The sequence below is a fragment of the Chryseobacterium sp. KACC 21268 genome (genome assembly GCA_028736075.1).
In the GTDB taxonomy this organism is placed as follows: domain Bacteria; phylum Bacteroidota; class Bacteroidia; order Flavobacteriales; family Weeksellaceae; genus Epilithonimonas.
Map to the genome: position 1 here is coordinate 3,171,934 of CP117875.1, position 57,671 is coordinate 3,229,604.

The window sequence follows — 57,671 nt, forward strand, 5'->3', positions numbered from 1 at the left end:
CCTGATTGTCCGTCATCACCACCATCGATGTTCCTTCCGAAAAATTGAATTGATGTTGATGGGAACTGTCCATCGCTATCATCGTGTAGCCATCGATTACAAATTGAGAATGCCCGATGTTGCCTTCTGGTTCGCCTTGTCCGGCTGGATAATTCATAATACCTTCAATTTTGGAATTGGGGAAAATTGAAGTGTAATATTGTAAGGCTTCCCGGCACTTTCCGTTGTTCTTTCCAGTGAACATCAGTACGGGTGAGAATTTCTGACTGAACTTTTCTTTGCTGTAGTAAAGTTGCCACGAGATACCAAACTGGTCTTCTATCCAAGCATATTTTTCGCTCCAGGGATAAGAATCTAATTCCATCATCACTTTTCCGTTTTCAGAAAGTTTTTGATAGTATCCTTCGACTTCATCTTTCGATTCACACATCATCATCAGAGAAACCGTGAGATTGGGTTGAAACTGAGGGCCTGCATCCAGGAACATCAGCTTTTGACCTTCAATCTCAATATTGATGACCATAGAATTATCCATCGTTATCTTTGAATTTCTGAAAATCGACGTGTAAAATTTCGCAGCCTCACTTCCCTGTTGGTTGAACCAAATGCAGGGAAAAATATCATTATTCATAATAGAGAATTTAAAGATTAGAATTAAAGACTAGAGTAATTCTTAAGCAATATCAATCAAACACTCTCAGCATATTTCTTAAAGTTATCCAAGATTGCCTGCCAACCATCTTTTTGAAAGTCCAAAGGATTCTGATTTTCCGGGTCGAAATTTTCTGTCACTTTGGTTTTATCTTCGGAAAGTTTTTCAAAAATCACCTCGATGTTCCTGCCATCTTCAAAGTGGTATTTTAAACTTTGATTTTCATTCACCTCATCATAAATACCGACAAGATCGAAGCCAAAACTGCCATCTTTTGCCTGCATTCTTACTTCCAATTTTCCGCCAACCTTCAAATCGTTTTTTGCCGATGGGCATTCCCAACTTTCGTGCGCGAAGTTCCAATTGGTGACGTGTTTTGGATCATTAAAGAAATCCCAGACATCGTTTATTGATTTGTTAATTTCCGTAGTGACTGTCAGTTTTTGCATTTTTAATTGTTTTGAATTGTTTATTTCAAAGTTAAAATTCTTCTGGAATTACCAACTTGTCATAAGGCAATATCTTTTCAACAAAACAAAAATCACTCATAAAAGAGTGATTTTCAATATTATTATTTTTCAAATTTGATAGGATATTTGACATTTGTAAAACTATCTATGCTTGCCTTGAGCGATCCTACTGCGAGTTCTGCTTTTATCAGGACCGGCACTTTATTTTGATCATTGGTGACCCACATCGTCACGCCTTCTTTATCCTTAAAAACCCTTCCACTTACAACGGAAGGAATAATTTTTAGACAATTGACTTTACCAAATTTTGTAGAGATCTTCTCTGTTCCGACCACTTTCAATTGAAATGGGAACAATTCGTCATCGATCCAGACACTCATTTTCAGTACACTTCCTACTTTTAAATTGTCAACGCTTCTCAAATAGTAGAAACAAGATAAAATGTCCTGAACATCGTTTGGAACTTTCACCGTTTTCGCTGGTCTGTCCGTGTGTTTCTTATCGACCAGAACCAAAGTATTGTTATTTGTGTTGAACGTGCTTTGAAGATGCTGTGTGTAGCTACCTTCCGAAACATTCCTTACATAGAACAAAGGCTCCTTCTTTTCACTGATATAACTTTCGTAAACATCTTCTACCTTGAAAAAGGCCTTCGCAGCACCGCTGGTTTTTCCAACGCCTCTTACGTAGAATGCAGGCTGACCTTTATATGAAGTTTTGGTTGTAGATAAAGTAGCGTTACCGGCAGTGATGAATCCGTAATGAATTCTGAAACTGATGGTCTCTCCAGCATTGATATTATCAAACTGCGCAGAAAGTGCAGAGAACAGGAAAACACCGATAAATAAAAATAGATTCTTCATTAAACTCATTTGAAATCTTGTAAGACAAATTATTTGCCAAAATTAAAAAACAAAAACCCTTCTAGGCGAAGGGTTTTATAAAAAGATATTAATATTACATAATATTGGTTCCATCTGGGATTACTGCATTTTTCTTAATCACCACGATTCCTTCTTTGATCGAGTGTGTATCGTAGTCGCCGTCTGGATGATGTTTTCCACCAATGATCCTTACGTTGTTTCCGATGTAGCAGTTCTTGTCCAAGATCGCTTTGTCTATATAACAATATTTTCCAATGCCCATACTTGTGATGCCATCTGCTTCATTTTGTACCACTTGCTGAGCGGTTTGATAGTAATCTGCTCCCATCACATAGGAATTCACAATTGTAGAACCGCGATCGATCCTAGTTCTATTGCCAATGATGCAATTCTCCACTTTGTCTGCCATAATGATACAACCATCTCCAATAATCGTCTTACTCACGTAAGAACCATTGATCTTCGACGGCGGAAGCATTCTAGCTCTTGTATAGATTGGATTGGAACTGAACAGATTGAATTGTGGAAGATCCTGAGCAAGATCTAGGTTTGCTTCATAAAAAGATTCGATAGTACCGATGTCTGTCCAATAGCCATCGTATTGATAACTCAAAACACTGTAGTTTCCAATGGCCGCCGGAATGAAATCTTTACCGAAATCATCACCTTCGTGCTCATCAAACAGTTTTCTCAAGACATTTTTTGTAAAGACGTAGATTCCCATCGACGCAAGATATTCCTTGCCTTTTGATTTGCTTTCGTCACTAACCTCGGATTTCCAGTCATTCAAGACCTCGTAACCTGGTTTTTCTGTGAAAGAGGTGATATTTCCCTCTTCATCGGCTTTCATAATTCCAAATCCAGTTGCATCTTTTGCATTCACAGGAATGGTTGCAATGGTAATATCGCCACCTTGTTCCTTATGAAAATCTATCATTTGTTGGAAATCCATCTGATAAAGCTGGTCTCCGGAAAGGATTAAGATATATTCATATTCATATTTTTCCAAATGCTTCATCGTCTGGCGAACCGCATCTGCTGTCCCTTGATACCAATTTTCGTTCTCCACATTTTGCTCAGCAGCTAGAATATCTACAAAGCCTTTGCTGAAGATATCGAAGTGATAAGAATTTTTGATGTGAGAATTGAGTGATGCAGAATTGAACTGGGTCAAAACCAAAATTCTGTTAAGTCCAGAATTAAGGCAATTAGAAATTGGAATATCTACCAAACGGTATTTTCCTGCAATTGGAACTGCTGGTTTTGATCTTGTATTGGTCAATGGAAATAATCGGCTTCCTCTTCCGCCTCCTAAGACAATGGAGATTACACTTTCTTTCATAAATGAGTTTTGGTTATTTTATGATTTTGTTATCGATTAAAGTTAATCATTCTTTGCCAATATTACGCCAATGTGAATCGAAATCATTAATAATTATAAAGATTTTCATAATTTTTAGCCGACTTTTCCCAAGAGAAATCAAATGACATATTATTATAGATCAATCCCTTCATCAGATTCTTTTGGCTGTAGATATGCAAAGCCCGTTTGATGGCGTGCACGGCATCTTCTGCACCGGCATTGGTGAAATTAAGTCCACTTCCGCCACTGGATATATCCTGAACTGTATCTCGCAGACCGCCTGTATATCTTACAATCGGAACAGTTCCGTATCGCATCGAGTACATTTGGTTGAGTCCACAAGGCTCTACTCTGCTTGGCATCAGTAAGAAATCTGCCGACGCATAGATCTGATGAGACAAATATTCTTTGTAACCCAAATCGATTGCGAAGTTGACATTGAATTTGTATTGCAATTCTTTCAGTTTGTTTTCGATATCCTGATTTCCGGAACCTAAGACTATGATATTCAAAGCGCCATTAGTTTCCTGGATGCTTCGTTCTACAATCTCTGGCAAAAGGTCTGCTCCTTTTTCGCCTGCAAAACGGCCGATGAATCCGAAGAGTGGAAGATTAGGATTAAGGCCGTACTCGGCACAGATCACCCTTTTGTTTTCCCATTTGCCTTCCTCTGCGTAATCTTTATTATAATTAAATTTAAGCATCTCGTCCTTCTCAGGATCCCAAACTTCGGTGTCAATTCCGTTAATAATCCCAAACGCTTTTTGACGTTCCTGATTCATCAACGGTTCCAAACCTTGGAAACTGTAGAACAATTCCTGCAAATAACCGCCGGAAACAGCATTGAAGGCATTACAACTCTTGATCATCGCTGCCATTGGATTGATTCTTCCGTTCCAATCCAAAATTCCAGATTTCCAACCATCGAAATGAGGTAAGAAGCTGGACATTTTCCAATCCATACTTCCCTGATATTCGCCATTGTGTATAGTTCCGATGGTCTTAATGCCTTTCAGAAAGCTAAATTCATAACAGTTGTCGATCATAAACGGAACCAAACCTGTGTGATAATCGTGGCAATGGAAGACATCCGGACGGATCTGCATCGCACTCAGCCAATGCAAAACACCGTGCTGGAAGGCAATGAACTGCTGACTCTCGTCCCAATAGCCATAGACACTTTCACGGTCCAAAAGTCCTGGAATCTTGACCAAATAAAGGTCGAAACCGAGAACATTGCTTTTCTCTTTGAAAACTTGGACCTGGTACATATTGAACGACTGATGGATAAAGCCATCAAAGACCACTTCAAAATCGTGGTTATAGAAAAATGGTTTGTTGTACCAAGGCATGATCACGCTGGCATCCAATCCCATCTGGTTTTGATATTTTGGTAGAGCTCCCACTACATCTGCCAGTCCACCGACTTTTGCAACAGGATAACATTCCATCGAGAGGTGAAATATCTTCATATTTATTTTTTCTTTTTAATAAGAACTTTGTTTTTTGATTTTTGTTTGATGACCTTGTTCTGTTTCAAAACCACACCAGACAATGGCGGCAATCTCAAAATGATTGAATTTTCCCGATTGTCCCAGCCTTCATCCAGTTCTTGAGAAATGACTGCTTCTACTCCGCTTCCGCTATATTGCGTATCATCAGAATTGAGAATCACTTCCCATTTTGTGTCTCTTTCTACGCCAATTCTGTAGTCAAAACTATTGGGTGTAAGATTGAGAACTGTCATTAGAACTTCTTTATTTTCTTTACTTTTTCTAAGGAAAATAAAAATCGAGTTATCTCTGTCATCAGCATTGATCCATTCGTATCCATTTGGTGAGAATTGCTGCTCGTACAATGCAGGATTTGATCTGTAAAGCAAATTGAGGTCTTTTACAAAATTCTGAAGGTCTTTGTGAACCGGATATTCCAGCAAATGCCAATCCAGCGACGTTGTGAAATTCCATTCGTTGGTTTGTGCAATCTCATCACCCATAAACAATAATTTTGCGCCTGGATTTGTGAACATATAAACATACATCGCACGCAGGTTAGCAAACTTTTGCCACTCGTCTCCAGGCATTTTATAGATCAAACTACTTTTACCGTGAACTACTTCATCGTGAGAAAGTGGCATCATATAATTTTCATTATACATATAAACACTTGTGAAAGTGATCTTGTTGTGATGATATTTTCTTGCGATTGGATCTTCCTTGAAATAATCCAGCGTATCGTGCATCCAGCCCATCATCCACTTCATTCCGAAACCAATACCATCTTCGTGGACAGGTTTCGTCAGCCTTGGAAAATCTGAACTTTCCTCGGCGATTGTCTGTACATCGGGAAATTCTCCATACACAGCGACATTAAAATCCTGAAGGAATTGTTTCGCTTCCAGATTCACATTTGTTCCGTAGATATTCGGTTCCCATTCGCCTTCGTTTCTGGAGTAATCCAGATGAAGCATCGATGTCACCGCATCGACCCGAAGTCCATCGGCGTGATATCTATCAAGCCAAAAGATTGCATTTGAAATTAAAAATGATTTGACCTCTGGTCTTCCGTAATTGAAAATGTAAGACTTCCAATCTGGGTGAAAACCTTTTCTTGGATCTTCGTGCTCGTAGAGAAATGAACCATCGAAAAAGTGCAAGCCATTGGCATCACCCGGAAAATGGGATGGTACCCAATCCAGGAAAACGCCGATATTATTTTTATGAAGTTCGGAAATGAGATACATCAATTCCTGTGGTGAACCAAATCTGTTTGTAGCGGCGTAAAATCCAGTGATCTGATAGCCCCAACTTGGGTCATAAGGATATTCCATCACGGGCATCAATTCTACGTGGGTGAAATTCATCGCCTTGAGATATGGAACTAATTTGTCTGCGATTTCACCATAGCTAAGATAGCGTTCTGGATTTCCAGGATCACGCATCCACGAGCCAAGATGGACTTCGTACACAGACATTGGCGATTCCAAACTGTTATGCTTTGCGCGATTTTTCATCCAATCTTCATCCTGCCATTCATACCAAGTGGTGCAAACGACAGAGCTGGCTTGTAGCGCTTTCTCAAAACATAGTGCATACGGATCTGCTTTTTCTAGCAAAATTCCAGTATTGGTTCGGATGCCATATTTATAAACTTCACCAAAATCGAGACCTGGAATAAAACCTTCCCAAATCCCAGATTGGTCCCAGCGTCCTGCCAATTGATGTGAAAATGAATTCCATTGGTTGAAATTCCCGATCACGGAAACCTCTGTTGCCGTAGGTGCCCAAACTGAAAAATAAACGCCTGAAACGCCGTCCACTTCAACTTTGTGAGAGCCAAACTTCTCGTAGAGTCTGGTGTGTTTTCCCGAGCGGAAAAGATAAATATCAAAATCGGAAAATAGAGAATAAGGCTGAACGGTCATAGAATATTGGTGATGATTGATAATTAATAAATGATTTTTGATCAAATATTACAACCTTACCAAGATAAAGAAATTAATCGATACATAGTAATTTTTTTTGTTAATTTGATATTACGTGATAGATCGGAGGTGGTCTTAGTTACTTTGAAGTTAAATTCTTCATTATGACCAAAATCATTTTGATGATAAACCAGTCCATCCTCAAGCAGATATCGTTCCATTGGTAAGAAGAATTTTGAAGTGGAAGGTTTTTGCGATGATAATATTGCTTTTTTCAAACTTAAAAAGAAGGATTTTTTTAAATATCAGGGATTGACCGTTTGTGCCCACAGATAGGTTCCGACATTTTTTCCCGTCTTTTCGAGTTGTGTTTTGGTGGACTCAAAATCCAATGTTGCGATGATGAAAAGCCATTTTGTATTTTGTGGGATGCTAAAAGACCAATCTTGTGCTGGTACATTTTCTTTTTCTCTCAGCAATAGCGATAAGGACGAAAGCACTTCGACATCCACCACTTTAAAATTCAGATTGGTTGACACGGCGTAAAAATTAAGTTTTGCGGTGGTGGCATTTTTTGGTGCTCTTATCTGATCTCCCCAAGCTAAAGCAGGAAGGCCAATGCTCATTGTTTGATCTACAATTTCATTATATTTTGGATAGAAGTTGGTGTAACGCTGCCACTCTACTTTCGGGTTGAAGTTGAAGCCAATCATCGCTTCGGGATCTTGGAAACTAAGGAGCGTCGTTCCGCTTTCGGTGACTTTACTTGAAATCGTTTTGAGCAATCTTGTCTTGTGCTTTACTGCTTGATATTGATGGGAAACCAGACCTATTTTATCTTTCAAAAGATTTCTATACAGTTTTTCCTTCACTCCAGCCAAAGCAAACTTTTCGGCCTCTGCTTTAGTATTTTTGGTCTGTTTTGGTTTGTTTCCTTTTTCGCGGACGTAAACTCTATCGCCATCATTGACGAAAACCAGATTGCCTACGGCACCGCTCAAGTTGCCATTCTTTTTCAATCTTGCCATTTTTTTGTGTTTTTAGGTTATGGTTTATGGTGGTACTGTTAACCCACCGTTCGATTTTAGAGCAATGTAAAAGTAACAATAATCCGATACAGATGTAATATTTTATTGGACTTGTATTGGAGTTGTGATGGATCTGTATTGGAGAAGCTTCGTAGGAAATTCGGAATTGTGAGATTGATTGTCACGGTAGATAAAGTAAATGAATTTTTGGGATTCGTTTTCTTCTCAGCTTATAAAAATCTGAGACCTTATTTGACTGCCCCCATTTTTCACAATCCAGCGTCAGGGCATCCCTAAAGGTCGGGAGATCTGGCAAGTACCAGGCTTTGTTGGTATTGCTTTACTTAGAAGATGGGATGCTTTGTGAAGTTCCTGTATCAATGCATTATCTTTTTCCAACGGATTCAAATGACGTTTTTGTCTCTATGATTTCCGAAGCTGAAATTGTATAAATCTAAATTCATCATTAAAAATATTGTTATTCGCATTTTCAATAGAAATAAACAGACCTAAAGCGACGAGGAGAAAAAATCTATTCATAATGCGAAGTATAAAAATAATAAAAAAAACTAATGATTTCACCTATTTGTTGATAATATCAAAATAATTTGTGGAATTGTTAGACTTTCGTATATTTGAGTGTTACCTGCAATTTTCTAAAGACTGCATCCATGAAAAATATTTGCAAGCTAATTTTAGTGTTTATTTTACCTATTTTGTTTGGATGTAAAGACGAACAAAAATTACAGAGAAAAAAATTTCTAAAAACTGCAAAAATTTATTTTAGCGAAGAGTTAAAAAATAATGCAGACTATAAATCCTTAGACTCTTTGAGAATATTAAAAATTGACACATTGTCTGATAAAGACGAATTATATCTATATATATGTCAATTATATAGATATAAAAATCATTTATTATCACAATCAAAATCGCCGAAAGATTTGTACGAATTAAAATATGGAACTGATGATTTTGATTCGCAAATGTATGAAGACTACTTAAATAAGTTAGAATATAAGTCTGTAAAAGAAAAAGAAGCAAAATTTAATGTTCTGAGTGATTCTATTGACATTATTAAAAAACAAATAAAACATTATGAACAAATATTAGTCAAAAAAGATAGTTTAAATTTAAGTATGTATGAAGTTGAATATATTTATCAAATAACAAATAAAAATATGATTACTGGAAAAGGTGTGACATATTTATTATTTACAAAGGATATGAAAATAATTGAAAATAAATATCTGGAAATAAAAAATCTTCAAAAATTTCCATTTATTAAATAGAAAAACTGCAGATAACAAGGGTTTTGCAATAGTGGGGCGAAACTGTAAGGTTCAACGACAGTTCTTCGGTTCAACTTTTGTGCAAAATTGAAGATTTGTGCTTCGATTGCCCCACCATCGCAAAGCCCCAAAACGTTAGTGGCAATTTTAAACAAAGCAACGCTAAACTAAAAAATACAATAAAATTAAACTATTAGATTATAATAAAATAAACGACAAATATGAGTTGGGATGTTGTTTTAGTAAAAGAAAGATTTGAATTAGAAAACAATAATGACTATTCACCACCTTATCTTGGTAAAAGAGATGAAATAATTGACGCACTATTGAAAATTTTCCCGAATTTGGACTACACTGATGAAAGTTGGGGTATTTTGAATGAGGCAGATTTTTCAATAGAATTTAATACGGGTAATGAAGAAATTGTGGATTCAATAATGCTTCATATAAGAGGCGGTGGAAATCCATTGAATGTAATAAAACTAATTATAAAAGAAATGAATTGGGAAGCTTTGGACTGTTCTACAACTGAATTTATAGAAATTGACGAAGACAATCTTGAAAGTTGGACTGAGTTTCAAAAATATAGAGATAGTGTTTTGAAAAGAAATAAGGACTAAAACTTTGAAACTTATTTAAGAAATAAACCAAGCAAATTATTTTGAACAAACTGAGTGAAAAAAAACTGCCACTAACAAGGGTTTTGCAATAGTGGGGCGAAACTGCAAAGTTCAACGGTTGTTCTTCGGTTCAACTTCTGTGCAAAATTGAAGTTTTGTGCTTCGATTGCCCCACCATCGCAAAGCCCCGAAACGTTAGCCGAAATATTACCCTACAATATGTCAGAAAAAGAATTTATTCCAGAAAAAAGGTTATCCGAATTAACAATAAAACTTGTCAAAAAAATATTTCTTGCTCTCATCGCAATAATTACATATTATCAATTTTATGAGTATCTAATAGAAAAAATCCCAGTTAATATTGAGATAACTAATTCAATAAATAAAAAATCATTTATTGAAACTGAATTTATATTTAATAATAGTAATTCTGCTATAGAAGAAAGTGACTTCACAAAACCTATTGAGATTGCATTATCTAATAAAATACAAAAAATCATATTTGATAAAAATCAAAAAGCAGTGCCAACATTTAAAATTGACGGCAACAAACTCCTTTTTCAGTTTGATTTGTTAAATAAAAATGAAAAAATAATCTTTAAGACTATAAGCGCTGATATAATAGAAATTAAATCAATTAATTTTCGAATAAAAGACGTTGATAATATTGAATTTTATCACTACTTGAAAAAACCAAAACCATTACAAAGGTTGACCACTTTTTGGTTGATAGTTTTTGGTTTATCAATAATATTATTTTTTGATGCTTTAATTTTAATACTAAAGGATGCAAAACTAACTGAAATGAAATATTTGGTTAGAGATTATCCTTTAAATGAAAGTAATAAGTATGATTTTATGGAAAAATACAGGCAACTGTACAAAGATTATAAAGTTAGATTTAAACTTCCTGAAAAATATTTAATTGATTTTAAGGTTAAAAATCTTCTAGATATATATAAACAATATACAAAAAAAGATAGAGAGTTCATTAAATATATGATAAATATGAATACAGAGTTCGCAATATTATATCGAACTAGAACTATATTTATTATTATCTCTCCAATTTTTATTTTAGTTTCACTGATTGGAATAATATTTAATTAATTCTATTACGACTTTTCGATCCTACATAAAATACCATTAGAATTAATCAATACTTATTTATTGAGAGCTTTTCTATTTTTGGCTATAATAATGATTATTTTCCCTCGTAAGTCTATGAATATATTGTTCATAAAAAATAGTAAAAATGCGGTGAAATTTTAATACTTCGGCTAACAAGGGCTTTGCAATAGTGGGGCGAAACTGCAAAATTCAACAGTTGTTCTTCGGTTCAACTTTTGTACAAAATTGAGGTTTTGTGCTTCGATTGCCCCACCATCGCAAAGCCCCGAAACGTTAGCGGTCATTGTAAAGACAAGACGTAAAGACAAACAGAACTGAAATGGAACCAACTTTTAGATGTGGAACGAGGAAAGCAATTGACGAGTTAGCTGTAGAACTAAATCTACCTAACGAGAGTTGGATGCAAGATTGGCCAATTGAAGTCATAGTTCCTACTGACATCAAAATTTATCTTAACCATTACGAAAAGCTTACTGACGATGACAAAAAGTTTGTACTAATGGAAGGAATATTGGATGCAATAGAATATCAACCAACGGAAGAACTCTTTTTAAAATATTGGAATAGGGTTAAAGAAATTTTAGATAAAGACTTTGCAATACACGAATATACAATATATTATTGGGCGTGCTTTGGCAATGAAAATCTTGACGATTGTTGGAAAATTACAACTCTAATGCGAAAATTATGGGTAGACAAAAAATGACAGACAAGGAAAAAATATTGTACAAAGCAATTGATGAAATTCTATGGAAAGATTGGGATCCAATTGGACTAAATGACATAGAAGAAGTTCGAGACGAATATCAAAGTTACACACCTCACATTTTTAGTTTGACAATTCAAGGTGCGGACAAAATAAAAATTGCAAAACATCTTTATGAAATTGAAACAGTAAATATGGGAATGAATTGTAATAAAATTCATTGCGAACAGATTGCTGAAAAAATATTAAAACAAATTGAATAACAAACAACGAACCGCTAACAAGGGTTTTGCAATAGTGGGGCGAAACTACAAAGTTCAACGGTAGTTCTTCGATTCAACTTTTGTGGAAAATTGAAGATTTGCGCTTCGATTGCCCCACCATCGCCAAGCCCCAAACCGTTGGTGGCAATATTAACCGAACAGACCTTAAAAACAGAAAAAATGGAATTACCGAAATTTAAATACAGTCCTAACGCATTCGAACTTGACATTTTCGAAAATGTAGAAGGAACCTGTTCTGTCTGCAATGAAAAAAGACAAATCAAATATACAAGTTCATTTTATAGCGTTGACGAACCCGAATATATTTGTCCTTGGTGCATCGCAGACGGAAAAGCATCTGAAAAATACGAGGGAGAGTTCAATGATTATGAGGGAATTGAAAATTCAGAGAATATTGAAAAAGAACTTTTATTACAAGCAAGTGAAAGAACGCCAAGTTATACAAGTTGGCAGCAACAAGTTTGGCTAACACATTGTAACGAACCTTGTGCTTTTGTTGGGTATGCTGACACAAAGACGATAGAGCCTCTAATGGAAGAATTAAATGACGATATTGAAAATAATGGCTATGACCCTGATTTTATAAAAAGTAGTTTAACAAAAGACGGAAGTTTAGTTGGCTATTTGTTTCAATGTGTAAACTGTTACCAACACCGACTTCACGTTGACTGTGACTAAATGAATAAAAATACTGCCACCAACAAGGTTTTGCAATAGTGGGGCGAAACTACAAAGTTCAACAGTTGTTCCGCGGTTCAACTTTTGTGCAAAATTGAAGTTTTGTGCTTCTTTTGCCCCACCATCGCAAAGCCCCGAAACGTTATCTGCAAGCGCACCAAAATACTTTTAAAATGAAATCGAAATTTACATTCAAATCCTATTTTTTACTAGTTTTAATTGTTGCATTTGGATTTCTCATTTGGTATGTTGTCCCAGCTTTTTTTAACAATCCATATTATGATGAAAATTTATTTCCAAAAATTTTCGTTCCCTCAATAACCATTTTTAGTTTTATAATGTTATTTTTTGGTGAATTAAGAACTAAAAGAATAAATATAAACTTAAATAAAAATGAAATAATCGTTAAGAGGTTTTTTGGACTTATAACTGAAAATTATAGACTATCAGAAATAGATGGTTGGAAATATTCACATTTGAGTTCCCGTGGTGGAACTTATGAATATTTATATTTAATAAAAGATGAAAAAAAAACAGTAAAAATATCTCAGTTTTATCACAAAAATTATTTTAAATTAAAAAACGAAATCCAAGGAAAATTAAAATATTTGGGTTACGAAAATTTCTCTTTTTTAGATGAACTAAAGGAAACATTTACTTGAAAATGCCTGCAGATAACAAGGGTTTTGCAATAGTGGGGCGAAACTGCAAAGTTCAAAAGTATTTCTTAGATTGAACTTTTGTGCAAAATTGAAGTTTTGTGCTTCTTTTGCCCCACCATCGCCAAGCCCCGAAACGTTAGCAGAAATAGTAAAAAAATACGTTATAAAATGAAAAAAATAATATTTATCGGGTTTTTAAATTTTCTATTTACATTTTCATATGGACAAATAAACACCGATTTGATTAAGAAAAATGTAACTGAAAATCCTAATGAAAATTTTTACAAACTTTTAGAAATTTTCAAATCAAATCCTTCTGAATTAACACAGGAGCAGCTAAATCAACTTTATTACGGAAGTAAATTTTTGAAAATTGATTACACTATTGGAAATTACAATAGTGAATCAGGAACATTTTGGAAACCTGCGCACCGAAAATTATCTAAAAGTAAGGCAGAAAAAATCGTGAAAGAAGCAGAATTAAAATATTTGAAAAATCCACTTAATAAAAGTCTGTTAGATGATATGATTAATATTTACAGCGCATTAGATGAAAATCAAAAAGTAGATCTATGTTACAAACAGAAAGATTTACTAATACAAACTGTAAAAAAGAGTGGAGACGGAAAAAGCGAGGAAACGGCAATCTGTGTTTTAACGGCAGGAGAAGTTTTACAACAACTTGAAAAATTAATACAATCAGGACCAAGAGCACAATTTGACCAAAAAATGAAGCAACTTTCAGATGGAAGTGTATTAACAATTTATAAGATTGGAGATAGAGAAGTCTTTGTAAAATTAGTTGGCGGATATTTTCTGTAAAAAACTACTGCTTCTAACAAGGGTTTTGCTATAGTGGGGCGAAACTGCAAACCAAAAAAAACAACGAATCGTAAATGAAACGCTACGAATTGTAAATGGTTTTGATTTTCAATATCAAAATTTTTAGATTTGAATCATTGAAATAAATGGCGCATATTTGAGAGTTGTGCGATATGCCAAACCAACATTATGCATAAATGAAAAAATTATCAGACAGACCATTAAACGATTTTAACGAAGATGACCCTGAAACATATTTTTGGACTGATGGAAAAAAAGTGTTTCATCAAAAAAGTTTGCTAAGAGGAGCAAATCCTGAGACCTTTTTATTCGATGGAATTTTTGCAAAAGACGACAGTAAATGTTTTTGTGGGGAAAGTTGGTTAAAAGATGCAGAGGTTGAAACATTCAAAACATTAAACTTCACTTACGCCATTGATAAAAACAATGTTTACACTATTACAGGCAAAGTGAATAATGCCGACATTGAAACATTTAAAGTTTTAGATGATGGTAACGGTTTACTGGGATATAATAAGATTGGAATTCCAGAATATACATTTAATAGTTATGCAAAGGATAAAAACAATGTTTATTATCACAATTATGACGGAAAACCAAAAATTATAAAGAATGCTGATGTAAATACTTTTATTTCTCTATACGATGGATATTTTGCAAAAGACAAAAATCACATATACGGAAACGGCAAAATAATAAAAAATGCTGATGTAAAAAGTTGGGATAGTATATCTAAAATCTCAAACTCTTATTACTCTAAAGACTGTAAAAGAATATTTTATGGTTTTTGGGAAATAAAGGCAGACTATGAAACTTTTCAACTCGAAATTCAGAAAAATGCAAAATCTGTAACTTATCAACTTGCAAGAGACAAAGACAATTTTTATAGAAATGGAGAAATCATTACTAAAGAAGAGTTTGAAAAGTATAGTCGGAAAACAAATTAACCAAACTAAATAAGCACAATCGCACAACAAGGGTTTTGCGATTTGGGGCGAAACTGCAAAGTTCAACGCCAGTTCTTCGATTGAACTTTTTTGCAAAATTCAACATTTGCGCTTCGATTTCCGCCACATCGCCAAGCCGTAAACCATTGTACGACATTTTAACCAAACTACCGTCAATTATTAAAATTTGATATATGAAAATATTTAAATTATTTACAATTCTATGTTCATTGAATTTATTTTTGTCTTGTGGTGTTTGTCTTCCTAAAAATCTTGAATTTAAAAACATTCAGTATTTCACACCAAAATCTTTAGAAAACATTGACACAAATTCTGAGTATGTCTGTACCAATATTTATGAAGCGGATAGTAATTTTAAAAAATTAGGCGAATCTTGGGATTCATCATCGAAAAGAACTATGAAATTTAATAAAAATGGTTTTATTGAAGGAGTTGGAATGCCAATAAACAATAAAAATGAACAAGCAATAATTTATACAAAAAATGGAAAACTCTTAATTGATAAAATTGGCGCCACTCAAGACCACTGCAAATTTATTGACACATACAAAGTCAAAGTCATTGGAAATAAAATTTATTTACTGCAATTTAGCGGAATAACAAATCGAAAAATGTGCTTTGAATTTCAAAAAAATATTTAGAATAAAAAACATCGCACAACATTGGCAAAATGCGGGGTTTAGGGAAGTTTAACTTTTAATAATATTTATCCGCCGCTGCTTTTCAATTCCAGATTTTAAGTAATTTAGTTCAATTCCAAAACATCAGCTTCGTTGTTCAATTTAGCCCGCACTTCGCCTATACTTTTTCGTTAGCAGAAATATTAAAAAAATACCCTATGAAGAGAATTTTATCAATAATTACAATTGTACTTTTTTTAGCAAGTCCTAAAGTATTTTCACAAATTGACAAAAATGGAAACCCAATTTTTAATAGTTTACATATTGAGAAATTTAAATTTGAAAACATCGAAATAGTTTCAAATTATTATACAATAAAAAATAATATTGACAATCAATCTTCTTCTGTTTTCATTAGTGAAAAACCAACTTCGGAAGACTATATAAATTTCTCAACCAAGCTACCATCCTATTTTTTTATGATTGTTGACAAAGGAAATGTTCTTGGAATGGCAATGCTGATTCCTAAAATTGAAGATGATTCATTTTTCTATAACGTAGTAATTCCAAGTGAAAATTCAAATTTTCAAGTTTCATCTCAACTGAAAGGAAAAATAACCGAACATCGAGCAAAAGAAATATTAGATATAACAAATGCTGAAGCAAAAATTAAGAAGACAGTTTTGAATTATAATGACAGGAATTTCGAAATACTGAAATATGACCAAATTATAGCAGAATTAAAAAATATTGTTTTAGCAAAAATTACTTCTGAAAAAAACGTAGAGAAGAATAATATAGAAGAATATATCAAAACAGAATCGAAAGAAGGAGGAAAACTTGACTTCAAAAATGCAGTCGAAAAATATGATGGAGCTTTGGTTGGTTTCGATGGAGTTATGTATAATAAGAAAGATTTTACAATTTTAATGTGGGGAGCTTCTGTAAATCAAGTTGGAATAAAAGATTTTGCGAAAACTCAAGCTCTGTGGGAAGAGATTAATAATAGAAAACTAACAGAACCTGAATTAAAAGCCTTAAAAAAAGGATTTGAAACAAAACTCAAATAAATACTTCTGCTAACAAGGGCTTGGCAATAGAAGGCGGAACGTCTAAATTCACGCTTTGTGCCTCGGTTAAAGTTTGTATTTTAGTTGAAAGTGTGGGCTTCGGTTTTCCCACCATCGCCAAGCACAAAAATGTAAGCACCAATTATAGAATGACAAGACTAAAACAGAATTATGGACTTTTAATAATCGGAATTGCAATTGGTATCGCATACGGACTTGCGACAAGGTTGGTATTCGGACAAGAAGCAACTCTGGCTTCCGTGACATACTTATTTATCATTCCTACAATTTTGGGAATTATTCCTTTAATGTTTGTTGACAATGACAAACTAAAATCGTATCGTAATATAATTTTCATTCCTTGGCTGACTGTTGCGACTTTTTTCTTTACAATGTTTTTATTTGGAATAGAAGACTTTATTTGCTTATTAGTTCTTGCAGCTCCTTTTTTTATTCTGGGAACCGTTGGTGCTTTGATTTATAGATTTGTGCAAATCAATAGACAAAAGAGCAAAGGAAAACTTCTGACATTAGTATTGTTGCCTTTTCTATTCGCATCAATCGAAGAATATATACAAAGTCCTTCTGACACTTTTAATGTGAAAAGTGAAGTTATTATCGATGCAAAGCCTCAATTAGTATGGGACAACATTGTTGAAGTTGAAACAATCCACCAAGATGAATATAATTCCGGTTTTTTCAATTCAATTGGAATTCCAAGACCTATAAGTGCGACAGTTGATAGAAAAGAACTTGGTGGACAAAGAATAGGAAACTTTGAAGGCGGTTTAAAGTTTATTGAAACAATTACCGAATATGAAGAAAACAAGAAAGTTTCATTTGACATAAAAATTGACCCAACGACCGTTAGACAAAAAGTATTTGACCAACACGTTTTGAACGGCAACTATTTCACATTTGTTGACGCAACTTACGAACTGACTGTGTTGAAAAATGGACACGTAAAATTGGCACTTTATTCAAGTTATCAGCTGACTTCAACTATCAACTTTTACGGCAAATTTTGGGGTGACATAATTCTAACAGACTTTCAAGACAGGCTTTTAAATGTAATTGAAAACAGATGTGAAACGAAAGAATAACTGATGCTAACAGGTTTTGCGTGGTCACTTAGTGCTTGGTTTTGATATATCTCTTTACAAATGCTAATGATTAATGCATTTTTGAATATCCAATTAAAATTTTATCTTAACTTTATTAATAATAATTGATGACGATTTTCGCCGACAGCAATTTTCAAAGTGACGATTGACGTAATAATCTTTCATTAATTATTAAAAATTTGAAACATTTTAAACACAACGAGATGGAAAAAACTAATACTATACTAAGAGGTTTAGCGACCATCAGCTTCTTTGCTGAAAATTTGCAGGATGCAACAAACTGGTACACCGAACTTTTAGGCATCGAACCTTACTACACTTTTCCAGACAAGGAAAATCCTGCTTATGTTGAGTTTCGTATTGGAGATTTCGAGCACGAATTGGGCATCATCGACAAGAAATATCAACCCAAACTTGCTTCGGGCAAAATTGGTGGCGCAGTTGCCTTTTGGCACGTGGACGATATTCGACAGGTTCTTAAAAAATTAATAAAAATGGAGGCGAAAGAATACGAAAAAATCACCGAAAGAGAAGACGGATTTGTTACGGCCTCTGTGATAGACCCGTTTGGTAACATCTTAGGAATTATGCACAATCCCCATTATTTGGAAATTTTAAAATTATTGAACAAATAAAAACGGTAGTGCAAAAATGGTTATCAACAAACCGTTAAAACATTTCATTTATCAAGATCATTAACAACAATAAAAAACACACATTATGATTATTTTTGGAACAAGAGCCAGAACATTGGTACCAAAGGAAAACAAATCCTACGACTGCGATTACTGTCAGACGAAAGGCAGTGTCACATTTGCTTTTATCGCGCGCTATTTTCATATTTTTTGGATTCCGATTTTTCCAATCTCGAAAAAAGGAATCAGCCAATGTAGCCACTGCAAACAAGTGCTGTACGAAAATGAAATGAGCCCAAGGATGAAGCAAGATTACGCCAATGCATCTGCGAGCGCAAAAAGACCGATTACCCACTATTTTGGACTGTTCATTATTGGCTTAATTTTCTGCACCGTCATCTACGGCATTACCACCAACTCTATCAATGAATCCAAATATTTAGCCGAGCCGAAGGTGAATGATGTTTATGAAATCGAGAAAAATGGTTCTTACACACTTTACAAAATTTCGGAGGTAAAAGGTGACACCTTGATTTTCAAACCGCACAATATGATGGCGGAGAAATATATTAAACTTTCCGAATTGCAGAAGAAACATAAAAATGACTATTCCGACGAAACGATAAAATTCACCAAAGCTCAAATAAATTCGATGAAAGAAAGTTCTAAAAGTGATTTTGGAAAGATTTATAGTATTAAACGCGAATAGCGTATTTATTTAGATTGTAATCCTTGATTGAAATCAATTTTAAAAGAAGCGCTTTCAACACAAGCATTAGTCTTTGTGTTGGCGCGATTCTTATTTGTTCCTATTTAATCTACAAAGAATACAACATTCCTGAAAGAATTGCACTGAGTTTGTTTCTTGTTGCTAATTTATTTGTCTTAATATTTAGATTAAAACAATTCTACAAAATGTATAGTTCAGGAAATAATGTTGCGTTGAAAACTGATGAATTCGGTATTGAAAACAATACACAGGCTAAAAGTTATTTCATCAGCTGGAGTGAGATTAGCGCCTTTGAAATCGGACATTTCAGAATCCGCCAAATCTACATTAAACCAATAAATCCAAATCACTTTCCGCGGAAAAAATATTTTGGACTTTACTTCACCTCAAAGCCTGAACCTTTGTGGATAGACAGCGATATGATTGATATTAAACGAGATGAGTTAATTAACATTTTAAATAGAGAACTTCATAATTACAATAAAAAAAGTAACAATAATTCCTTTAAAACAAATCAATCATAAAAACTCAAACATCAAGAGATGAAAAAACTACTACTAACTTTATTTTTTACAATCAGTATTTTCGCTTCTGCACAAGAATTGCCAACCGAACCAGCAAAAGGTTTTGCCTTCCCTATCGGAACAAAGTTTACAATCAAACTACATCCTACAGACTCTACGAATTTTGATTTTTCAATCATCGAATTTGAACCATTTCAAGAAATAATCGATAGTTGGGAAAAAAGTAAACTGTTTAAGGAAAAAGGCCTGGATGGAACGATAGAATTTTACTTTTGTTTAGGAACACACGGCAAGACCGAAGAAGAGAAACAAAAAAATATGAAAGTGTTGCTTGTGATGAAGAACAGGACAAAATATGCTCTTTCGTACAAATCAGATATCCAGACTGTTGAGGATGGAGAATTCAAAGAAACTTCAAATGTCGGAACTTTTCCCAATGCACAAGGAACAGAAATTTGGCCCTATATGATTCAGCAAATTGGTTTGCACGATTTCGCGATAATGAAGCAGTAAAATAATTTTCCAGAAGAAAATTCTTCAAATATTGCCAGGACAAACAATCCCATTCTTGGAAAGCATTTTGCTGTTCATTTCCCAAAATGAAAGTTATGAGAATCCTTTGTTTTTCAATTCTATTTTTAGCAATCACCTCTTGCGCGACGAAAAAATACACCAAAGCCAACTTACTTCCAAAAGGCATAAAATCTGCGACGGAAGAAGTCTATGACATTTCAAATGCTCAGAGAAAACTTCTCCAGAAAAAGGAAATGGGATTCACCAAAAATGGACGAATCAAATCTTCCAAAACTGTAGATTCTGGCGGAAAGCTTTTGCAAACCACCGAAAAGAAACTTTGGTTCACGGTGGAAAGATATCCCGACAAAGATTCATACTATTGCAAAACGCGATGGAAACCGAATCAGCGGGAACGCATCAGTTGCTACACGCAAAAGCAATACAAACAAAACGAAAGCATCTACCATTACAACAAAAACGGAAGCATCGACAAAATAGTTGATAATTTTGACACCTTCTACACGCGTCAATTTCATTATGCTAATGATGAACTTTCCAAGATTGTCGTCACAGGAAAAGACAATGAAAAGATTGATGAGCTATCAATAAAATGCATCTCAAAAGACGAAAAAGGTACTTGCCTGAAACAAACCAGAACTTCTACAAAATCAAACAAAAAGGAAGAGATTTTGATTAATCCGAAATACGATTAATAGCCAGTTTAAAAATGATTTAAAAATAAAATTTTCAAAACGTTTTTCGTTCCCCTGACCCTAAAGGGTGGAAAAACGCATTGAGAATTTCATCAAAATTACTCCCTTTAGGGTTGGGGAAATAATTTTGATGAAATTTAAACAGGCTCTAAGTTTAACTATTAAAATTTAAACAAACTCTTGATAAAATCCTTGTTCAAAAACTTGTCCAACGGATAGATTTTCAGGAAGTAATTTCCAATGAAAAGCAGAATCAAAACGACGCTTGGTTTGTAGAAAAGATTCAAAATATTATGTTCAAAATCCGGCAACAGAATCGCCACATTGATTGACAGAAATCCCAAAATCAAAGCGTACATCATCTCGATTCCCAATGGAAAAACTTTGAACTTAACGTAGTTGAAAACGATTTTGATGATATTAAACAATGACAACGAAATCGCGTAAGCAACAGCAATTCCGAGAATTCCCAAGTCTGTGTAAGTCAGGAAAATCATATTAAGGCTAATTGTAAGAACCGCCAAAATCAACATCACCACAATATTGAATTTGTAAAACTTCGACAACGAAATGATATGACCGTTGAAACCCGTCGCCAAGTCAAACAACATCGCAAATCCTAAAATCCAAAGAACTGGCTCAGCACTTCGTAAATCCTCGCCATTCTTCATAAAATCTGCCAGGTAAGGAAATCCTACAACGATGCAACAAAACAAAACCAAGCCTAAGAAAAACAGACTGAGCGAGGTTTTCTTATGAAATCTGTCCAGCTCGTCGTAATCGCCGTTCGCCAGAACTTTGTTGATGATAGGCGCAGAAATATTGAAAAGTCCCATTTGAGGAACCACGATAATGGAGATGATTGAAAAAATATTGCTGTAAATCCCGTTTTCCTCGAAACTGATGTACTCGCCAATCATAAAATTATCAATTCTGATAGCGATGTAATTCCCGATATTCCCAAGAAATCCGAATAAACTGTAAGTGAAAATCTCACTGTAAAACTTGTCTTTTTTAAAATAATCCAAATTAAAATCCGGTTTGATTTTCTCCAAGCGATTGGTGTAAAATCCGTATCCGAGTAGCGAAATCACGAACATCATAAAGAAAAATCCATAAGCCGATTTTTCTGCAAATCCCATAAAAAAGAAAAGGCAAAACGCGCCAAGATTGGCAATCTTCGGAACAAAGTTTTCGAAGATATTGGGAACTACTATTCGCTTGTAATTGGTCAGAAATTTATTGAAAATCGAGGATAAAGCCAAAACCAAAACCATTGGCAAAATCAGACGTTTCATTTCCCAAAGTCGGCTTTCCTTGAGACTTGGAAAGAGATAATTGAGTAAAAAGTAAGCGCCGATAAAAATCGCAAAATTGATGAAAATCGCCAGCAAACTAAGCGACAACATATTGTGGTGTTTCCCATCAGCATTCACTTTGCTGAAGAATTTGACGTTGGAAAAACTGAGTCCAAAAACTACGATTGGAACTATCATTTCGGCAGTTGGCAAAATGTAACGGAGCTTTCCATAAAACTCCATATCGTACGGAAAAATGAAAATCGCCGAAAACGTTCCCAGCAAAAAACCGAGATAACCAATGATGGAATATTTTATACCTTGTCTTGCAACGACACTCATAGTTTCAATTTAAAGTTCTAAGTTTTTGTCAGCCTGTGGTTCTTGAAGACTTGGTAAAAATATGATGTTATTGATGTAATCTTTGTAATTCTTCACATTGTCAGGATTTTGCTGATTCAGGAATTCTTCTGTCAACGTTTTCAACTTTAGAGATTCTCTGTCGAGATATTTGACGGAATAACCCCAATCGGCAATTTCGGAAATCAACGTCCATAGATTGTCGTCGTGATGGCGTTGTTCCATTTCCACCATCAAAATAGGCTTGAATTTTTCAATCGTTCTTTTCGCGCCACGCAAAGTTTGCATCTCATTGCCTTCCACATCAATTTTGATAAAATCGAGCTTTTGAAACTTAAAATTGTCATTCTGAGCGGAGTCGAAGACCAAGTCATCCAAAGGCTTCACCTCCACTTTTTGAAGAATCGTTTTCTCCTCATTTTTCTCTTTGATGGAAGTCTGCAAAGTTCCTCTCGTATGGATTTTCTCACCATTGATGACAGGAATTTTGAATTCGGCGATTGTTGAAATATCAGACAAAGCAACCGACGACAAAATGACTTTCGGGAATAATCGTCCCAATCTTTTGAACAATTGTGGATTGGGTTCGAAAGCGTAAATATTTTCTGGTTTCAAATGGTTTTCCAAAGTGAAAAGATAGGCGCCGACATTGGCTCCAACATCCATAAAAACAGCATCTTTTGCCAGAATATTTTTAATCCAAAGAAACTCAGGTTCCACTTTCCTCGCCAACAGATTATGAGCATCCAGACCTTTCAGTTTTTTGAAAAATCGGCTTTTGTAGAAGATTGGCGAAATGTATTGTAGATTCTCAGCAAGCTTACTGTAAACGCTCATAAAGTTGTTTCATAAAGAAATGAACGGCAAAGAAAAGGGATTTATTTTACAAATCATAAAATTTTGTTAAAATAATAAAGTCGAAGCAGTGACCATTTATTTGAAAAAATTATTTTTTGCGATGTAATCTGTACTGATTTTCAAGCTTTCGAACATATCCTTATCGCTGGAATCCTGTTCTACAAACCAATGTTTCAGTCCAGCTTTTTCTCTCGCTTCAAAAATAGTTTTGAAGTCAATCGTTCCGTTTCCTATTTCCGTAAAATCTTTGGTTCCAGCTTTCAAATCCTTCACGTGCCACAGTGGAAATCTTTTGGGATATTTTTCAAAATATGTAAGCGGATTCAATCCCGCTTTCGCCATCCAATAAAGGTCGAGTTCCATTTTGACCAAATCGGGAGACGTATTTTCTAAAATGAAATCATAAACAGTTATATCATCTAACTTTTCAAATTCAAAATCGTGGTTGTGATACGCAAATTGGATTCCTGCTTTCTTGGTTATTTCGCCAGATTGATTGAGCAATTCGGGCAGTTTTTTGTAATGTTCCAAAGTCCTTTCTTCCTCGAAAAGATAAGAACAAACCATATATTTGGAACCGATGAAGTGCAAATCTTCGACAGATTTTTCCCAATTGTTGAGCAAAGTTCCTTTGGTATTCTGAACAATTCCCGTAGTGTGATGCGAGCTGATGATTTCCAAACCAACATTCTTCAGAATCGTTAGAAATTCCGTTCTGGTTTTTCCAAAGAAAGTGCCGTCGTAGCCGTAAATTTCGACTTGACTAAATCCCAACTTTGCTAACTTTTCCAACGCTTTTTCCAAGTTCTCAGAAATCGCATCCCGAACCGTGTACAATTGGATGGCTAAAGGTTTTCTAATGTTCATCATATTTGAAGTTCCACAAGCATACAATCCTAAAAATCCCAACGAAGACAAGGCGATAAAATCTTTTCGGTTCATTATCGATTTTAAATTTGATTAAAGATATTTATATTTTTCGAAGTATTAATCAACTTAGAGCCTGTTTAAATTTCATCAAAATTATTTCCCCGAACCTAAAGGGAGTAATTTTGATGAAATTTTCAAGGCGTTTTTCCACCTTTTAGGGCTGGGGAAAGAAAAATGCTTTGAAAATTTTATTTTTAATCATTTTTATACAGGCTCTTAATAATTCCAGAATTTTAATAATCATCCTCATAGACAGATTTGTAAAAAATCACATTACAAATCCCCAAACTTGTTTTAAATTTGATTTTTAAATTGTCTTTAAAAAAATTTAAATTACTTTTATGAAATACCTACTTATAATTATGTTTTCACTTTTCGGATTTTCAAAAAACAAAGCGCAGGCAAAATCGATTCACAGTTTCAAAGTAGAAGCCTTGGATGGCTCTACGATTGACTTTTCTAAGTTCAAAGGCAAAAAAATATTGGTTGTGAATACGGCCTCGGAATGTGGTTTTACACCGCAATACAAAGATTTGCAAAAATTGGCGGACACTTATAAAAATAAATTGGTGGTCGTAGGTTTTCCAGCGAACAATTTTGGAGGACAAGAACCTGGCTCTAACAAAGAAATTGCAACATTCTGCCAAAGAAACTATGGTGTGGATTTCCCGATGGCTTCTAAGATTTCTGTAAAAGGTGACGACATCGCGCCCATCTACAAATTCTTGACAGACAAGAAAGAAAACGGTGTGAAAAACACAAAAATCCTTTGGAACTTCACCAAGATTTTGCTTGATGAAAAAGGAAATGTGATTGACAGTTTCATCAGCACCACCAACCCAACGAGCGAAAGCATCACGAAATATTTGAAATAGACGGACGTCGGATGATGGAAGTCAGAATTCAAAAAAGAAAGCGTTCAAATTATTGAACGCTTTCTTTTTTTTAATCAATTCTCAAAAAATTTCCATTTTTGTCGAATTCCAAGTCGATGTCATTATTTAAATCAACTTTGATTTTATTTTTCTCTTTGTCAATGGCCTCTACTTTGGCGCCTCTGTATTTTTTATCAACATAAGCTTTTATTTTTACAGGAATCAAAGCCGTCGGAACGCCTTGTTTATCGCTGATTTCTTCCCAATTGCCATTTTTATCGAAGTCGATTTCTGCCCCGTTGTTCAGCTTTACTTCGTACTTTCTACCGACAAGCGTGTTCTTGGATTCGTATTTTGCAACTGTCGCTTTTGGATAATATTTCGCCAAAAAGCTTTTGATATTTGCTGGCATTTGCTGGAAAGGCACAGAAATATTGGTTGAATTTACTTCCAAATTTAAAGAAACTTCTTTCTTCTCAACGGCTTGAAAAAGCATTGCTCCAGAGAACAACAGGACTAAACTTAGTTTATTTGATTTCATAATTAATTATTTTTCTGAAATTAACTAAATTATTGACAATCAAAAAAGCGACCAAAATAGTCGCTTGTATTATTTTAAAATCTAAATAGATTTAAACAAAAGGCAATTTCACCACTTTCGCAGGAATGTCCTTATTTCTAATTCTGATGAAAATCTCTGAATCGAGTTTGAAATTCGGTTTGTCCACGTAAGCCAATCCTATTCCGACTTTCTTCATTGGTGACATCGTTCCGGAAGTTACTTTTCCGATGATTTTTCCTTCTGCATCCACCACTTCATAATCGTGTCTTGGAATTGCTTTTTCTAACATTTCGAAACCTACTAATTTTTTAGTAATTCCTTCAGCTTTTTGATTTTCCAAAAATGCTTTATTCACAAAATCTTTATCAAATTTCGTAATCCAACCTAATCCCGCTTCAAGTGGAGACGTTGTATCGTTGATGTCATTTCCGTAAAGACAAAATCCTTTTTCCAATCTCAAAGTGTCTCTGGAAGCCAATCCGCAAGGAATCAATCCGAAATCTTGTCCAGCTTCAGTTAGCGCGTCCCAGATTTTTTCTGCGTTGTCATTATTAAAATAAATCTCAAAACCACCACTTCCCGTGTAACCTGTATTCGAAATGATGACATCAGAAAAACCAGCCACAGAACCCACTGTGAAATGATAATATGGAATGCTTGACAAATCTGTCTCGGTCAGTTTTTGAAGAATCTCAGTTGCTTTTGGACCTTGGATGGCAATCAATGACATTTCGTCTGAAGCATTGGTCATCTTTGCCCCGAATTTCTCATTGTACTGTGCAATGTGGTTCCAGTCTTTATCGATGTTTGAAGCGTTTACGACGACGAAATATTTCTCATTTTCCATTTTGTAAACAATCAAATCGTCTACAATTCCGCCAGTTTCGTTTGGCAAACAAGAATATTGTGCTTTTCCGTTCTCAAGCGCATCCACATTGTTGGAAGTTACGAATTGCAAAAGGTCTTTCGCAGACGGACCTTCGATGAAAAATTGTCCCATATGAGACACATCGAACATTCCCGCTTTTTCGCGGACAGCAAAATGCTCCTCGTTGATTCCGGCATACTGAACAGGCATTTCGAAACCTGCAAAAGGAACAATCTTAGCTCCCAAAGAAACGTGTTTATCGAATAAAGCGGTCTTTTTCATCTACTTTTTTATTAATTTATTTATTGCAAGCAAATCTAAAAATTTATTATGAGTTTTTGGTTATGAATGATAAGTTACATTTCCAAATTAATATCATTTTTAGATTGCGACATTAATGTTAACTTTGCGACTCAAAATAAAAACTATGAGCGACACGATTCTTTGCCCGAAATGCCAATCCGAATTCACCTACGAACAAGATAATCTGCAGGTCTGTTCCCAATGTTTCTACGAATGGGACCCGGCAGAAGTATCTACGGAAGGGAAAATTTTCGATTCTCTTGGTAAGGAATTGCAAAATGGAGATTCTGTGATTGTCATCAAAGACCTTCCTGTAAAAGGCGCTCCGAAAGATATCAAGGCTGGAACGAAAGTGAAAAATATTAGACTAAGACCAGAAAGTGACCACAATATCGATTGCAAAATTGATGGTTTTGGGTCGATGGCTTTGAAGTCTGAGTTTGTGAGGAAAGCTTAGTAAAAGATAGATAAAAACACTTCGACTCCGCTCAGTGTGACAAGTTTAATACTAATTGTCAGGCTGAGCGGAGTCGAAGCCTTTTAGATATTAAACAAAAAAAGGAAAAATTTGGCAGGGTCGACTTTCAAAGACTTTGATTGCTTGCGCTAATTTCGGTCCTTAGGGGCAGAAAGAGAATTAACCAAAAATTTCCTGATGTATTTTCGTTTAGCAAAATTAGAAATTATTTTTAATTCAACAAACTGGAAATCTATAAGTTATCCATATTTTATCCACAAAAAAAAATCCATTTAATTGTTGAGTGGGAATTTGAACGCAAAGTCCGCAAAGATTTTTTTGAAATTATTGAAAATATTTTAAGGTTCGCAAAAGCACTTCGACAAGCTCAGTATAAACTGCAAACTCATCAAAGTTTATAATTAATCAGGTAATATAATTAATTATAAAAATTTAAGATTCACTTTTCCTTCAAGAAATTCATCTGTATAAATAATGATTGGCTTATCATTAATCAATAACTTGTTTCGGTAATGAGAACCGGCGAAACGGCTGTCAGAAACGGTTGCCTCTACTCCACTTTCAGCAATTTTGATTTGATGTGGGAAGTAATTGGTTTTCTTTAAATTCAATTGAGACTTTTCTACTTCCGTGAAAATATTGACTTCGCCGAGAAGCCTTGCAACGTAATCATTGTAAGGATTTTCGTAGGTTTCTTTCGGCGAATCATTTTGAATTAATCGTCCTTGTTGCAAAACCACGATTTTGTCCGCCCAAGGTAAAACTTCTTCCAAATTGTGTGTTGAAATAATCAAACTGAGATTATATTCTTTGACATAATTAAAAAGCTTTTCCCTCAACTCAAATTTTCTGGAAAAATCCAAGTTGCTGAAAGGCTCATCGAGCAAAAGCATTTTTGGAAGAACCGCCAAAACCCGTGCAATCGCAACTCTTTGCTGTTGTCCGCCACTCAGATTCTTTGGAATCACTTTTGCGAATTCCGTCAAACCAACAACATCCAGCAATTCTTCAACTTTCGCTTTTTTCTCTTTGAGATTGATGTTGGAAATGAATTTTCCTACGTTGTCATAAACAGTTCCGTACGGCATCAAATCGTAGTTTTGCGCTACAAATTTCATTTGAGATTCGCCTGGAACGAGATTGCCTTTTGGTCCGAATAGTTTTTCGCCTTCAAACAAAATGTCGCCACTTTGCCAATCTATCAAACCATAAATCAAACTCAACAAAGTCGATTTTCCACAGCCACTTTCGCCAACCAAAGCGATGATTTGTCCTTCATCCACATTTAGATTAAGATTTTGAAACAATGGTTTATCGGTCTGATAATTGAAATACAGGTTTTTAACTTCTAACAACATCTTGCAAAATTAGTGGTTGAAATCGTAATAATTTTATTATTTTAGCAAAAACACAAATTTAGACATTATTTAAAAATTTCATTATGAAAAAGACAACTTTAATCTCCGCCATTTTATTGATTTCCGCTTCGGTTTTCATCATTTCTTGTGGAAAAGACAAACCTGTGACCAGCGAAAGCAATGAAGTTTTGACAACATCCGACGGACAAGTTTATGTTGTGGACACGCTAAATAGTAAAGCAGAATGGAAAGGTTTCAAAGTTGTAAAGTCTGACAACACCAGCCACATCGGACATTTGAAATTCGAAAGTGGCGAAGTGACGGTGAAAGATAATAAGTTGGAAAGTGGGCAATTCGTGATTGATATGAACTCCATCACAAACGAAGATTTGAAAGAAGCTGAATCGAATGGAAAACTTCTTGGACATTTGAAAAGTGCAGATTTCTTTGATGCTACAAAATTCCCGACCGCTTCATACGAGATCACCAAAGTGTCGGAAGGACTTGCAGGAAGCGATTACAACACAGTTCTGGACGGAAATCTTACTTTGAAAGGAATCACAAAACCTTTCACTTTCAATGCCAATGTAAAAGTTGACAAAGGCGAATTGATGATCGCTACAGAGCCCAAAGACATCAACAGAGATGAGTTTGGCGTGAAATTCCAAATGCCTGCCGCTGAAGGTCTGATCAAAAATGAGATCAATATCCAAGTTAAAATAAAGGCAATTGAAAAGAAATAACTTGAAGAAACAATAGACAAGACTTGATCATCAAGATTAAAAATTGAAATCTGCTTTCCAAAAAGGCAGATTTTTTTATTTTAAAATCGTATTTTTGCAATCTATATTTTATATATAACAATGCTAGAGAAAATTGATGACCTATTGGTAGAAGTACAGAATTTCCAGTCTTCCACCAAAGATGAAACAGAACAGTTCCGACTAAAATTCAATGGTAAAAAAGGGATCATGAATGATTTCTATGACGCTTTGAAGCAAATTCCCAATGAGCAGAAGAAAGATTTTGGACAGAAGATCAACATCTTGAGAAACGCTGTGAATGAAAAGCTGGAAGAACTAAAATCTTCTGCAGAAAGCAAGATCATTCTTGAAAAAGAAGACCTTACCAGACCAGGTTTTCCTCTGGAATTAGGTTCTCGTCATCCAATCAATCTGGTTAAAAATAGAATTATCGAAATCTTCAAATCCATTGGTTTTGCTGTTGCAGACGGACCTGAGATAGAGGACGATTGGCACAACTTCACCGCATTGAACCTTCCGGAATATCATCCTGCGAGGGATATGCAGGACACATTTTTCATTGAGCAAAATCCTGATGTTTTACTGAGAACGCACACTTCGTCTGTGCAGATTCGATATATGGAGGAGAACGAACCGCCGATGAGAATTTTGGCGCCAGGAAGGGTTTTCAGAAACGAGGCCGTTTCTTCCCGTTCACACTGTATTTTCCATCAGATCGAAGGACTTTACATTGATGAGAATGTTAGTTTTGCTGACCTTAAGCAAACTATTCAATTCTTTACGACCGAACTTTTTGGAAAGTCGAAAATCAGAATGAGACCTTCATATTTCCCTTTCACAGAGCCAAGTGCGGAAGTTGATGTGTATTGGGGATTGAACTCCGAAACCGACTACCGAATCACAAAGGGAACAGGCTGGTTGGAAATTATGGGTTGCGGAATGGTAGATCCTGCCGTTCTTAAAAACGTGAACATCGACCCAGACAAATTCTCAGGCTATGCTTTCGGAATGGGAATCGAGAGAATCGTAATGCTGCTTTACCAAATGAGCGACATCCGTATGTTCTTTGAAAATGACAAAAGAATGTTGGAACAATTCAAGAGTTTATAATCACTTTATTAAAAAATATTAAAATCCTGTGAAAAACCAATTCACAGGATTTTTTTTCTTATTTTTATAACATAACTTCTATTAAATAACATTTTATAGTAAAATACTTATCAAAAAATTTAGTTGATAAAGCAATATCTTTATGATATTCATTAATTTTGCGGCTTATAAATATTATTTATATAGTGCTTATATTAAAAAAACTTAACCAAACACAAATGACCTCTAATAAAGATCACTTCAAATCCTCAAGATTTAAATTTCGAAAAATTGTTCATTATTCTTTGATCGTTTGCATTCTATTGATTCAGTTGATTATAGCTGGATATTTTTATAATGAATTCAAAAATCAGAAAAACGTAGCATTCATTGAAAATCAGTTAAAAGATGTTCACGCTCTGGAGCATCTGACAGACAAATCCAGAAAAGAACTTCTGACGGCACAGGACTATTTTCAAAAATATATAATGAGTAACGATGACAAATATTTGGATTCGTACTTCCAATCTGTGAATGTTCTTACGAAAAACCTGGACAGCATCAATGATTTGAAGGACAAAAATCCGAGATTAAAAAAAATCATCACTTTACAAAAAACAGACTCCGCAGAGATCAAAAATTTTAAGATCTTGACGGATTCTTCGTATCAGGTTTCCGCAAAATCCAATATGAAGTTGCGTGACATCGCCATTCCACAATTCAAAAAGTACGAGTTCAAATACGACTTTGACAAATTTGATATAAAAACCGAAACCAAATCTGACACCGTAAAGAAAAAAGGATTGTTCGGAAGATTAGGTGATGCTATTGCGGGCGTGGAAAATGTTCGAAAAGAAAGCACAATCATCACTGTAGAAAAAACCAAAAAGGATGGTCTTGCCAAAATGAAGCGCGAGCTCGACAGTATTTTCAAAAATATGAATACCTACTACTCTACAGAAATCCAGAAAGTACGTGTGAATGTGGTAAAAAACAAAGATATCAGCACCAATAGGAATAAACTGTTTGAATCTTTTAACAGTCTGATGGTTTACAGCAATAATCTAATGAGTGTCTATGAAGTTGCAATCAAGGATTCCAAATCTGAGCTGGAAAATGAGTTGGATAAACAGAATTCTGCTAGTAATAAGATCAGAACATATCTCATTTTTGGTGCGATGATTTTGATGTTCGTCGTGTCGATCTTGATTATGTACTTTACAAGGATTGCATTTATTTATGAAAAAAGACTCAACTCTGCCAACAAACAGATCAAGGAAAATCTAAATTTCAAAAACAGAATTTTGGGAATGCTGAGTCACGAACTTAGATCACCGCTAAAAATAATTGGAATCTTTATCAAAAGAATCAACAAGAAAACCGATGATGAGAAAATCAAGGAATATCTAAAATCAATCAGTTTTACAAATGATACGCTATTGATGCAGGCCAATCAAATCTTGGAGTACACCAAAAATCAGCAGGTTCAAAACAAGTTGAATCCAAGTGTTTTCAATCTCAACAATGAGATTGAATCTATATTAACAGCAATCGAACCTTATATTGAAACCAGGAATAATAAATTTGTCATTAATAAAAATATTGACGAGAATATAATGGTCAATTCAGATTGTACGAAGATCAACCAGATTTTTATGAATATTCTGGGGAATGCGAATAAATTTACAGAAAACGGACAAATCACAGTAAAGACTTCGGCAAAATATCTGGATGAAAACACCGTTACCTTATCTACAGAAATAATGGATACCGGCGCAGGAATTTCGAAATCCGACCTGGAAAAAATCTTCGAACCTTACTACCAAGGCGTATTGTCGGAAGATGTGGAAAATCTGGGTGCAGGTCTGGGACTGAGTCTTTGTAAGGAGATTATAGAATTATATTCCGGAAAAATCTCTGTAGAAAGTGAGCTGAACGAAGGAACAACCGTAAGTTTCTCTATTAATTTGAATGTTAATAAATGAATCAATTAGATAAGTCCATCAATTTTTTATTGGCGGATGACCACAGTTTGATAAGGCAAGGTATTGTTTTTCTTTTAGAAGAGATGGAGATAGAATGTGAGATTTTTCACGCTTCAACTCTGCAAAAAGTTTTGGAATCTGTACAAGTTAATCCAATTGATATTGCCATTATAGATGCTCATTTTCCGGATGGAAACAGCCTATCCATCATATCTGATATCAAAAACATAAGACCTGAGACCAAAATTCTTATTTTCTCCGGAATTGATGAAAATACACAATCGCTAAAATTCATTAATGCAGGTGCGAATGGTTTTCTTAGTAAGTTGAGCGAAGAAGAAGAAGTTCAAAAAGCAATATTGAAGATGATAAACGAGGGAGAATATATTTCTCCGGCAACACAGGCGCTGCTGGTGAACTCCTTCCGAAACAAAAACCTCATCAATCCACTTTTCTCATTGACAGAGAGAGAATTGGAAATTGCCGAAATGTATGCCGAAGGTCTAGGGAATCTGGAAATTGCCAACAGACTGGACATCAAGCAAAACACGGTTAGCACACTCAAAAAAAGAATCTTTGATAAACTGAACATTGAAAATATCGTTGAACTGGTAGAAGTGATGAAGGATCATTCCTAAATATCAAAAATATTCCCCTATAAATAAGACTGATTTTTCGAGATCAGTCTTTTTTTTGTAGATAAATATCTACAAGCTCATCGACATATATCGAAGCTATTTAAAGCAATTATATTAATGATCTTGGTATTTTTGTACCAAGATAATCGACAATAAAAGACACAAAGAAAATAGTAAATCTAATTGGTTCTGAAAACACAAATGATGAAACCAAAATTGTTGAAGATTCTAAAAAACAACTGATGAAACAGTATCAATTACAAAGTTGAGGAATAATGTAATAGATACGAAAGGGCAAAAACACAAACACAAAAAGATTCTAAAATTACAAATGAAGAATCACGTATCAGAAATGATGCAAAAAGAAAAAAGATTCAAAAACACAAAATGATGACATCTTTTAAAATCATAATTGCAGAGTCTTACAGATTCTGTAATTGTGATTTTTCTTTTGAATCAGAACTTTTAAATTGCGATTATCATACTTAAAAATAGATTTTAATAGATATATGACAGAGAATAATAAAATATACTAAATTAAATAATTGTAATTCAATTTATTTATTTAACTTTATAGAAACACAAATGGATAATGAAAATCAACAATCAAAGAGAGATCGCTATTGCGATGTACGGATTCTTCCTCCTTATTCTTCTGGATCTAATATTTCTTTTTTTAGCAAAAACAATCTTTATAATTCCTAATACAGTCCTTTACAGCACTTTTTTGGTAATTCTATGTTTTTCTATATGGCGAATAGTTACTTTGAAAATATTCTCAATGGAAGTTTCCGAACACATTTGCACAGTGAAGTACAGACATCCACTGATGAAGTTTCGACAACCTGTTCTTGAGGTTCCTTTACAAAAAGTCATTTCTTTAAAAACAGAAAAAGGTATTGTCAATTACATTCTGGTTATTGGGATTATTACTAAAAGAGGCATTAGAAATTTTTATTACAGACTTGGACGACTTCCTCAAAATCAACCTGATAAAATTAAAAAAATAACGGAATTCATAGCCTCTTCGCGAATCAAAACTGAGGTTGCATAATCAAATTTATCAGATAAGTTATTCAATATTTAAACATCAATTATATCCATAAGGAATTTAACCTTTCCTGGTCCTGTGAATTATTTCACAGGATTTTTTTGTTTAATGATGAGCGGGCATCGAAAATATCCTACATCAATTTCCAGCAGACCTGCTTTGTCTAATTTTGAAAAATAAATAATTGCTAACTTTAAAAAAATAAAATTATGAAAACAGAATTCGAATCTATTCCTCTGGTAAAAAACGAATCCAAAAAACGTTTTGAGATAGAGATTGATGGCCATTTTGCGTTTATCAATTACGGCGAAACCGATAATCAAATTGCATTGGTACACACAGAAGCTGAACCAGAATTGGCAGGAACCGGCGCTGCAGCAGCTGTTGTAGAAAAGACTTTGGAATTCATCAAAGAAAGTGGTAAAAAACTATTACCATTCTGTCCCTACGTTTTTGCATTCATCAAAAAACATCCGGAATGGAAAGCCATCGTAGATGAAAAATTTGGCGCTTACGACAAACTTTAAAACCTAAAAAATCAACTCAAACTATGAAAATATTTGCATTCGCAGGAAGCAATTCCTCCACTTCCATCAACAAAGAATTGGTGAAATTCGTCTTGAAAAGTTTTCCAAATGCGGAAATCACCCTGATTGACCTTAATGATTATCTGATGCCGGTTTTCTCTGTGGACCTGGAAAAAAATGGTTTTCCAGAAGAAGCCCATCGGTTTTTAAAAAACATAGAAGATTCTGACGTCATCGTCTGCTCTTTGGCAGAGAACAACCGTTCGTACAGCGCTGCTTTCAAGAATATCTTTGACTGGGCTTCCAGAATCAATGTGAAAGTGTTCCAAGATAAACCAATGTTCCTGATGACGACTTCGCCAGGCGGATACGGCGGTGGAAATGTGATGGCAGAAGCGTCAAAATTCTTTCCGCAATTTGGTGCAGACATCAAGGAAACTTTTTCTTTGCCTAAGTTCTATGAGAATTTTGATTTGGAAAATGGAGTCGTAGAACCAGAATTATTGAACACCATCAATTCGAAAATTGAAAACTTTAAAAGTCAACTATAATGGACACACACGAATATAACGCTGGCGAAATCACCATTCTCTGGAAACCGAAAGTCTGCATCCACGCAGGCGTTTGCGTAAAGATGTTGCCACAGGTTTACAATCCGAAAGACAGACCTTGGATAAAACCCGATAATGCGACTACAGAAGAACTTAAAAATCAAATCGAAAATTGTCCGTCTGGCGCATTAAGCTATCAATTAAATTCATAAGAAAATGGGTGTAAAAGTAAAAGCCACGCTGGGAACAGAAAAATATTACACTGAGGTCATTGCCGGAGAAAATACATTGATAACAGATGAACCTGTTGACAAAGGCGGTGGAAACAAAGGTTTCAATCCTTTTGAGATTCTCGCCACCTCGCTTGCAAGCTGTACTGCTGCGACCCTGCGAATGTACATCGATAGAAAAGGCTGGGACATCCCGACCATCAATGTGGAAGTGGACCTGGAAAATTTTCCGCAGACCAAAACGGCACAATTTTGTAGAGTTATCGATTTTGGGACGACCGAAATAAGCGAGGATATCAAGGATAAACTTTTCAAAATCGCGGACGCTTGTCCTATTCATAAAATCTTGACCAATAATATTGACATCTTAACCAAAATCTAAATCATATGTTAGAAATAAAACAAAACAACAAAGAGACAAAAGGCGAATTCATAGCATTTCTGGATGGGAAACAGGCCGGACTGATGACCTACTCCTGGGCAGGCGCAGAGAAATTCATCATCGACCATACAGAAGTCGAATCAGAGTTCAATGGCAAAGGTGTTGGTAAAGAATTGGTCTACAAAGCTGTCGAATTTGCGAGAGAAAACAATCTGAAAATCATTCCGCTTTGTCCTTTCGCAACTGCAACTTTTAAAAAGAATGAAGAAATCAGAGATGTGCTTTAATGATAAGTGATAAGTTTTGATTTATACTAAAACCCGTTTCTGTAAAGTGAAATGGGTTTTATGTTGAATCTGCAGCCCGACTTAAGTGGAGCTCTTTTTTGCAGCTGGAAAAGCTAAGGCAAAAAAAGCGGGAACGGAAGGCGGAAAAGCTACCCAAATTCTAAAACCAATTCTTAACTCTGTTGTAATCCAGGAAATAGGTCACTCGAAGCGAAAGATTGTTAATCATCGGTGCATCAAAAAGTTCGTTGAAGTTATTTTTGAATCGCATTCTGGAAACTTCCAGATAATTGCTGGTCGCATTTCTGTAAAGCAAAGTCAACTGACTGCCCGGCGCAAACCACCACGAATAACGCAAATCCACGTTCCAGGAGTTGTAGGTTCCGGCAAGATTTGGATTGTAGGCTGTATTCCCGTTCAGGCTTCCATCGTTGTTTAGACTGTAAAATTGTTTGTAAGTGACATCGGAAAAATAATGGCGGAAAGCCAATGACAGCGCCATTTTGTTGTTGAAAGTATATTGTCCCGTCACGGAGTTCTCATAGGTATTTCGCTGACGTCTTCCCATATAAATCTGGTCGGCATTTCTCCCTGCAAAACCAACTTCGTTGTTACTAAAAACCGGATTGAATTTCCAAATGAGATTCAGTTTGTCGGACGCTCTGTAACGCAGATATAGTGACGGAATCACCTGATTTCTGCCTTTCTGGTCGTAAGCATAATAATCGATTGAAACATTGTACTGCAGTTTTTTCCGGCTGTCACTTTCGAAGAACAACCAGCTGTCAAAATAACCCGGAACGTTGAGATATCTTCCGAAAGTTCTTGGTTCGTAGATATCCTTTTCTCCATATGGCGTGAACTCTACGCCGCCTCCAAAACTTTGAAACTTCTTGTTGGTGAATGAGTTGTTGTGATTGAAAACCAATTTTTGATTCAGGAACGGTTCCAATCTGTGGTAATAATTGAGATTGAAATTGAGATACATATTGTTAAGATTTCCTTTGGGCTGGAGGATTCTGTAACCGTACCAGGCGTTGTGGTTTCCATAATTCGTGAGCGTCGAAAATCCCAAATCATTGATGTCCCAATTTTTATCTACCAAATTCGCATTGACCTCGAAGCGGTGATTTCCTGAAAATTTTCCAATCCCAGCGCTTCCTCTCGCTCCAAAAGTAGTTCCGTCCTCTTTTACCCAACTGCCTTTGATGTTTCCGTAGTAATTGTACGTATTCTTTTTGTTGGCAATATTCCAGAGCAATCCCGTCGCGTTGGCATCACGGAAATTCCCCATTCTAATTGTGCTTGTATTGACCAAAGTGATGGAAGAATTGCCGCCAAACCGCTGGTCGAAAACCAAAACATTGTAATTGGTCCAAGGTTCTACCGTTTCTTTTCTAGTTACTCCGGTTTCATTGCTTTGAATGGTCGCTTCCATTTTCTCGGTCACACCATTGAAAATCCCGATTCCCAAACCTTTCTTAGTTCTCCCAGAAATTTTGAAAGCGTTGAACAATTTCACTTTTCCCGGATATTCTGTCAAGGTTTCATTCTCTGCGATTGTTGGATAAATGGAAGGTTCGCCGCCTACTCTTCTGGAATAGAACATATCACCTTTGCTGAAAAGTTCCGTGCCTTCCATAAAAAATGAACGCTGCTCGGAAAATTGTTGTTCGAATGGTGTTAAATTGAGAATCGAATTATCAAAATTAGCCTGACCAAAATCCGGGACCAAAGTCATATCAAAAGTGAAAGCGTCATTGATTCCATATTTCAAATCCATTCCGCCGTTGACATTCATCTCGGTCTTGCCATCAAAATTGTTGACGTAGGTTGAAAAGTAAGGTGTGAAAGAAAGTCTGGTCGGGGTTTTTACGTTTTCGATTCCATTGAGGATTCCGTCATACAAAGTGAAACTTCCTTTTGTATTATCGATGTGATTCCAGGCGAGTTTTTTGCGTTCTCTCTGGATATTTCGGAAGAAGTTGACGCCCCATTTTTGAACATTGTCCTTTGGAAATCTTAATTCAAAATAAGGGATTTTCATTTCGACATTCCAGCCTTTATCTGTGATTTTCACGGCGCTGTACCAGATTCCGTTCCAGGTATCATCTTCGCCATTATCATTGGTCGCTTTGGCATCAAACTGAACGCCAGCCGCCGTGACTATGAATTCGTAACTCTGCTGTTTGTCATTATAACCATTGATGAAAACGCCGAAAAAATCATCATTGTTGATGACGTCCCGTTCTGTGAGTTGTCTTGCGATTTTATCTGGTTCATTGTCATAAAGTGTCGCTGCAATGTAAATTCCCGTATTGTCATATAAAACTTTTACTACACTTTTTTGATTCTCAGATTCCGGTTTTCCATTTGCAGGTTGGAACTCGATGAATTTGTCTGCGATGGAGGCATTTTCCCAAGCTTCTTCGTCTATGACGCCGTCAATTTTGATGGATTTATCGGTTCGTACAGCATTCATTTGTCGTCTGACGATGCTGTCTGAAGCGATTACTTTTTGAGCAGAAATATGTCCAAAAAAAAGAATCAGTCCGAGAATGCCAAGTTTAGTTTTCATAGTAAAGGTTATTCTTGAGATTAGACAAAACAAAGAACAACTCTATTACATCAAAACAAAAAAAATCAGACAAAAGCCTGATTTTTTAATTTATTAATTTAAATTATTTTATTAATTACGGTTTGTAACCATCTTTCAAAGTCACCGTTCTGTTGAACACCAAAGTTTCATCAGAAGAATCTCTGTCCTTCATATAATAACCAATTCTTTGGAACTGGAAATGGTCGTCCAAAGTGGCATCTTTCAAGCTTGGTTCAGCAAATCCGTGCGTTACGTTCAACGATTGTGGATTGATGAATTGGATGAAATCCACATCTTTCTCAGCATCCGGCTGTTCTGTGGTGAACAATCTTTCGTAAGTTCTGATTTCGATTGGCAATGCGTGTTTTGCAGAAACCCAATGTAGTGTCCCTTTAACTTTTCTAAGACTCGCCTCAGTCCCACTTCCAGACCTTGAATCTTCGTCATAAGTTGCAAAAATAGTGGTGATCTCGCCATTCGCATCTTTCTCAACACGTTCTGCTTTGATGATGTACCCTGCTTTCAAGCGCACTTCTCCATCCAATTTCAGACGGAAGAATTTCTTATCCGCTTCTTCTTTGAAATCTTCTCTTTCGATGTAGATCTCTCTGGAGAAAGGCACTTGTCTTGTCCCAGCGTTTTCGTCTTCAGGATTGTTTTCCGTTTCCAACCATTCTTCTTTATCTTCTGGATAATTTTCAATGATCAGTTTCACAGGATTTACGACCGCCATCACACGCGTTGCCACTTTGTTCAGGTCTTCTCTTACACAAAATTCCAACAATTGGATATCGATCAAGTTTTCACGTTTTGCAACACCCACTTTTTCAATGAAATTTTTGATGGCCGTCGGCGTGTAACCTTTTCTTCTGAGTCCAGAGATGGTCGGCATTCTTGGATCATCCCAACCTGTTGTGATATTTTCCTGAACCAATCTTTGAAGTTTCCTTTTGGAGGTCACCATATAAGAAACGTTCATCCTTGCAAATTCTCTCTGTTTTGGCGCAACACTTTCGTTATCATAAACCTGATCCAAATACCATTCGTACAACGGACGGTGGTTTTCAAACTCTAATGAACAAAGGGAATGCGAAATCTGTTCGATATAATCGGATTCTCCGTGTGCCCAATCGTACATTGGATAGATCTTCCACTTTTCGCCGGTTCTGTGGTGCGGTTCTTTTAGGATCCTGTACATCACAGGGTCACGCATATTCATATTCGGAGAAGCCATATCGATTTTCGCACGCAAGCTCATCGCACCTTTATCGAATTCACCATTCTTCATTCTCTCGAACAGATCAAGGCTTTCCTCAACCGGACGGTTTCTGAAAGGCGATTCTACACCTTCCTCAAAAGGTGTTTTTCTCTGAGCGGTGATATCTTCCGAAGATTGCTCATCTACATAAGCTTTACCTTGTTTGATGAGCTCTACAGCCCAATTGTAAAGTTGGTCGAAATAATCTGACGTGTAAAGTTCCTGATCATATTTGAAACCCAGCCAATCGATGTCTGCTTTTATAGAATCTACGAATTCCTGCTCTTCTTTAGCCGGATTGGTATCATCAAAACGAAGATTGACAGGCGCATTATATTTCTGCCCCAAACCAAAGTTGATGCAGATTGCTTTTGTATGACCAATGTGAAGATAACCGTTTGGTTCCGGCGGAAATCTGAAACGCAATTGTGTTGCGTCCAAGCCGTTTTCCAAATCATCTTCTATAATTTGCTCGATAAAATTGAGTGATTTTTTTTCTTCTTCCATAATCTGAAACTGAGGTGCAAATTTAACTTAATTTCCTCAAAAAAGGAAACGAATATCCTTTATAAATTTTAACAATATTCAATATAAAAAAAGCCTCCGTAAACCCTCTTTATTAGCTTTTAAATGTTAAATTTGTGTGAACTTTAAACATTTGGTCATATAGAGTTCATTTTTTTTTAATTTTGACATATTAATAAATCGAAATGAATCGTAAAAAAATCCTTTTAATTGATGATGAACAGGACATCTTGGAAATCATCTCTTATAATTTGGAAAAAGAAGGCTATCAGGTTTTCACTGCTGGTAACGGAAATGAAGGAATCGCAAAAGCAAAAGAGATTTTGCCGGATCTCATTCTACTAGACGTTATGATGCCCGAAAAAGACGGCATCGAGACCTGCCAGGATCTTAGAAAGGTCAAAGAACTTCAAAAAACATTGATTGTATTCTTGTCTGCAAGAAGCGAGGAATTTTCTCAACTAGCTGGCTATCAAGCCGGAGCAAATGATTACATTGTCAAATTGATCAAACCAAAAGTTCTGATCTCCAAAGTAGCTGCTTTATTACAGCTAGGCGCCAACTCTCAGGAGAACTCCAACTACATCGAAATCGGCGACCTCATCATCGACAAAGACAACTTCAAAGTTTCCAAAGCGAAAGAAGAGTTTTTGCTCCCTAAAAAGGAATTTGACCTGCTTTACCTTTTAGCTTCCAACACAGAAAAGGTATTCAAAAGAGAAGAGATCTTGGAACGCGTTTGGGGCAACGATGTGATTGTAGGAGAAAGAACAATCGATGTACACATCCGTAGATTGAGAGAGAAACTTGGGATCAACACGATCCAGACACTCAAAGGAATTGGTTATAAATTAGTAGTATAAGGTTTTCTGAAAAGAAAATCTTTTTTTTGAAATGAGATTTAGAAATTCGGTGAAGATCAATTGGATATCGGTTGCAGCATCATTTTTATTGGTGGCTGTGGTTGGCGTCGTTGTCTTGCTCTTTGAGTTTTATACGGACGACATCTACTACAAAACTCGGGATTTCAATTATTTCCTCATTTTTACCCTTTGGTTTTTGTTTGTCATCAATTATTTTGTTCTGGAGTTTCTGTTTAGCTTTTACAGTAGAAATCAAATCAGAAGAATCACGAATATCCTTCCGGAAGACATCATCCACGATTACGACACGGACCTTGGCTTCAAAGAACTCGGCGAAAAGATGCACGAGATGAATCAGCGAAATGCCGAGATGGACCTGATGAAAGAAATGGAAGATTACCGAAAAGAATATATCGGAAACGTTTCTCACGAGCTGAAAACGCCATTATTCTCCATTCAAGGTTACATCGAAACATTGCGTGATGGCGGTGTGGAAGATTTGAACGTGCGCGACAAATATTTGGAACGAATTGACAAGTCCGTAGAAAGACTTCTCAACATCGTGAAAGACCTGGATATGATCAACCGTTTTGAGGCAGGACAAATTGAACTGAAGTTCTCGACTTTTGATATCAACCATTTGATCCAGGAGGTTTTTGATCTTTTGGAAATGGAAGCGGAAAGACAATCTATGACGATGCAGTTGCAGACCACGCAATCTCAGCTATTTGTTTTTGCGGATAAACAGAGAATCTCGCAGGTTTTGATCAACCTGATCTCCAATGCCGTGAAATATGCGAATCGCGAAGAGGCGCAGATCATCGTTTCTACAAGAGAAGGAATGAAAAGCATCCACATCTCTGTGGAAGACAACGGAATGGGAATCAAACCGGAAAATCTTCCCAGGATCTTTGAGCGTTTTTACCGCGTAGAATCCAGCAGAAACAGGAAAGAAGGAGGATCAGGACTTGGATTAGCGATTGTAAAACACATTATGGAAGCTCATAAACAAATGATCTCCGTAGAAAGTGTCTATCTTTCCGGAACTAAATTTAAGTTCAAATTGGCCAAATCTTCGATTGAAAAAATGAAGAAAATGAAAGCTAATTTCATCGAATAATTTTGATCCTGAAAACGCTGAATTTATAAAAAACTTTTTTGAAAAAAAATTTACTAGAAATTTTTATGGAATTTCATTTGTTTTATATTTGCATCATTAATCAAGCTAATAAAGTTAAAGTAAAACAACAATGGTTTATAAGATAAGAGTAATTCTAGACGCAAAGGATACGATCTTCAGAGACATCGAGGTGAAAGGTAAACAGACACTTTGGAATCTGCAATTGGGTATCAAGAGCGCCTTCAATTTACCAGGTGAAGAGTTGTCTTCTTTTTATTTTTCTGATGATGAATGGAATGAAGGCCGCGCAATTCCTTTGGAAGATATGAGTGATGACGGCGACGGCGAAATAATGTCCGACATCTACCTGCCAGAAGGTTTCCCTGCAGTTGGAGAGAAAATGAGATTCCAATACGGATTCATAGAGCTTTGGGAATTTTTCTGCGAGCTATTGGAGATCGTGGATGAGAAACCTGCTGTCAATTATCCGATCACGGTTTACAGATTTGGAAATGTTCCATTGAAAGCGCCTAGCAAAACAGGTTCTTCCAACGGAAAAAGCAAAAATTCTGTAATGCCTTTGTTGGACGATGATTTTGGAGACTTCGAATCGGAGTTCAAAGCGACAAGTTTTGAGGACGAAGATGATGACTTCAACGATGACGAGGAAGAAGACGGCTACAACGACGTTTTCGAAGAAGACGATGAAGATTAAGAATCTTTTCTGAAAAAATTAAAAGCCCGAGTTTTTCGGGTTTTTTTATGTTTAAAATTCCAATTTTAAATATCTATACCATTTTTACAATTCAAAATTAGGCTTTAATGGCTTATCTCACTTTAATCATTTTATCAACAGAGAACCTGACTGTCAATACATTAAAAATAATTATTAAATATTAAATAATATAATATTATGATTAATAATATTTCAAAATAAACATAAGATAATTTTTAAACTATTTACAAAAATTTAACAACATATATTTAATTATTTAAACAAATAAACAATATTATTATATTAATTATAAAAATAAATAATTTACGGTACGATTTTAGAATACATATAAACAAGTCGAATTAATTAAATTTTGACTCATTATATAATAATATGAAAAAATATCTAAAATTGGTAGCTTCTGTTGCCTTCGTGGGTCTTAACTCGTTAATGACCGCTCAGGCTCCTGCTCTTGGCACCACTTCCAACTTCGCCCTTTTTTCGAAAAATGGTGCTGTAACAAACACTGGGCTTTCTCACCTTACAGGAGATGTAGGAACTGCGAATGGCGCTGCCACCAACTTCGGGAATGTAGACGGTGTAATGCATGATTCCGACGGCGCTGCAGAAAGTGCTGCTGCTTCGTTAACAATCGCATACAATCTGCTAAACGCTGCGACTCCTAATTTTTTCCCGGCACCACTTTTAGGGAATGGACAAACACTTACAGCCGGTACCTATTCAATCGGCCAAAGTGCAACGCTTGACAACACTTTGACGTTAGATGGCGGCGGTAGTGCAAATTCTGTTTTTATCATCCAGATTCAAGGTGCATTTTCTTCTACTTCAGGATCTAAGGTGATTCTTACAAATGGCGCTGTTGCATGTAACGTCTTCTGGAAAGTTGAAGGACTTGTAAATCTTGCCACCAATACAGAAATGAAAGGGACAATTGTCGCAAACAATGCAGCAATAGTTCTTAACGATGGTGTAAAACTTGAAGGTCGTGCACTTTCCACAACAGGGGCAATCTCAGTTTCTGGTGTCACAGTTACCAAACCAATCGGCTGTGGATCTGTAACTCTTACTGGACCATTGCAGCCTGCATTAAACTCTGTAGCGTGCTATACAATCTTTACAGGAAGCGGAACGGTTACCAACTCTGGCGTCTCTTTAGTGACGGGCGATATTGGATCCAATGTTGGTCTTACAACTGGTTTTTCTGCACTTAATGTAACAGGGACCATCCATTCCAATCCTGATATGTCAACCGCGACTTGTGCCACAGATCTTGGGACTGTTTATACTTATCTTAATATATTACCAACAGATATTGAGCTACTCTATCCTGCATCTTTCGGAAACGATCTTGTTTTGACGCCGCATACTTACCTTCTAAATGCTGCTACAGTTCTGAACGGAAATGTAATTCTAAATGCCCAAGGTAATGCAGACGCAGTTTTCGTTATCAAAATAGTTGGTGCTTTATCAACCAGCACTTATGCTTCAGTGATTTTACAGAACGGAGCTCAGGCAAAAAATGTCTTTTGGAAAGTGGATGGCGCAATCAGTTTGAACGACTACTCAAACTTTAAAGGAACTTTGATTGGCAACAACGGTGCAATCAATTTGAATACTGGCGTAAATATAGAAGGCCGCGTTCTTACCACAACTGGCGCTGTAGCAACTGCAAGCATTACTGCTGTGATGACCGCAGGATGTAATACAGGAACATTGGCAGTAGGCGCTTCAAATTTAGACAAACAAAATGCTAAGTTTTATCCAAATCCATTTACCTCAGTTCTAAATGTTAGTTTAAATGATACAAATTTAGGATCTAATCTGACAATTTACAATGCAGCAGGATCAAGAGTGGTGAGCAAAGTTTTAAATGATAAGACAAATGCTTTACAAATGACTCTTCCTGCAGGAACATACTTCTACCAACTGAAATCCAAAAATGGTAAACAACAAACTGGTAAAATTATTTCCAAGCCATAGGATAAATCCTAATATGATAGTAGAAATACTGAGTAGAGAATTTGGATTATTTGTTACTGGTGTTATTTTAATATTATACTACGGGTCTAAAGCGAATAAAAGTAATGACAAGTAAATCTATTTATAAACCATCGAAAATTAAACTTAAACAAAAAAAGTCCTGCCAATCGGTAGGACTTTTTATTATTTAATATTGAGACAATTTATTATTGCTGCGGATTAAAGACATTTTACAGCATCTCTCCTATCCTTATTCTTCATTAGCAAATCAAAATGCTTTTGTAATTCTGCAATAGAACAATTTTTCATTTCCTTATTCGGAACATTTTCAGATTTTGGATTGTTGGCAGATTTGGATTTCAAAGTATATTTTTTCTCCAAACATTGAATTGACTTACCATTCACAATATAGAAACGCTGCTCAGTCACATCATCTTTCGTCTCTGGCTTGTCTGCCGTTCCACCATCGAAACTCCAGACAGTTTCATCTTTAAAGACAAAATAAGGTTTTCCATCAATAACAAAATAATTTTCAGTCGATGAAAAATGACTGTCCGCCTGGAAATGTTTCACAACTTTTAGTGTACCGTTTTCGGAGTAATAAACCACATTACCCGAAATCTCATCACATTCATATTTAAAACCTACCGAATCCAAATCCTTCGCTACCAACTTAGAATTGACCAATTGATATTCTTGTCTTATTCCATTTACCGAATTTAAATCCTTACTCAAGCTGAGCGAATGCGATTTTACTTTCGTACTGATGGCATCGGAAGAAACAGAGGCGTCTTCCTTTTCATTCTTACAGTTGAAAATTAAAACAAGGCCGATAAGTAAAAAAATATTTTTCATAGAGTAAGTTCTTTAAATTTTGAAGATTACCAACAAAAAATGTGCAACAATCCCGAAAACGAAAAACGCCCACATTTCTGCAGACATTTTTCACTAACTAAAACTAAACTTAAAACTTAATATTATGCTTATGGATTCCCATACATATTGGATTCGCCACCGTCTATTGCAATCACCTGACCGGAAACATATCCGTTCTCATCACTTAATAGGTAGGCAACCAGATTTCCAACATCTTTCGGATCACCCAATTTTCTGGTTGGGTTTCTTGATGCATATTCTGCTTCGGCAGCTTTAGGGTCTTGTGGATTGACTTGATTGAAAGCTTCTGCAACCATCGGCGTCAAAATCGCTCCTGGAGCAATAGCGTTGGTTAGGATATTATATTTACCATATTCCAAAGCGGCATTTTTCGTCATTCCGGCAACAGCGTGTTTCGTCGCGACATAAGCCGTTTGATTGGACACACCGCGAATTCCTCCTACTGAAGCGACGTTCACAATCCTTCCACCACCATTTTTCTGAAGTTCCGGGATGATGTACTTCATTCCGTAATAAACACCTAAAAGATTGATATCAATAACTTTTTTAAAGACCTCGATATCGTAATCTACCAGTGGTGCCTGCTTACCTTCGATTCCCGCATTATTGTAAAGTCCATCCACTTTGCCGAATGTCTTTACCGTTTCATCCACATAATTTTTCACCTGTTCTTCTACGGACACATCCGCTTTGACAGTTAAGAATTTACTTTCTGGATATTTGGATTCCAGTTCTGACTTTGCTTTTTCCAATGCTTCAGAATTGTAATCTACCAATGTAAGATCTGCACCTTTGGAGGCGAGAGATTCTGCAGCAGCAAGGCCTAATCCCATTGCTGCACCTGTAACTATAATTGTTTTTCCTTTAAAATTTGACATGATATTGTATATTATTTCATTGCTTCATTATGCAACATTGATACCTATCTATTATTAAGAAATCTTAAAGTTTTGCTAAATTTCACTCTAATGATATAGTTGAGAAATACCAAGCAATACTTTTATCAAACATTAACAAGGCCGAATTTCCCGGGCTTTTTTATTTTTATTACATTTACAGAATAGACAAAAAGAATTCATAAAATCAAGAGAAATTATTTTAGAATGAAAAAACTGATTCTTATCCCGGCAATCGCCGCATTATTAGTATCGTGCAAAACATTGAAACCTACCGAAAATACAACTATGGAACAACCGCAAGACTGGAAACGAACCACGAATATCTATGAAGTCAATGTAAGACAATATACGCAGGAAGGCACTTTCGAAGCTTTTGAAAAACACTTGCCAAGACTCAAAAAAATGGGCGTGAAGACACTTTGGTTTATGCCAATCACACCCATTGCGCAACTCAACAAAAAAGGAACTTTGGGAAGCCAATATGCGGCCTATGATTACACATCCATCAATCCTGAGTTCGGAACCTTGGACAACTTCAAACATTTGGTGGACGAAGCTCACGAAATGGGTTTCAAAGTGATAATAGATTGGGTAGCAAACCACACAGGTTGGGATCACGTTTGGACCAAATCGCACCCAGAATATTATTTGAAGGACGAAGACGGAAGTTTCCACAAAGCCAGCGGAATGGATGACATTATCGAGCTGGACTTCACCAACAAAGAAATGCGTCTGGAAATGATCGAGGCAATGAAATATTGGGTGAAAGAAACCAATATCGACGGTTTCCGTTGCGATCTTGCAAGCTGGGTAGAAGTTGACTTTTGGCAACAAGCAAGACCAGAAGTGGAAAAACTGAAACCAATGTTCTTCCTAGGAGAATTTGATGAGTTGGAATCACCCGAATATGGAAAGGTTTTCGATGCAAGCTACAGTTGGAAATGGATGCACCTGACCAAAGACTTCTATCAAAAACATTTGCCACTTTCAGATTTGAAAAACCTTTTGGAGCAATATTCAAAAATTGGAGACAATTCAATGAGAGCTTGGTTTACGAGCAATCACGACGAGAATTCTTGGAACGGAACCGAATACGAAAAGTACGGAGATCTTGCACCAGCTTTGGCCGTTTTCTCAGCAACTTGGAATGGCGTTCCACTTTTGTACAACGGACAGGAATTGCCGATGAAAACCAAACGTCTGGAATTCTTTGAGAAAGATCCAATTCCGTGGACAGAAAAATTTGCGATGGAAGATTTTTATAAAATATTATTAAATCTAAAATCCGAAAATCCTGCACTGCGAGGTGGCGATCCAGCGGTAACGACGTTCTGGGTAAACACCACTGCGAACGATAAAATCTTGGCTTACCTAAGAAAAAATGAAGACAGGGAAGTTTTGGTTTTGATCAACACGAGCAAAGATCCTGTCAATTTCAAATTGGAGGACGACCATTCTATCGGAAGCTACAAGAATGTCTTCTCCAAATCCAAAGCTGAATTCACCAAAGGTTCTGACGTAAGCCTGAATGCTTATGGCTATTTGGTTTTTGAGAAATAGGATGTAGATTTGAAGAAAATAGACTGATAGATGAAAGACTTTTCATCTCAACAGAAAACCCCTTCAGAGTTTTGAACTCTGAAGGGGTTTATTTTTGATATAATATAGATATTAATAAGCGGCTGTAAAACGCTGTTTCACAAAGTTATTTTGCTCCAATTCATCCACCAAAGCCACGGCAACATCTTCAACGGACAAAATACTTCTTCCATCCGCATCGAAGACTGGATTTTCCAAAGCCGTTCTGTAAGTTCCCGTTCTCACGCCAGCTGTTCCCTGATGCATTTCGATTGCTGGAGAGAAAAATGTCCAATCCAAAGTTTCGTTTTTCTTAATTTCATTCAGATAATCTCTGGCTGCCGTCGCACCTGGTTTGATGTCTGTAGGGAAATCTGGACCATCCACCAATTGATTTCCATCAATGTACAAACTTCCAGCGCCACCAACTGTGATAAATCTCTTCACTCCTGATTTTTCAACTGCACTTTCAATGTTTTTAGAACCATTCAAAAAGTCATCATAAAGATTTGGGTTCGTCCATCCCGGATTGAAAGTATTGATCACAGCATCATTCCCTTCCAGAACTTTCGCCAATTCTTCCACATTGTTTACGTCCGCGCTGATGGCACTCACGTTGTCCTTCTCCTCCACTTTTGAACTGTCTCTTGCGATGGCGTTTACCACATAACCTCTGTTCGACAACTCGTTTACGACTTGTTTCCCCACGAAGCCTGTTGCTCCGATCACTGCTACTTGTTTGCTCATAATTTTTAAATTTAAACTAATTGTAATATTATTTGTTACATTTTATATAAAAATTTTTTAATCGAATTGATGGGTAAAATCTGACAATTTCTTACCCTCCAAAAACTGAAAAACCAAATCATCAGTTTCAGTAAATAATTGATTTAGATTTTTATTAATGTCCTTCCCCACGCTACAAAGTGGATTTGGATTTTGATTTTTTTTGCCAAGAACTTCGGAATTTTTTATCGCTTCATAGATTTCCGCAACGTTGACTTCTTCGGGATTTTTAGCAATCCTTACGCCTCCATCTTTTCCTTGTCGGCTTTCCACCAGACCAGATTTTTTCAGATTTCCCAATTCTTTACGAATGACCACAGGATTCACGTTGATGCTTCCTGCCAACCAATCAGATGTCAGCCATTCCTGCGGATCTTTCGCAAGAAGGGTCATAATATGGATTGCCGTTGCAAATCTTGTGTTGCTCATAATAGTGCAAATGTAAAACAATTTTTAAATGTAACAAAAATAATTACAGTTAAATTTTTCTTAACTGTAATTATTCATTTAAGCTTCTTCTAAACTAATTTATAGATCTTTACAATCAGCTTAATCAGCGAGAGAAAATTAACTATTGTTTAGTTTCAATCTCAACAATCTTCTTTCCTTTTTCCCCAAGATATTGATCAAGAATCGATTCGTAAATTTTGTAACCATCATCAACATTCGTGAAAATCACAAGACCTTGTTTGGTTTTGGGTAAAATAAAAGCAATCGTGTTGACACCTTTGTCGGAACCACCGTGTGAAAGTGCGATTTCGTTGTTTCCCAAATCATAGATCTCAAAACCAAGTCCGAAATACTTGTTCTTTTTGGTTTCAACTTGTTTGGTTTTCATCGCTTCGAAAACTTCGGGGGAAAGCAATTCGTTGTTCATCACGCCGATCAAAAATTTACTATAATCTTCTACCGATGTCATCAAATCATCTGCTGAGCTGGCTGTTTTATTTTTGACAATATCGTAAGGTTTTCCGCTTTTGTCGTAACCAATAACGATTCTGTCTGCCATTTTTTTTTCATTCCAAATGTAACTTGTCTCATTCATATTCAAAGGTTGAAAGACATATTCTTTGGCTAATTGTTCCAAGTTTTTATTAAATTTTTTCTCAATCGCTTTCCTTAAATATTCAAAACCTTCACCAGAATATTGATATTTCGTTCCGGGTTCAAATTCAAAATTGAGTTTGTTGTCCTTATTCATCGAACGCCAATTGGGGAAACCGGTTTGATGACTTAAAACTAATCTTGTGGTCAACTTTTTATTTCGAGGATCATTCGCGATATCTGGATCTGTAAAATATTTGTAAAGCGGTTCATCCAGACTCCATTTTCCGAGACTTACCAAACGTAAAACCGTCATTGCGGTCACAGGTTTTGTTAATGACGCTACATTGAAAAGTGAATTATAGGAAACTAAAGTTTTATCATTTAATTTCCCGTAAACTTTTACTTGAGTCAATTTTCCGTCTTCGATCACGCCCAAACCTAAAGTTGGAATGTGGTTGTCTTTGATTAATTTTTCTAGATTGTCTGTCAATTTTGTTTGATTAGGATTGCCGTGGTCATAGCTTAAAACGTCACTCATCAACCAATTTCCGTTTTTCTTCGTCCAGACAGACGTGAATTTTGCCTGTCCGCCCAAAACATCTTCTTTACCTTTTTCACGGATAAAAAACTGATGTTCTCCGGTTTGAATCGCGCCGTACAATTCGCCATTACTATACAACGGAAAAACTTCTAAACTGCTCTCAATCACTTTGCGAATCGGCTTTTGGTTTGGATTTCCGCAAATGTTTTGTTTCGTTCGTTCCATAAACAATTTCTTGTCTTGGAATCCGCCGTTGTCGTGGTAGAATTTCAGATTTTCGTCAATCGTTTTTTCTAAATAAGCGATGTCGCAATTATTAAAAGCACGTTCGAAAAACAGGCTGTCTTGTTTCTTGAGTTCTAAAAATAATGGGGAATTTTTATCAATCTGAGCTTGTAGATTTCCCAGAGAAAAGAAGAGAATGAAAATGCTAAAGTAGAACCTTGTTGCCATTGAAATTATTTTTGACAAAGATTCAGAATTTGACAAATTAAATTCAAAAAAAGAACCCGACAAAAACCCGACAATCGTCGGTTAAATCTATATAATATTGAAATTCAGTCTATAGCGAAGACATTGTCTCTTATCAATTTTGTAAGCATTCCTCAAAATAATGAAAACGTTTGTGAGTGTTAAGCCAACCATCGTCATCATTACAGATGCAGAACCGAGTTTTAAGAAAGCAACAATCAGAAAAATAATAGGCGAAACAATGGCTAAAAATATTTGAATCGAAATGATTTCTTTGGAGATTTGGGATTTCTCTTTGGTAAAAATCATAATCAACAAAGGCGGTAGAAAATTGGCAATCGGAAACCACGCAAAAGGAAGTGAAGAAAGGTTGATGATTTTGATCACAGTTGAATTGAAAATTTCAAATTCTTCTACCGTTGAAATTTTTTTCTCAGTTTCAAATTCATTTATTAAAATAGGTTCTTCAATCTTAATTTCTTCTGTTTGAATAATTGGAGCCAACAAATCTTTTTCAGTAATATCAAGTGTTAAAGCCAAAGTTCTCAGCGTGTAACCTTTCGGTTCTGTTCCAGCTTCGATGCGTTGAATAGTTCGTACGGAAATCCCAGACTTTTCCGCCAATTCTTCCTGCGTTAGATTCTTTTCTTCCCGTATTTTCTTTAGTTCCGACATTAATGATAATCGATAATTGATTAATGATAAATGATTTCAAAAACAAATTTAGCAATTCGAAGAATGCCACAGAAATTTTTATCTCAACTCAACAAAAAAACCTCTCTAAAAATAGAAAGGTTTAAAGTTTAATTTTATGAAATCCTTATTTCTTAGAAATCGCTCTGGAGATCACGATTTTCTGAATCTCGGAAGTTCCTTCGTAGATCTGAGTGATCTTCGCATCTCGCATCATTCTTTCCACGTGATATTCTTTCACATAACCATAACCGCCGTGGATTTGAACTGCTTCTATCGTCGTGTCCATAGCCACTTGAGAAGCGTACAATTTTGCCATCGCACCACTTTCTGAGATGTCTTTTCCTTCATCTTTTTCAGCGGCTGCTTTGTAGATCAACATTCTAGCTGCCATAATATTCACGTGCATATCTGCCAGTTTGAAAGCAATCGCCTGATGGTTGATAATCTCTGTACCGAAAGATTTTCTTTCTTTAGCGTATTTCAAGGACAGTTCGTAAGCACCGGCAGCAATTCCTAAAGCTTGAGAAGCAATCCCGATTCTACCGCCATTAAGAACCGCCATTGCAAACGCAAATCCGAAACCGTCTTCGCCAATTCTATTTTCCTTAGGCACTTTCACATCTGTGAACATCAAAGAGTGCGTATCACTTCCGCGGATTCCTAACTTATCTTCTTTCTTTCCAACCTGGAAACCTTCCCAACCTCTTTCTACGATGAAAGCGTTAATTCCTTTATGTTTTTTCTCTGGATCAGTTTGTGCGATCACAACATAATAAGTTGCGTTTCCGCCATTGGTGATCCAGTTTTTGGTTCCGTTCAATAAATAGTGATCACCTTTGTCTTCCGCAGTTGTTGACTGCGACGTTGCATCAGAACCTGCTTCTGGCTCGGATAATGCAAAGGCACCAATTACTTCACCACTTGCTAGCGGTACTAGATATTTCATTTTTTGTTCTTCGCTGGCAAATTTCTCGATTCCTGCACACACCAAAGAGTTGTTGACCGACATTACCACTGCCGCTGATGCATCAATCTTGGCAATCTCTTCCATTGCAAGAACGTAAGAAATGCTATCCAAACCAGCACCACCATATTTCGGGTCCACCATCATCCCCAAAAATCCCATCTCGCCCATCTTTTTCACGGCATCGTAAGGAAATTTCTGTTCGTTATCTCTTTCGATGACGCCTTGCAAAAGTTCTGCGTGAGCAAAGTCCCTTGCGGCCTGTTGTATCATTTGTTGCTCTTCTGTAAGATTGAAATCCATAAGTCTTTTTATTATATTTTTCGTCCGTAAATATAAACTTTTTGACAAAAAATCAAAGGAAAATGCGGGATTTTGTTATCTGAGAAAAAAAAATTATATTTACGATAATGTAAACTCAATTTTAATTTAATATTAACAACGATATTTTATGAACGTTAAAAGAATATTTGATTTTTCTGCGCTGGCGTTGGAAAAATTCCCCAAAGAAGACTGCCTGGTGACCAAGAAAAATGGCAATTGGATGAAAACTTCTACGATGGAATTCGTGAATCAAGGGAATAAAATATCCCGTGGACTTTTAAAATTGGGCATCAAACCTGGCGATAAAATTGGACTTATCACAGCAAACAACAGAACAGAATGGGCGATAATGGATCTTGGGATCTCTCAAATCGGTGTTGTCACGGTTCCAGTTTACCCAACGATCTCTGAAGAAGATTATATTTACATCTTCAACAATTCTGAGATCAAATATTGTTTTGTTTCTGACAAAGATCTCTATAAAAAACTGACGAATGCAAAAGCACAGATCCCTTCCTTAGTTGGTGTCTTTACATTTGATGATGTAGATGGTGCGCCGAGCTGGAATGAGATCATGGACCTTGGCGAAAACGACTTGACACAAGATGAAGTTGATGATCTTGCAAAAGCCATTAATCCTGAGGATGTGGCAACAATAATCTACACTTCTGGAACTACTGGGAAACCCAAAGGCGTTCCTTTGACACATAACAATCTGGTTTCTAATGTCATTGCGAGTAATCCAAGAGTTCCAAAAGATAAAAGCCTGGACTATAAGGATTTGAAAGCTTTAAGCTTCCTTCCGATCTGTCACGTTTTTGAAAGGATGATTTTCTACATTTACATGAGCAACGGAATCTCACTTTATTTTGCTGAAAGCATCGAAAAGATCGGCGAAAATGTGAAGGAAGTGAAACCACATTATATGACGGTTGTTCCAAGATTGGTGGAAAAAGTTTACGATTCTATTTACAACAAAGGAACTGCTTCTGGTGGAATAAAATCGAAGATCTTCCTTTGGTCGCTTGGCATTGCAGAAAAATACGAAATTGGCCAGCCGAAAACCTTTATGCACACGATTGCTGACAAACTGGTCTTCAAAAAGTGGAGAGAAGGTCTGGGTGGAAATTTGATCACTTTGGTTTCCGGATCTGCCGCATTGTCAAAAAGATTGAACGTGATGTTCCACGCTGCCGGGATTCCGATTTTGGAAGGTTATGGATTGACAGAAACTTCACCTGTGATTTCCGTTAATAGTTTTGGAAAAGTAAAAGCCGGATCCGTGGGAATTCCTCTAGAAAATCTGAAAGTGAGAATCGAATCAGACGGCGAAATCGTGGTAAAAGGACCTTCTGTGTTTGAAGGTTATTACCAAGATGAAGAAAAGACCAAAGAAGCTTTTACCAGTGATGGTTACTTCAAAACAGGCGACATCGGAATGTTGGACGAAGATAATTTCTTGTTCATCACAGATCGAAAAAAGGAAATGTTCAAAACGTCTGGCGGAAAATTCATTGCGCCTCAGGTGATAGAAAATTTGGCTAAAGCTTCGAAGTTCATCGAGCAGATCATGGTGGTTGGTGATGGTGAGAAAATGCCGTGTGCATTGGTACAACCCGACTTTGCTTATGCCAAAAATTGGGCAGATCTCCATAATGTGAAAGTGGCTGAATCTCACAAAGCAATTGCAGCAGATCCTGCAATCAAATCGAGAATAGAACAAGAGATCGAGAAAATAAATCAACATCTGGGCAAATGGGAACAGATCAAGAAAATAGAATTGACACCAAAAATCTGGACCATAGACGACGGTCTTCTCACACCTACGCTTAAGCTCAAAAGAAAAGCGATCAAGGCAGAATTCCAAGATCTCTACGACAGAATGTACAAATAATGGAAAGCTATCCTTTGGATAGCTTTTTTTATGCAATAATTAACAGTCGTAATATTTGGAAATAATTATATTTGCTAAGAACGTAAGTTATAAAACTATGGAAGTAAAAAGGATTTTCGACATTCCTTATTATTCGAAAGCCAATTTCGAGAAAGATGATTTTGTCTGTGACAAAAGAAATGGGAAATGGGAAAAAGTGTCAACAGATCAATATATCAATATTACCAATCAGCTTTCCAGAGCACTTCTGGAATATGGCTTGAAAAAAGGTGATAAAATAGCGCTCATTACTTCTACCAATCGTGTAGAATGGTGTTTTTTTGATCAGGCCGCTTTACAGATCGGATTGGTTACGGTTCCAATTTATCCTTCAATCTCAAGTGAAGATTGTGTTTACAATCTTGAAAATTCTGATTCCAAGGTTTGTATTGTTTCCGATGAAAAACTGTTCGAGAAAATCAATTCTATCAAAGATCAACTTCCTGATCTAAAAGAAATTTTCACTTTTGATGATGTTTCTGGCGCAAAAAATTGGAAAGAACTCTTTGACCTAGGAAAAGAAAATGACAATCAAAAAGAAGTTGATGATATCAAAGATTCGATTTCTGAGGATGAATTGGCTTCCATCATTTATACTTCCGGAACAACTGGGAGACCAAAAGGTGTGATGCTGACTCATAAAAACATCGTTTCCGATGTTCTTGGGTGCGAAGACAGAGTGCCGCACAAGGATTCCAAAAACAGAGCCTTAAGCTTTCTTCCGCTGTGTCACGTTTACGAACGAATGATTCTTTATCTTTTCACGACCAACGGAATTTCTATTTATTTTGCCGAAAGCAATGAGAAGTTGAGTGAAAATCTGAAAGAAGTGAAACCTCAATATTTGACCGTCGTTCCAAGAATGATCGAAAAAGTTTTTGATGCGATCAACAAAAGAGGAACAGAATCTGGTGGAATTAAAGCTAAAATATTCCTGTGGTCACTTAAGATTGCAGAGAAATATAAATTGGGAAGTTCAAAATCCTTGTCACATATCATTGCGGACAAATTGGTCTTCAGCAAATGGAGAGAAGGTTTGGGTGGAAATCTGATTACATTGGTGTCTGGCTCTGCAGCATTATCCAAAAGACTGAACACGATGTTTCACGCCGCAGGAATTCCGATTCTGGAAGGTTATGGCTTGACGGAAACTTCGCCAGTGATTGCGGTCAACAGTTTTGGTCACACCAAGATCGGCTCCGTGGGAAGACCGATTGAAAACATCGAGGTGAAGATCCAGGAAGATGGTGAGATCACGGTGAAAGGTCCGACTGTCACGCAAGGTTATTACAAAGACGAGGAAAAAACCAAGGAAGCCTTTACGGATGATGGCTACTTCAAAACTGGCGATATCGGAATGTTGGATGAGGATAATTTCCTCTTTATCACAGACAGAAAGAAAGAAATGTTCAAAACATCGGGCGGAAAATATGTTGCGCCGCAAGTAATTGAAAATTTGGCAAAAGCTTCACAATTCATCGAGCAAATAATGGTGGTTGGTGATGGCGAAAAAATGCCGACCGCGCTTGTTCAACCGGATTTTGAATATGCAAAAACTTGGGCCTCCAAGAATAAGATCAATATCGGAACTTCACCTGAAGAGATTGCTAATTCCAAAGAACTGAAAGATGAGATACAAAAAGAACTTGAAAAAATAAATTCACATCTTGGCAAATGGGAGCAAGTCAAAAAAATCGAGTTGACGCCAGAAGTCTGGACCGAAAACAATGGTTTGCTCACTCCTACTTTGAAGTTGAAAAGAAAGGTGGTGAAAGAACGTTTCAATGATCTGTATGAGAAACTTTATGATAGGTAATCACCACCGAATTGGAATGACACATTGCAGCCCGACTTGAGTGGAAATCCTTTTTTGCTGTGGGAAAAGCGTAGGCAAAAAGATTGGGAACGGAAGGCGGATAAAGCTGCCCAAATAATTATATAAATGAACATAACCCGAACAGAATTAATAAAGATCTGCGACAGATTTCTTGAGGACAAGATCAGCAAAGAGGAGATGATCCATTTTGCAACTTCCGTGATGTTTGATGACGAGGACAAGTACGAGTGTGATGACGAAATAGTCGAGGAAATCCTGGCTCAATGGGACAACGTCCATACGCAGC

Annotated in this window: 59 protein-coding genes (2 of these 59 only partly in view); 37 read left to right on the top strand and 22 right to left on the bottom strand. The window is 36.1% G+C overall.

Annotated features, from left to right (window positions below; genetic code table 11):
• The 7 genes from PQ459_14485 to PQ459_14515 all read right to left on the bottom strand — a co-directional run.
• Window positions 1–631, bottom strand: partial view of a VOC family protein gene (locus tag PQ459_14485; GenBank protein WDF46103.1) — the 5' portion only. It extends 221 nt beyond the left edge of the window; 631 of the gene's 852 nt are visible here — the first part of the coding sequence; it begins with the start codon at window positions 629–631; the stop codon falls past the left edge of the window.
• Between the two features lie 56 nt (window positions 632–687).
• Window positions 688–1,101: an SRPBCC domain-containing protein gene (locus PQ459_14490; protein ID WDF46104.1), complete on the bottom strand. Its 414-nt coding sequence runs from the start codon at window positions 1,099–1,101 to the stop codon at window positions 688–690.
• Window positions 1,102–1,223: 122 nt separating this feature from the next.
• Window positions 1,224–1,985: a DUF3108 domain-containing protein gene (locus tag PQ459_14495; GenBank protein WDF46105.1), complete on the bottom strand. Its 762-nt coding sequence runs from the start codon at window positions 1,983–1,985 to the stop codon at window positions 1,224–1,226.
• A gap of 94 nt (window positions 1,986–2,079) precedes the next feature.
• Window positions 2,080–3,348 carry a glucose-1-phosphate adenylyltransferase gene (locus PQ459_14500; protein WDF46106.1) on the bottom strand — a complete coding sequence of 423 codons (1,269 nt, stop codon included), beginning with the start codon at window positions 3,346–3,348 and terminating at the stop codon, window positions 2,080–2,082.
• Between the two features lie 86 nt (window positions 3,349–3,434).
• Window positions 3,435–4,841 (bottom strand): glycogen/starch synthase, encoded by a 1,407-nt coding sequence (locus tag PQ459_14505; protein WDF46107.1) that lies wholly within the window; start codon window positions 4,839–4,841, stop codon window positions 3,435–3,437.
• A gap of 2 nt (window positions 4,842–4,843) precedes the next feature.
• Window positions 4,844–6,793, bottom strand: a complete 1,950-nt coding sequence (glgB, locus tag PQ459_14510; GenBank protein ID WDF48732.1) for a 1,4-alpha-glucan branching protein GlgB — start codon at window positions 6,791–6,793, stop codon at window positions 4,844–4,846.
• Window positions 6,794–7,098: 305 nt separating this feature from the next.
• Window positions 7,099–7,821: a hypothetical protein gene (locus tag PQ459_14515; GenBank protein WDF46108.1), complete on the bottom strand. Its 723-nt coding sequence runs from the start codon at window positions 7,819–7,821 to the stop codon at window positions 7,099–7,101.
• Between the two features lie 671 nt (window positions 7,822–8,492).
• On the opposite strand from PQ459_14515, the gene PQ459_14520 reads away from it, so the two are divergent.
• The 17 genes from PQ459_14520 (at window position 8,493) to PQ459_14600 (ending at window position 20,937) form a co-directional block, all read left to right on the top strand.
• Window positions 8,493–9,113, top strand: coding sequence for a hypothetical protein (locus PQ459_14520; protein ID WDF46109.1), 621 nt, complete (start codon window positions 8,493–8,495; stop codon window positions 9,111–9,113).
• 221 nt (window positions 9,114–9,334) lie between these two features.
• A complete protein-coding gene (locus tag PQ459_14525; GenBank protein ID WDF46110.1) occupies window positions 9,335–9,733 on the top strand; it encodes a hypothetical protein in 399 nt (132 codons plus the stop codon).
• A 219-nt stretch (window positions 9,734–9,952) separates the two neighbouring features.
• Window positions 9,953–10,843 carry a hypothetical protein gene (locus tag PQ459_14530; GenBank protein ID WDF46111.1) on the top strand — a complete coding sequence of 297 codons (891 nt, stop codon included), beginning with the start codon at window positions 9,953–9,955 and terminating at the stop codon, window positions 10,841–10,843.
• A 340-nt stretch (window positions 10,844–11,183) separates the two neighbouring features.
• Window positions 11,184–11,570, top strand: a complete 387-nt coding sequence (locus tag PQ459_14535) for a hypothetical protein (protein ID WDF46112.1) — start codon at window positions 11,184–11,186, stop codon at window positions 11,568–11,570.
• Window positions 11,567–11,833 (top strand): hypothetical protein, encoded by a 267-nt coding sequence (locus PQ459_14540; GenBank protein ID WDF46113.1) that lies wholly within the window; start codon window positions 11,567–11,569, stop codon window positions 11,831–11,833. The genes PQ459_14535 and PQ459_14540 overlap by 4 nt, the downstream gene beginning before the upstream one ends.
• 180 nt (window positions 11,834–12,013) lie before the next feature.
• The gene (locus PQ459_14545) at window positions 12,014–12,532 is read left to right on the top strand and encodes a CbrC family protein (GenBank protein ID WDF46114.1); all 519 of its coding nucleotides are present in this window, start codon (window positions 12,014–12,016) and stop codon (window positions 12,530–12,532) included.
• Window positions 12,533–12,705: 173 nt separating this feature from the next.
• On the top strand, window positions 12,706–13,194 hold the full coding sequence (locus PQ459_14550; protein ID WDF46115.1) for a hypothetical protein: 489 nt from the start codon (window positions 12,706–12,708) through the stop codon (window positions 13,192–13,194).
• 168 nt (window positions 13,195–13,362) lie between these two features.
• Complete coding sequence (locus PQ459_14555; protein WDF46116.1) at window positions 13,363–14,016, top strand: DUF4919 domain-containing protein; 654 nt, start codon at window positions 13,363–13,365, stop codon at window positions 14,014–14,016.
• A gap of 197 nt (window positions 14,017–14,213) precedes the next feature.
• A complete protein-coding gene (locus PQ459_14560; GenBank protein ID WDF46117.1) occupies window positions 14,214–14,984 on the top strand; it encodes a DKNYY domain-containing protein in 771 nt (256 codons plus the stop codon).
• Window positions 14,985–15,178: 194 nt separating this feature from the next.
• Window positions 15,179–15,646, top strand: coding sequence for a hypothetical protein (locus PQ459_14565; GenBank protein WDF46118.1), 468 nt, complete (start codon window positions 15,179–15,181; stop codon window positions 15,644–15,646).
• A gap of 197 nt (window positions 15,647–15,843) precedes the next feature.
• Window positions 15,844–16,695, top strand: coding sequence for a hypothetical protein (locus tag PQ459_14570; protein ID WDF46119.1), 852 nt, complete (start codon window positions 15,844–15,846; stop codon window positions 16,693–16,695).
• A 20-nt stretch (window positions 16,696–16,715) separates the two neighbouring features.
• The gene (locus tag PQ459_14575) at window positions 16,716–17,798 is read left to right on the top strand and encodes a hypothetical protein (protein WDF46120.1); all 1,083 of its coding nucleotides are present in this window, start codon (window positions 16,716–16,718) and stop codon (window positions 17,796–17,798) included.
• Window positions 17,799–18,022: 224 nt separating this feature from the next.
• The gene (locus tag PQ459_14580) at window positions 18,023–18,454 is read left to right on the top strand and encodes a VOC family protein (GenBank protein ID WDF46121.1); all 432 of its coding nucleotides are present in this window, start codon (window positions 18,023–18,025) and stop codon (window positions 18,452–18,454) included.
• An 85-nt stretch (window positions 18,455–18,539) separates the two neighbouring features.
• The gene (locus PQ459_14585; protein ID WDF46122.1) at window positions 18,540–19,163 is read left to right on the top strand and encodes a zinc-ribbon domain-containing protein; all 624 of its coding nucleotides are present in this window, start codon (window positions 18,540–18,542) and stop codon (window positions 19,161–19,163) included.
• 23 nt (window positions 19,164–19,186) lie between these two features.
• Window positions 19,187–19,708, top strand: coding sequence for a hypothetical protein (locus PQ459_14590; GenBank protein WDF46123.1), 522 nt, complete (start codon window positions 19,187–19,189; stop codon window positions 19,706–19,708).
• An 18-nt stretch (window positions 19,709–19,726) separates the two neighbouring features.
• A complete protein-coding gene (locus PQ459_14595; protein ID WDF46124.1) occupies window positions 19,727–20,221 on the top strand; it encodes a hypothetical protein in 495 nt (164 codons plus the stop codon).
• Between the two features lie 95 nt (window positions 20,222–20,316).
• A complete protein-coding gene (locus tag PQ459_14600) occupies window positions 20,317–20,937 on the top strand; it encodes a hypothetical protein (GenBank protein WDF46125.1) in 621 nt (206 codons plus the stop codon).
• A 161-nt stretch (window positions 20,938–21,098) separates the two neighbouring features.
• Here PQ459_14600 and PQ459_14605 read toward each other — a convergent pair whose 3' ends face one another.
• The 3 genes from PQ459_14605 to PQ459_14615 all read right to left on the bottom strand — a co-directional run bounded on the left by PQ459_14605 (window position 21,099) and on the right by PQ459_14615 (window position 24,395).
• Window positions 21,099–22,577, bottom strand: a complete 1,479-nt coding sequence (locus PQ459_14605) for a lipopolysaccharide biosynthesis protein (GenBank protein WDF46126.1) — start codon at window positions 22,575–22,577, stop codon at window positions 21,099–21,101.
• A gap of 9 nt (window positions 22,578–22,586) precedes the next feature.
• Window positions 22,587–23,432 (bottom strand): FkbM family methyltransferase, encoded by an 846-nt coding sequence (locus PQ459_14610; GenBank protein ID WDF46127.1) that lies wholly within the window; start codon window positions 23,430–23,432, stop codon window positions 22,587–22,589.
• A gap of 96 nt (window positions 23,433–23,528) precedes the next feature.
• Window positions 23,529–24,395 (bottom strand): sugar phosphate isomerase/epimerase, encoded by an 867-nt coding sequence (locus tag PQ459_14615; GenBank protein ID WDF46128.1) that lies wholly within the window; start codon window positions 24,393–24,395, stop codon window positions 23,529–23,531.
• Window positions 24,396–24,724: 329 nt separating this feature from the next.
• Between PQ459_14615 and PQ459_14620 the strand changes: the two genes are divergently transcribed.
• Complete coding sequence (locus PQ459_14620) at window positions 24,725–25,258, top strand: glutathione peroxidase (GenBank protein WDF46129.1); 534 nt, start codon at window positions 24,725–24,727, stop codon at window positions 25,256–25,258.
• A gap of 70 nt (window positions 25,259–25,328) precedes the next feature.
• On the opposite strand, the gene PQ459_14625 is transcribed toward PQ459_14620, so the two are convergent.
• Together PQ459_14625 and gcvT are read right to left on the bottom strand one after the other, a co-directional pair.
• Window positions 25,329–25,799, bottom strand: coding sequence for a PepSY-like domain-containing protein (locus PQ459_14625; GenBank protein ID WDF46130.1), 471 nt, complete (start codon window positions 25,797–25,799; stop codon window positions 25,329–25,331).
• Window positions 25,800–25,890: 91 nt separating this feature from the next.
• Window positions 25,891–26,970: a glycine cleavage system aminomethyltransferase GcvT gene (gcvT, locus tag PQ459_14630; GenBank protein ID WDF46131.1), complete on the bottom strand. Its 1,080-nt coding sequence runs from the start codon at window positions 26,968–26,970 to the stop codon at window positions 25,891–25,893.
• A gap of 145 nt (window positions 26,971–27,115) precedes the next feature.
• Here gcvT and PQ459_14635 point away from each other — a divergent pair, with 145 nt between their 5' ends.
• Window positions 27,116–27,448, top strand: coding sequence for a zinc ribbon domain-containing protein YjdM (locus PQ459_14635; GenBank protein ID WDF46132.1), 333 nt, complete (start codon window positions 27,116–27,118; stop codon window positions 27,446–27,448).
• Window positions 27,449–27,891: 443 nt separating this feature from the next.
• Here PQ459_14635 and PQ459_14640 read toward each other — a convergent pair whose 3' ends face one another.
• Window positions 27,892–28,827, bottom strand: a complete 936-nt coding sequence (locus PQ459_14640) for an ABC transporter ATP-binding protein (protein ID WDF46133.1) — start codon at window positions 28,825–28,827, stop codon at window positions 27,892–27,894.
• 83 nt (window positions 28,828–28,910) lie between these two features.
• Here PQ459_14640 and PQ459_14645 point away from each other — a divergent pair, with 83 nt between their 5' ends.
• The 10 genes from PQ459_14645 to PQ459_14690 all read left to right on the top strand — a co-directional run bounded on the left by PQ459_14645 (window position 28,911) and on the right by PQ459_14690 (window position 36,331).
• Window positions 28,911–29,570, top strand: coding sequence for a YceI family protein (locus PQ459_14645; protein ID WDF46134.1), 660 nt, complete (start codon window positions 28,911–28,913; stop codon window positions 29,568–29,570).
• 120 nt (window positions 29,571–29,690) lie between these two features.
• On the top strand, window positions 29,691–30,701 hold the full coding sequence (pheS, locus tag PQ459_14650) for a phenylalanine--tRNA ligase subunit alpha (GenBank protein ID WDF46135.1): 1,011 nt from the start codon (window positions 29,691–29,693) through the stop codon (window positions 30,699–30,701).
• A gap of 218 nt (window positions 30,702–30,919) precedes the next feature.
• Window positions 30,920–32,665 carry a HAMP domain-containing sensor histidine kinase gene (locus PQ459_14655; GenBank protein ID WDF46136.1) on the top strand — a complete coding sequence of 582 codons (1,746 nt, stop codon included), beginning with the start codon at window positions 30,920–30,922 and terminating at the stop codon, window positions 32,663–32,665.
• Entirely contained in the window at window positions 32,662–33,303 is a 642-nt protein-coding gene (locus PQ459_14660) for a response regulator transcription factor (protein WDF46137.1), read from the top strand. The genes PQ459_14655 and PQ459_14660 overlap by 4 nt, the downstream gene beginning before the upstream one ends.
• A 592-nt stretch (window positions 33,304–33,895) precedes the next feature.
• Window positions 33,896–34,357 carry a hypothetical protein gene (locus tag PQ459_14665; GenBank protein WDF46138.1) on the top strand — a complete coding sequence of 154 codons (462 nt, stop codon included), beginning with the start codon at window positions 33,896–33,898 and terminating at the stop codon, window positions 34,355–34,357.
• 206 nt (window positions 34,358–34,563) lie between these two features.
• Window positions 34,564–34,881: a GNAT family N-acetyltransferase gene (locus PQ459_14670; protein WDF46139.1), complete on the top strand. Its 318-nt coding sequence runs from the start codon at window positions 34,564–34,566 to the stop codon at window positions 34,879–34,881.
• A 23-nt stretch (window positions 34,882–34,904) separates the two neighbouring features.
• Window positions 34,905–35,432 (top strand): NAD(P)H-dependent oxidoreductase, encoded by a 528-nt coding sequence (locus tag PQ459_14675; protein WDF46140.1) that lies wholly within the window; start codon window positions 34,905–34,907, stop codon window positions 35,430–35,432.
• The gene (locus PQ459_14680) at window positions 35,432–35,644 is read left to right on the top strand and encodes a (4Fe-4S)-binding protein (GenBank protein WDF46141.1); all 213 of its coding nucleotides are present in this window, start codon (window positions 35,432–35,434) and stop codon (window positions 35,642–35,644) included. Before PQ459_14675 ends, PQ459_14680 begins: the two co-directional genes overlap by 1 nt.
• A gap of 4 nt (window positions 35,645–35,648) precedes the next feature.
• Window positions 35,649–36,044 carry an OsmC family protein gene (locus PQ459_14685; protein ID WDF46142.1) on the top strand — a complete coding sequence of 132 codons (396 nt, stop codon included), beginning with the start codon at window positions 35,649–35,651 and terminating at the stop codon, window positions 36,042–36,044.
• A gap of 5 nt (window positions 36,045–36,049) precedes the next feature.
• On the top strand, window positions 36,050–36,331 hold the full coding sequence (locus PQ459_14690) for a GNAT family N-acetyltransferase (GenBank protein ID WDF46143.1): 282 nt from the start codon (window positions 36,050–36,052) through the stop codon (window positions 36,329–36,331).
• A 160-nt stretch (window positions 36,332–36,491) separates the two neighbouring features.
• Here PQ459_14690 and PQ459_14695 read toward each other — a convergent pair whose 3' ends face one another.
• Together PQ459_14695 and PQ459_14700 are read right to left on the bottom strand one after the other, a co-directional pair.
• Window positions 36,492–38,909 carry a DUF5916 domain-containing protein gene (locus tag PQ459_14695; GenBank protein WDF46144.1) on the bottom strand — a complete coding sequence of 806 codons (2,418 nt, stop codon included), beginning with the start codon at window positions 38,907–38,909 and terminating at the stop codon, window positions 36,492–36,494.
• Window positions 38,910–39,024: 115 nt separating this feature from the next.
• Window positions 39,025–40,695, bottom strand: a complete 1,671-nt coding sequence (locus tag PQ459_14700) for a glutamine--tRNA ligase/YqeY domain fusion protein (GenBank protein ID WDF46145.1) — start codon at window positions 40,693–40,695, stop codon at window positions 39,025–39,027.
• Between the two features lie 203 nt (window positions 40,696–40,898).
• Here PQ459_14700 and PQ459_14705 point away from each other — a divergent pair, with 203 nt between their 5' ends.
• The 4 genes from PQ459_14705 (at window position 40,899) to PQ459_14720 (ending at window position 45,412) form a co-directional block, all read left to right on the top strand.
• Window positions 40,899–41,576, top strand: a complete 678-nt coding sequence (locus PQ459_14705; protein WDF46146.1) for a response regulator transcription factor — start codon at window positions 40,899–40,901, stop codon at window positions 41,574–41,576.
• Window positions 41,577–41,625: 49 nt separating this feature from the next.
• On the top strand, window positions 41,626–42,696 hold the full coding sequence (locus tag PQ459_14710) for an ATP-binding protein (GenBank protein WDF48733.1): 1,071 nt from the start codon (window positions 41,626–41,628) through the stop codon (window positions 42,694–42,696).
• A 130-nt stretch (window positions 42,697–42,826) separates the two neighbouring features.
• The gene (locus tag PQ459_14715; GenBank protein ID WDF46147.1) at window positions 42,827–43,411 is read left to right on the top strand and encodes a hypothetical protein; all 585 of its coding nucleotides are present in this window, start codon (window positions 42,827–42,829) and stop codon (window positions 43,409–43,411) included.
• Between the two features lie 393 nt (window positions 43,412–43,804).
• Window positions 43,805–45,412, top strand: a complete 1,608-nt coding sequence (locus PQ459_14720) for an ice-binding family protein (protein ID WDF46148.1) — start codon at window positions 43,805–43,807, stop codon at window positions 45,410–45,412.
• Window positions 45,413–45,631: 219 nt separating this feature from the next.
• On the opposite strand, the gene PQ459_14725 is transcribed toward PQ459_14720, so the two are convergent.
• Window positions 45,632–46,267 (bottom strand): hypothetical protein, encoded by a 636-nt coding sequence (locus PQ459_14725; GenBank protein WDF46149.1) that lies wholly within the window; start codon window positions 46,265–46,267, stop codon window positions 45,632–45,634.
• A 128-nt stretch (window positions 46,268–46,395) separates the two neighbouring features.
• Entirely contained in the window at window positions 46,396–47,187 is a 792-nt protein-coding gene (locus tag PQ459_14730; protein WDF46150.1) for a glucose 1-dehydrogenase, read from the bottom strand.
• A gap of 225 nt (window positions 47,188–47,412) precedes the next feature.
• Here PQ459_14730 and PQ459_14735 point away from each other — a divergent pair, with 225 nt between their 5' ends.
• Window positions 47,413–48,768 (top strand): alpha-amylase family glycosyl hydrolase, encoded by a 1,356-nt coding sequence (locus PQ459_14735; GenBank protein WDF46151.1) that lies wholly within the window; start codon window positions 47,413–47,415, stop codon window positions 48,766–48,768.
• 111 nt (window positions 48,769–48,879) lie between these two features.
• Here PQ459_14735 and PQ459_14740 read toward each other — a convergent pair whose 3' ends face one another.
• The 5 genes from PQ459_14740 to PQ459_14760 all read right to left on the bottom strand — a co-directional run bounded on the left by PQ459_14740 (window position 48,880) and on the right by PQ459_14760 (window position 53,594).
• The gene (locus PQ459_14740; protein ID WDF46152.1) at window positions 48,880–49,533 is read right to left on the bottom strand and encodes an NAD(P)H-binding protein; all 654 of its coding nucleotides are present in this window, start codon (window positions 49,531–49,533) and stop codon (window positions 48,880–48,882) included.
• 57 nt (window positions 49,534–49,590) lie between these two features.
• Entirely contained in the window at window positions 49,591–50,001 is a 411-nt protein-coding gene (locus PQ459_14745; GenBank protein WDF46153.1) for an Rrf2 family transcriptional regulator, read from the bottom strand.
• A 142-nt stretch (window positions 50,002–50,143) separates the two neighbouring features.
• Complete coding sequence (locus PQ459_14750) at window positions 50,144–51,613, bottom strand: class A beta-lactamase-related serine hydrolase (GenBank protein ID WDF46154.1); 1,470 nt, start codon at window positions 51,611–51,613, stop codon at window positions 50,144–50,146.
• 87 nt (window positions 51,614–51,700) lie between these two features.
• Window positions 51,701–52,306: a helix-turn-helix domain-containing protein gene (locus tag PQ459_14755; protein WDF46155.1), complete on the bottom strand. Its 606-nt coding sequence runs from the start codon at window positions 52,304–52,306 to the stop codon at window positions 51,701–51,703.
• A 145-nt stretch (window positions 52,307–52,451) separates the two neighbouring features.
• Complete coding sequence (locus PQ459_14760; GenBank protein WDF46156.1) at window positions 52,452–53,594, bottom strand: acyl-CoA dehydrogenase family protein; 1,143 nt, start codon at window positions 53,592–53,594, stop codon at window positions 52,452–52,454.
• Between the two features lie 148 nt (window positions 53,595–53,742).
• Between PQ459_14760 and PQ459_14765 the strand changes: the two genes are divergently transcribed.
• The 3 genes from PQ459_14765 to PQ459_14775 form a co-directional block, all read left to right on the top strand.
• Entirely contained in the window at window positions 53,743–55,509 is a 1,767-nt protein-coding gene (locus tag PQ459_14765) for a long-chain fatty acid--CoA ligase (GenBank protein ID WDF46157.1), read from the top strand.
• A 97-nt stretch (window positions 55,510–55,606) separates the two neighbouring features.
• Complete coding sequence (locus PQ459_14770; GenBank protein WDF46158.1) at window positions 55,607–57,364, top strand: long-chain fatty acid--CoA ligase; 1,758 nt, start codon at window positions 55,607–55,609, stop codon at window positions 57,362–57,364.
• 126 nt (window positions 57,365–57,490) lie between these two features.
• A protein-coding gene (locus PQ459_14775; GenBank protein WDF46159.1) for a hypothetical protein crosses the window boundary here: on the top strand, window positions 57,491–57,671 show its 5' portion. The gene runs 59 nt beyond the window's last position; 181 of the gene's 240 nt are visible here — the first part of the coding sequence; its start codon is at window positions 57,491–57,493; its stop codon lies off the right edge, out of view.

Excerpts from the sequence above, each read along its gene's own strand:
- PQ459_14730 (WDF46150.1), bottom strand. The coding sequence starts at position 47,187 with ATGTCAAATTTTAAAGGAAAAACAATTATAGTTACAGGTGCAGCAATG.
- PQ459_14570 (WDF46119.1), top strand. The coding sequence starts at position 15,844 with ATGAAGAGAATTTTATCAATAATTACAATTGTACTTTTTTTAGCAAGT.
- PQ459_14645 (WDF46134.1), top strand. The coding sequence starts at position 28,911 with ATGAAAAAGACAACTTTAATCTCCGCCATTTTATTGATTTCCGCTTCG.
- PQ459_14550 (WDF46115.1), top strand. The coding sequence starts at position 12,706 with ATGAAATCGAAATTTACATTCAAATCCTATTTTTTACTAGTTTTAATT.
- PQ459_14705 (WDF46146.1), top strand. The coding sequence starts at position 40,899 with ATGAATCGTAAAAAAATCCTTTTAATTGATGATGAACAGGACATCTTG.
- PQ459_14700 (WDF46145.1), bottom strand. The coding sequence starts at position 40,695 with ATGGAAGAAGAAAAAAAATCACTCAATTTTATCGAGCAAATTATAGAA.
- PQ459_14620 (WDF46129.1), top strand. The coding sequence starts at position 24,725 with ATGAAATACCTACTTATAATTATGTTTTCACTTTTCGGATTTTCAAAA.
- PQ459_14560 (WDF46117.1), top strand. The coding sequence starts at position 14,214 with ATGAAAAAATTATCAGACAGACCATTAAACGATTTTAACGAAGATGAC.
- PQ459_14740 (WDF46152.1), bottom strand. The coding sequence starts at position 49,533 with ATGAGCAAACAAGTAGCAGTGATCGGAGCAACAGGCTTCGTGGGGAAA.
- PQ459_14695 (WDF46144.1), bottom strand. The coding sequence starts at position 38,909 with ATGAAAACTAAACTTGGCATTCTCGGACTGATTCTTTTTTTTGGACAT.
- PQ459_14500 (WDF46106.1), bottom strand. The coding sequence starts at position 3,348 with ATGAAAGAAAGTGTAATCTCCATTGTCTTAGGAGGCGGAAGAGGAAGC.
- PQ459_14665 (WDF46138.1), top strand. The coding sequence starts at position 33,896 with ATGAAAATCAACAATCAAAGAGAGATCGCTATTGCGATGTACGGATTC.
- PQ459_14605 (WDF46126.1), bottom strand. The coding sequence starts at position 22,577 with ATGAGTGTCGTTGCAAGACAAGGTATAAAATATTCCATCATTGGTTAT.
- PQ459_14565 (WDF46118.1), top strand. The coding sequence starts at position 15,179 with ATGAAAATATTTAAATTATTTACAATTCTATGTTCATTGAATTTATTT.
- PQ459_14750 (WDF46154.1), bottom strand. The coding sequence starts at position 51,613 with ATGGCAACAAGGTTCTACTTTAGCATTTTCATTCTCTTCTTTTCTCTG.
- pheS (WDF46135.1), top strand. The coding sequence starts at position 29,691 with ATGCTAGAGAAAATTGATGACCTATTGGTAGAAGTACAGAATTTCCAG.
- PQ459_14685 (WDF46142.1), top strand. The coding sequence starts at position 35,649 with ATGGGTGTAAAAGTAAAAGCCACGCTGGGAACAGAAAAATATTACACT.
- PQ459_14515 (WDF46108.1), bottom strand. The coding sequence starts at position 7,821 with ATGGCAAGATTGAAAAAGAATGGCAACTTGAGCGGTGCCGTAGGCAAT.
- PQ459_14670 (WDF46139.1), top strand. The coding sequence starts at position 34,564 with ATGAAAACAGAATTCGAATCTATTCCTCTGGTAAAAAACGAATCCAAA.
- PQ459_14680 (WDF46141.1), top strand. The coding sequence starts at position 35,432 with ATGGACACACACGAATATAACGCTGGCGAAATCACCATTCTCTGGAAA.
- PQ459_14610 (WDF46127.1), bottom strand. The coding sequence starts at position 23,432 with ATGAGCGTTTACAGTAAGCTTGCTGAGAATCTACAATACATTTCGCCA.
- PQ459_14690 (WDF46143.1), top strand. The coding sequence starts at position 36,050 with ATGTTAGAAATAAAACAAAACAACAAAGAGACAAAAGGCGAATTCATA.
- PQ459_14580 (WDF46121.1), top strand. The coding sequence starts at position 18,023 with ATGGAAAAAACTAATACTATACTAAGAGGTTTAGCGACCATCAGCTTC.
- PQ459_14725 (WDF46149.1), bottom strand. The coding sequence starts at position 46,267 with ATGAAAAATATTTTTTTACTTATCGGCCTTGTTTTAATTTTCAACTGT.
- PQ459_14770 (WDF46158.1), top strand. The coding sequence starts at position 55,607 with ATGGAAGTAAAAAGGATTTTCGACATTCCTTATTATTCGAAAGCCAAT.
- PQ459_14525 (WDF46110.1), top strand. The coding sequence starts at position 9,335 with ATGAGTTGGGATGTTGTTTTAGTAAAAGAAAGATTTGAATTAGAAAAC.
- PQ459_14765 (WDF46157.1), top strand. The coding sequence starts at position 53,743 with ATGAACGTTAAAAGAATATTTGATTTTTCTGCGCTGGCGTTGGAAAAA.
- glgB (WDF48732.1), bottom strand. The coding sequence starts at position 6,793 with ATGACCGTTCAGCCTTATTCTCTATTTTCCGATTTTGATATTTATCTT.
- PQ459_14535 (WDF46112.1), top strand. The coding sequence starts at position 11,184 with ATGGAACCAACTTTTAGATGTGGAACGAGGAAAGCAATTGACGAGTTA.
- PQ459_14625 (WDF46130.1), bottom strand. The coding sequence starts at position 25,799 with ATGAAATCAAATAAACTAAGTTTAGTCCTGTTGTTCTCTGGAGCAATG.
- PQ459_14655 (WDF46136.1), top strand. The coding sequence starts at position 30,920 with ATGACCTCTAATAAAGATCACTTCAAATCCTCAAGATTTAAATTTCGA.
- PQ459_14660 (WDF46137.1), top strand. The coding sequence starts at position 32,662 with ATGAATCAATTAGATAAGTCCATCAATTTTTTATTGGCGGATGACCAC.
- PQ459_14505 (WDF46107.1), bottom strand. The coding sequence starts at position 4,841 with ATGAAGATATTTCACCTCTCGATGGAATGTTATCCTGTTGCAAAAGTC.
- PQ459_14635 (WDF46132.1), top strand. The coding sequence starts at position 27,116 with ATGAGCGACACGATTCTTTGCCCGAAATGCCAATCCGAATTCACCTAC.
- PQ459_14600 (WDF46125.1), top strand. The coding sequence starts at position 20,317 with ATGAGAATCCTTTGTTTTTCAATTCTATTTTTAGCAATCACCTCTTGC.
- PQ459_14745 (WDF46153.1), bottom strand. The coding sequence starts at position 50,001 with ATGAGCAACACAAGATTTGCAACGGCAATCCATATTATGACCCTTCTT.
- PQ459_14520 (WDF46109.1), top strand. The coding sequence starts at position 8,493 with ATGAAAAATATTTGCAAGCTAATTTTAGTGTTTATTTTACCTATTTTG.
- PQ459_14490 (WDF46104.1), bottom strand. The coding sequence starts at position 1,101 with ATGCAAAAACTGACAGTCACTACGGAAATTAACAAATCAATAAACGAT.
- PQ459_14615 (WDF46128.1), bottom strand. The coding sequence starts at position 24,395 with ATGAACCGAAAAGATTTTATCGCCTTGTCTTCGTTGGGATTTTTAGGA.
- PQ459_14495 (WDF46105.1), bottom strand. The coding sequence starts at position 1,985 with ATGAAGAATCTATTTTTATTTATCGGTGTTTTCCTGTTCTCTGCACTT.
- PQ459_14715 (WDF46147.1), top strand. The coding sequence starts at position 42,827 with ATGGTTTATAAGATAAGAGTAATTCTAGACGCAAAGGATACGATCTTC.
- PQ459_14755 (WDF46155.1), bottom strand. The coding sequence starts at position 52,306 with ATGTCGGAACTAAAGAAAATACGGGAAGAAAAGAATCTAACGCAGGAA.
- PQ459_14720 (WDF46148.1), top strand. The coding sequence starts at position 43,805 with ATGAAAAAATATCTAAAATTGGTAGCTTCTGTTGCCTTCGTGGGTCTT.
- PQ459_14735 (WDF46151.1), top strand. The coding sequence starts at position 47,413 with ATGAAAAAACTGATTCTTATCCCGGCAATCGCCGCATTATTAGTATCG.
- PQ459_14585 (WDF46122.1), top strand. The coding sequence starts at position 18,540 with ATGATTATTTTTGGAACAAGAGCCAGAACATTGGTACCAAAGGAAAAC.
- PQ459_14555 (WDF46116.1), top strand. The coding sequence starts at position 13,363 with ATGAAAAAAATAATATTTATCGGGTTTTTAAATTTTCTATTTACATTT.
- PQ459_14595 (WDF46124.1), top strand. The coding sequence starts at position 19,727 with ATGAAAAAACTACTACTAACTTTATTTTTTACAATCAGTATTTTCGCT.
- gcvT (WDF46131.1), bottom strand. The coding sequence starts at position 26,970 with ATGAAAAAGACCGCTTTATTCGATAAACACGTTTCTTTGGGAGCTAAG.
- PQ459_14545 (WDF46114.1), top strand. The coding sequence starts at position 12,014 with ATGGAATTACCGAAATTTAAATACAGTCCTAACGCATTCGAACTTGAC.
- PQ459_14530 (WDF46111.1), top strand. The coding sequence starts at position 9,953 with ATGTCAGAAAAAGAATTTATTCCAGAAAAAAGGTTATCCGAATTAACA.
- PQ459_14540 (WDF46113.1), top strand. The coding sequence starts at position 11,567 with ATGACAGACAAGGAAAAAATATTGTACAAAGCAATTGATGAAATTCTA.
- PQ459_14760 (WDF46156.1), bottom strand. The coding sequence starts at position 53,594 with ATGGATTTCAATCTTACAGAAGAGCAACAAATGATACAACAGGCCGCA.
- PQ459_14640 (WDF46133.1), bottom strand. The coding sequence starts at position 28,827 with ATGTTGTTAGAAGTTAAAAACCTGTATTTCAATTATCAGACCGATAAA.
- PQ459_14675 (WDF46140.1), top strand. The coding sequence starts at position 34,905 with ATGAAAATATTTGCATTCGCAGGAAGCAATTCCTCCACTTCCATCAAC.